Source organism: Colwellia sp. 6_MG-2023, from assembly GCF_030547765.1.
Lineage (GTDB): Bacteria > Pseudomonadota > Gammaproteobacteria > Enterobacterales > Alteromonadaceae > Colwellia.
This window is the reverse complement of the sequence record NZ_JAUOPP010000008.1, coordinates 57,672-115,342: the sequence shown is the minus strand read 5'-3', so window position 1 is coordinate 115,342 and position 57,671 is coordinate 57,672. Positions and strand designations below refer to the sequence as shown.

The 57,671-nt window shown below is 35.3% G+C and carries 40 protein-coding genes (2 of these 40 cut by a window edge); 24 read left to right on the top strand and 16 right to left on the bottom strand.

From position 1 onward, the window contains the following. On the bottom strand, nucleotides 1-79 hold the 5' portion of the coding sequence (locus Q4503_RS07275; RefSeq protein ID WP_215974570.1) for a pseudouridine synthase. The gene continues 542 nt to the left of window position 1, outside the view; 79 of the gene's 621 nt are visible here — the first part of the coding sequence; it begins with the start codon at nucleotides 77-79; the stop codon falls past the left edge of the window. 322 nt (nucleotides 80-401) lie between these two features. Here Q4503_RS07275 and Q4503_RS07270 point away from each other — a divergent pair, with 322 nt between their 5' ends. Together Q4503_RS07270 and Q4503_RS07265 are read left to right on the top strand one after the other, a co-directional pair. Beyond that, nucleotides 402-2,633: an NADP-dependent isocitrate dehydrogenase gene (locus Q4503_RS07270; RefSeq protein WP_215974569.1), complete on the top strand. Its 2,232-nt coding sequence runs from the start codon at nucleotides 402-404 to the stop codon at nucleotides 2,631-2,633. A gap of 193 nt (nucleotides 2,634-2,826) precedes the next feature. Next, nucleotides 2,827-4,134: a DEAD/DEAH box helicase gene (locus Q4503_RS07265; RefSeq protein WP_303601840.1), complete on the top strand. Its 1,308-nt coding sequence runs from the start codon at nucleotides 2,827-2,829 to the stop codon at nucleotides 4,132-4,134. A gap of 59 nt (nucleotides 4,135-4,193) precedes the next feature. On the opposite strand, the gene Q4503_RS07260 is transcribed toward Q4503_RS07265, so the two are convergent. From Q4503_RS07260 to Q4503_RS07240, 5 genes are all read right to left on the bottom strand, one after another. Next, nucleotides 4,194-5,084, bottom strand: coding sequence for a GGDEF domain-containing protein (locus tag Q4503_RS07260; protein ID WP_215974567.1), 891 nt, complete (start codon nucleotides 5,082-5,084; stop codon nucleotides 4,194-4,196). Nucleotides 5,085-5,576: 492 nt separating this feature from the next. After that, nucleotides 5,577-7,226, bottom strand: coding sequence for an amidohydrolase (locus Q4503_RS07255; protein WP_303601839.1), 1,650 nt, complete (start codon nucleotides 7,224-7,226; stop codon nucleotides 5,577-5,579). Between the two features lie 77 nt (nucleotides 7,227-7,303). Continuing rightward, nucleotides 7,304-8,473 (bottom strand): patatin-like phospholipase family protein, encoded by a 1,170-nt coding sequence (locus tag Q4503_RS07250; protein ID WP_303601838.1) that lies wholly within the window; start codon nucleotides 8,471-8,473, stop codon nucleotides 7,304-7,306. A gap of 345 nt (nucleotides 8,474-8,818) precedes the next feature. After that, entirely contained in the window at nucleotides 8,819-9,325 is a 507-nt protein-coding gene (locus tag Q4503_RS07245; RefSeq protein ID WP_303601837.1) for a YgjV family protein, read from the bottom strand. A gap of 313 nt (nucleotides 9,326-9,638) precedes the next feature. Next, nucleotides 9,639-11,486 carry a M2 family metallopeptidase gene (locus tag Q4503_RS07240; protein WP_303601836.1) on the bottom strand — a complete coding sequence of 616 codons (1,848 nt, stop codon included), beginning with the start codon at nucleotides 11,484-11,486 and terminating at the stop codon, nucleotides 9,639-9,641. Nucleotides 11,487-12,127: 641 nt separating this feature from the next. Here Q4503_RS07240 and Q4503_RS07235 point away from each other — a divergent pair. After that, the gene (locus Q4503_RS07235; protein WP_303601835.1) at nucleotides 12,128-12,754 is read left to right on the top strand and encodes a TetR/AcrR family transcriptional regulator; all 627 of its coding nucleotides are present in this window, start codon (nucleotides 12,128-12,130) and stop codon (nucleotides 12,752-12,754) included. Between the two features lie 24 nt (nucleotides 12,755-12,778). Here the strand turns inward: Q4503_RS07235 and dsbB are convergent, their stop codons facing one another. Both dsbB and nhaD read right to left on the bottom strand, forming a co-directional pair. Next, nucleotides 12,779-13,297: a disulfide bond formation protein DsbB gene (dsbB, locus tag Q4503_RS07230; protein ID WP_303601834.1), complete on the bottom strand. Its 519-nt coding sequence runs from the start codon at nucleotides 13,295-13,297 to the stop codon at nucleotides 12,779-12,781. Between the two features lie 137 nt (nucleotides 13,298-13,434). Further along, nucleotides 13,435-14,832, bottom strand: coding sequence for a sodium:proton antiporter NhaD (gene nhaD, locus Q4503_RS07225; RefSeq protein WP_215974560.1), 1,398 nt, complete (start codon nucleotides 14,830-14,832; stop codon nucleotides 13,435-13,437). A gap of 846 nt (nucleotides 14,833-15,678) precedes the next feature. On the opposite strand from nhaD, the gene acs reads away from it, so the two are divergent. Continuing rightward, nucleotides 15,679-17,625 (top strand): acetate--CoA ligase, encoded by a 1,947-nt coding sequence (gene acs, locus Q4503_RS07220; protein WP_215974559.1) that lies wholly within the window; start codon nucleotides 15,679-15,681, stop codon nucleotides 17,623-17,625. 98 nt (nucleotides 17,626-17,723) lie between these two features. Here the strand turns inward: acs and Q4503_RS07215 are convergent, their stop codons facing one another. Together Q4503_RS07215 and ppk1 are read right to left on the bottom strand one after the other, a co-directional pair. Beyond that, nucleotides 17,724-18,647 carry a Ppx/GppA family phosphatase gene (locus Q4503_RS07215; protein ID WP_303601851.1) on the bottom strand — a complete coding sequence of 308 codons (924 nt, stop codon included), beginning with the start codon at nucleotides 18,645-18,647 and terminating at the stop codon, nucleotides 17,724-17,726. After that, entirely contained in the window at nucleotides 18,647-20,788 is a 2,142-nt protein-coding gene (gene ppk1, locus Q4503_RS07210) for a polyphosphate kinase 1 (RefSeq protein ID WP_303601833.1), read from the bottom strand. The genes Q4503_RS07215 and ppk1 overlap by 1 nt, the downstream gene beginning before the upstream one ends. Nucleotides 20,789-21,075: 287 nt before the next feature. Here ppk1 and Q4503_RS07205 point away from each other — a divergent pair, with 287 nt between their 5' ends. The 3 genes from Q4503_RS07205 to Q4503_RS07195 all read left to right on the top strand — a co-directional run bounded on the left by Q4503_RS07205 (nucleotide 21,076) and on the right by Q4503_RS07195 (nucleotide 29,108). Beyond that, on the top strand, nucleotides 21,076-23,889 hold the full coding sequence (locus Q4503_RS07205; protein ID WP_303601832.1) for a hypothetical protein: 2,814 nt from the start codon (nucleotides 21,076-21,078) through the stop codon (nucleotides 23,887-23,889). Between the two features lie 132 nt (nucleotides 23,890-24,021). After that, nucleotides 24,022-26,688, top strand: a complete 2,667-nt coding sequence (locus tag Q4503_RS07200) for a TonB-dependent receptor (RefSeq protein WP_303601831.1) — start codon at nucleotides 24,022-24,024, stop codon at nucleotides 26,686-26,688. Nucleotides 26,689-27,560: 872 nt separating this feature from the next. Next, a complete protein-coding gene (locus tag Q4503_RS07195) occupies nucleotides 27,561-29,108 on the top strand; it encodes a PAS domain-containing methyl-accepting chemotaxis protein (protein ID WP_303601830.1) in 1,548 nt (515 codons plus the stop codon). Between the two features lie 95 nt (nucleotides 29,109-29,203). On the opposite strand, the gene Q4503_RS07190 is transcribed toward Q4503_RS07195, so the two are convergent. Beyond that, nucleotides 29,204-30,319, bottom strand: a complete 1,116-nt coding sequence (locus Q4503_RS07190) for a polysaccharide lyase family 7 protein (RefSeq protein WP_303601829.1) — start codon at nucleotides 30,317-30,319, stop codon at nucleotides 29,204-29,206. Nucleotides 30,320-30,686: 367 nt separating this feature from the next. Between Q4503_RS07190 and Q4503_RS07185 the strand changes: the two genes are divergently transcribed. The 6 genes from Q4503_RS07185 (at nucleotide 30,687) to Q4503_RS07160 (ending at nucleotide 35,980) form a co-directional block, all read left to right on the top strand. After that, the gene (locus tag Q4503_RS07185; RefSeq protein ID WP_303601828.1) at nucleotides 30,687-31,484 is read left to right on the top strand and encodes a DUF3450 domain-containing protein; all 798 of its coding nucleotides are present in this window, start codon (nucleotides 30,687-30,689) and stop codon (nucleotides 31,482-31,484) included. A gap of 13 nt (nucleotides 31,485-31,497) precedes the next feature. Further along, nucleotides 31,498-32,907 (top strand): MotA/TolQ/ExbB proton channel family protein, encoded by a 1,410-nt coding sequence (locus tag Q4503_RS07180; RefSeq protein WP_215974552.1) that lies wholly within the window; start codon nucleotides 31,498-31,500, stop codon nucleotides 32,905-32,907. Nucleotides 32,908-32,910: 3 nt separating this feature from the next. After that, nucleotides 32,911-33,438: a MotA/TolQ/ExbB proton channel family protein gene (locus Q4503_RS07175; protein WP_159819812.1), complete on the top strand. Its 528-nt coding sequence runs from the start codon at nucleotides 32,911-32,913 to the stop codon at nucleotides 33,436-33,438. A 71-nt stretch (nucleotides 33,439-33,509) separates the two neighbouring features. Beyond that, complete coding sequence (locus tag Q4503_RS07170; protein WP_215974551.1) at nucleotides 33,510-33,920, top strand: biopolymer transporter ExbD; 411 nt, start codon at nucleotides 33,510-33,512, stop codon at nucleotides 33,918-33,920. A gap of 83 nt (nucleotides 33,921-34,003) precedes the next feature. Next, on the top strand, nucleotides 34,004-34,573 hold the full coding sequence (locus Q4503_RS07165) for an energy transducer TonB (RefSeq protein ID WP_215974628.1): 570 nt from the start codon (nucleotides 34,004-34,006) through the stop codon (nucleotides 34,571-34,573). A gap of 60 nt (nucleotides 34,574-34,633) precedes the next feature. Then, nucleotides 34,634-35,980, top strand: a complete 1,347-nt coding sequence (locus Q4503_RS07160; RefSeq protein WP_215974550.1) for a hypothetical protein — start codon at nucleotides 34,634-34,636, stop codon at nucleotides 35,978-35,980. A gap of 564 nt (nucleotides 35,981-36,544) precedes the next feature. Here Q4503_RS07160 and Q4503_RS07155 read toward each other — a convergent pair. Together Q4503_RS07155 and Q4503_RS07150 are read right to left on the bottom strand one after the other, a co-directional pair. Next, a complete protein-coding gene (locus Q4503_RS07155; protein ID WP_215974549.1) occupies nucleotides 36,545-36,847 on the bottom strand; it encodes a DUF6172 family protein in 303 nt (100 codons plus the stop codon). A 172-nt stretch (nucleotides 36,848-37,019) separates the two neighbouring features. Next, entirely contained in the window at nucleotides 37,020-37,475 is a 456-nt protein-coding gene (locus tag Q4503_RS07150; protein ID WP_303601827.1) for a methylglyoxal synthase, read from the bottom strand. A gap of 366 nt (nucleotides 37,476-37,841) precedes the next feature. Between Q4503_RS07150 and Q4503_RS07145 the strand changes: the two genes are divergently transcribed. The 4 genes from Q4503_RS07145 (at nucleotide 37,842) to Q4503_RS07130 (ending at nucleotide 44,999) form a co-directional block, all read left to right on the top strand. Further along, nucleotides 37,842-40,025 (top strand): OsmC domain/YcaO domain-containing protein, encoded by a 2,184-nt coding sequence (locus Q4503_RS07145; protein ID WP_303601826.1) that lies wholly within the window; start codon nucleotides 37,842-37,844, stop codon nucleotides 40,023-40,025. A gap of 231 nt (nucleotides 40,026-40,256) precedes the next feature. Beyond that, a complete protein-coding gene (locus Q4503_RS07140; RefSeq protein ID WP_303601850.1) occupies nucleotides 40,257-40,748 on the top strand; it encodes a hotdog fold domain-containing protein in 492 nt (163 codons plus the stop codon). A 264-nt stretch (nucleotides 40,749-41,012) separates the two neighbouring features. After that, complete coding sequence (locus Q4503_RS07135) at nucleotides 41,013-42,611, top strand: cation:proton antiporter (RefSeq protein ID WP_215974546.1); 1,599 nt, start codon at nucleotides 41,013-41,015, stop codon at nucleotides 42,609-42,611. A 450-nt stretch (nucleotides 42,612-43,061) separates the two neighbouring features. Next, complete coding sequence (locus Q4503_RS07130) at nucleotides 43,062-44,999, top strand: hypothetical protein (RefSeq protein ID WP_303601825.1); 1,938 nt, start codon at nucleotides 43,062-43,064, stop codon at nucleotides 44,997-44,999. A 228-nt stretch (nucleotides 45,000-45,227) separates the two neighbouring features. On the opposite strand, the gene Q4503_RS07125 is transcribed toward Q4503_RS07130, so the two are convergent. Next, nucleotides 45,228-47,027, bottom strand: coding sequence for an ATP-binding protein (locus Q4503_RS07125; RefSeq protein ID WP_215974544.1), 1,800 nt, complete (start codon nucleotides 47,025-47,027; stop codon nucleotides 45,228-45,230). A 684-nt stretch (nucleotides 47,028-47,711) separates the two neighbouring features. Between Q4503_RS07125 and Q4503_RS07120 the strand changes: the two genes are divergently transcribed. The 6 genes from Q4503_RS07120 (at nucleotide 47,712) to arsJ (ending at nucleotide 54,424) form a co-directional block, all read left to right on the top strand. After that, nucleotides 47,712-49,541: an SLC13 family permease gene (locus Q4503_RS07120; RefSeq protein ID WP_303601824.1), complete on the top strand. Its 1,830-nt coding sequence runs from the start codon at nucleotides 47,712-47,714 to the stop codon at nucleotides 49,539-49,541. Nucleotides 49,542-49,719: 178 nt separating this feature from the next. Beyond that, nucleotides 49,720-50,541, top strand: a complete 822-nt coding sequence (locus Q4503_RS07115; protein WP_303601823.1) for a metalloregulator ArsR/SmtB family transcription factor — start codon at nucleotides 49,720-49,722, stop codon at nucleotides 50,539-50,541. A gap of 40 nt (nucleotides 50,542-50,581) precedes the next feature. Continuing rightward, nucleotides 50,582-51,592 (top strand): ACR3 family arsenite efflux transporter, encoded by a 1,011-nt coding sequence (gene arsB, locus Q4503_RS07110; protein WP_303601822.1) that lies wholly within the window; start codon nucleotides 50,582-50,584, stop codon nucleotides 51,590-51,592. Nucleotide 51,593: 1 nt separating this feature from the next. Continuing rightward, nucleotides 51,594-52,100: a dual specificity protein phosphatase family protein gene (locus Q4503_RS07105; RefSeq protein WP_215974540.1), complete on the top strand. Its 507-nt coding sequence runs from the start codon at nucleotides 51,594-51,596 to the stop codon at nucleotides 52,098-52,100. A 30-nt stretch (nucleotides 52,101-52,130) separates the two neighbouring features. Beyond that, a complete protein-coding gene (locus Q4503_RS07100) occupies nucleotides 52,131-53,153 on the top strand; it encodes an ArsJ-associated glyceraldehyde-3-phosphate dehydrogenase (protein WP_303601821.1) in 1,023 nt (340 codons plus the stop codon). Between the two features lie 41 nt (nucleotides 53,154-53,194). Next, nucleotides 53,195-54,424, top strand: coding sequence for an organoarsenical effux MFS transporter ArsJ (arsJ, locus tag Q4503_RS07095; protein ID WP_303601820.1), 1,230 nt, complete (start codon nucleotides 53,195-53,197; stop codon nucleotides 54,422-54,424). 376 nt (nucleotides 54,425-54,800) lie between these two features. On the opposite strand, the gene Q4503_RS07090 is transcribed toward arsJ, so the two are convergent. Then, complete coding sequence (locus Q4503_RS07090) at nucleotides 54,801-56,372, bottom strand: cation:proton antiporter family protein (RefSeq protein WP_215974537.1); 1,572 nt, start codon at nucleotides 56,370-56,372, stop codon at nucleotides 54,801-54,803. A gap of 129 nt (nucleotides 56,373-56,501) precedes the next feature. Continuing rightward, on the bottom strand, nucleotides 56,502-57,134 hold the full coding sequence (locus Q4503_RS07085) for an arylesterase (RefSeq protein WP_215974536.1): 633 nt from the start codon (nucleotides 57,132-57,134) through the stop codon (nucleotides 56,502-56,504). Between Q4503_RS07085 and Q4503_RS07080 the strand changes: the two genes are divergently transcribed. After that, on the top strand, nucleotides 57,133-57,671 hold the 5' portion of the coding sequence (locus Q4503_RS07080; protein ID WP_303601819.1) for an ABC transporter ATP-binding protein. It continues 175 nt past the right edge of the window; the window shows 539 of its 714 coding nt (coding positions 1-539); its start codon is at nucleotides 57,133-57,135; the stop codon falls past the right edge of the window. The two genes, Q4503_RS07085 and Q4503_RS07080, sit on opposite strands and share 2 nt — an antisense overlap.

Genomic DNA, 57,671 nt, shown 5'->3' with positions numbered 1-57,671 from the left:
TCTTGCGCTCACTTTTATCTGGTCGTACCTTTGTTTGTTGTTTCGCTCTATATCTTGTATGGTCTTTGTTGTTGTTCATTTTGATCTTATTTCAGTCGGGATAACGAGATTTGTGCTTATACTCAGCTATATTAATACGTCGTAAATTATTATAATATAATGCGCGAAAAATAAATGTTAAATCTAAATTATATTTAGGATTAGCCAATAATATCAATTTGCATAAATCTATTCTCGAAATGAATTTAAAAGGTAGTTAGCTGTGTTATTAGTTTTTGCTAGAGAATAAATAAGTCTCTACAACTAACACTCGTCTTAATACCCTTTATTTTTTATTGAATGAGAAAAACTGAGTCAATTTGATAGGTTAATCAACTTAAGTTAAATAAAGTAGGAAACTCATGAGCACAGATAACTCAAAAATTATTTATACTATTACTGATGAGGCACCAGCCTTAGCAACATATTCATTATTACCTATTATCCAAGCTTATACAGCATCTTCTGGTATAAATGTTGAAACACGTGATATTTCTTTAGCTGGTCGTGTGCTAGCTAGTTTTCCAAAGTATTTAACAAAAGAGCAACGTATTGATGATGCGTTAGCTGAATTGGGAGAGATGGTTACTAATCCAAATGCAAATATCATTAAACTTCCTAATATCAGTGCTTCAGTTCCTCAATTACATGCCGTAATTAAAGAGTTACAGGCAAAAGGATATGAAGTACCTAATTACCCTGAAGAAGCACAGAATGAAGCTGAAAAGTCAATAAAGTATACTTATGACAAGATCAAAGGTAGTGCGGTAAATCCAGTTCTTCGTGAAGGTAATTCAGATCGTCGAGCACCTGCTTCAGTGAAGCAGTACGCACAAAAAAATCCTCATTCAATGGGCGTTTGGTCAAGCGATTCTAAATCTCATGTGGCAAGTATGTCTAAAGGCGATTTTTATGATTCAGAGCAATCAGTTACTGTTAACTATGCGACCAATGCAAGAATAGAATTTGTCGCTAAAGATGGTAGCGTTAAAGTTTTAAAAGATAACTTAGCTTTATTAACAGGTGAAATTATTGATTCATCTGTATTAAGTAAATCAGCGTTAATTGAGTTTTACCAACAAGCAATAGAAGATGCTAAGAAAGAAGATGTTTTATTATCATTGCATTTAAAAGCAACGATGATGAAAGTATCAGATCCTGTTATTTTTGGATACGCAGTAAAAGTTTTTTACGCTGAAGCATTTGAAAAACATGCTGAAGTTTTTGAGCAACTCGGTGTTGATGCTAATAATGGTATTGGTGATGTTTATAGTAAAATATCACGTTTACCTGAAGCTAAACGTACTGAAATTGAAGCAGATTTAGTTAATGTCTTTGCTAATCGTCCTGAGCTTGCAATGGTTGATTCAGATAAAGGTATTACTAACTTACACGTGCCAAGTGACGTTATTGTTGATGCTTCTATGCCTGCAACTCTTCGTTCTTCTGGAATGATGTGGGGACCTGATGGACAGTTAAAAGATACTAAAGCTATGATTCCTGACCGTTGTTATGCGGGCGTTTATCAAGCCGTTTTTGACTTCTGTAAAGAACATGGTGCATTTGATCCAACGACTATGGGTACAGTACCTAATGTTGGCTTAATGGCGCAAAAAGCTGAAGAGTATGGTTCACACGATAAAACATTCGTTATGGATGCTGAAGGTAGTGTTCGTGTTGTTGATGCGCTTGGTACAACTTTACTTGAGCACAATGTTGAAGTTGGTGATTTATGGCGTATGTGTCAAGCTAAAGACTTACCAATTCAAGATTGGGTTAAATTAGCAATAACACGTGCTAAAGCTTCTGGAATGCCAGCTGTTTTCTGGTTAGATGAAAATCGTGCTCATGATAGAGAAATGATTAAAAAGGTTAATGCTTATTTAGCAAACTATGACACAACTGGTTTAGATATTAGAACACTTAACCCTGTTGATGCTTGTAAATTTACCTTAGAGCGAATTTTAAAAGGCGAAGACACTATTTCTGTAACAGGTAACGTTTTACGTGACTATTTAACTGATTTATTTCCAATTTTAGAATTAGGCACTAGTGCTAAAATGCTGTCAGTTGTTCCATTAATGAATGGCGGTGGTTTATTTGAAACGGGTGCTGGTGGTAGTGCTCCGAAGCATGTTCAGCAGTTTGAAAAAGAAAATCATTTACGTTGGGATTCTTTAGGAGAGTTTTTAGCATTAGCAGCTTCATTAGAACACTTAAGTGTTACAACTGGTAATGCTAAAGCACAGATCCTAGCTGATACCTTAGATAAAGCCACAGGTAAGTTTTTAGATAGTAATAAGTCTCCGTCACGTAAAGTGGGTGAGCTCGATAACCGTGGTAGTCATTTTTATCTTGCGATGTATTGGGCACAAGAATTAGCGGCACAAACAAGTGATGGTGAGCTGAAAGCCGCTTTTACTGGTGTTGCTCAAGCATTAACTAAGCAAGAAGATAAAATTGTTGCTGAGTTAAATGGTGCACAAGGTCCTGCAATGGATATTGGTGGTTATTATTTTGCTGACCCAGCTAAAGCTGAAAAAGCAATGCGCTCTAGTGAAACATTAAATACTATTTTATCTGCTCTTTTTTAAAGATAAGTCTATATGTAGTAAAAGTGTAAACAGCTAACGACAGCGTTTTAATTGTTTACCTGTAAAGCCCTGATGATGAATAATTATCAGGGTTTTTTTATGTTTAATAAATATTAGTATTAACACTGTGTTTTAAGTTTGCTTAGTATATAATCCGCCACCTTATTTGTGTTTTTTTTGTTCTAGGTGATGTATGAGTGTTGATGCTATTGGTTTGTCTGCCAATTTATTGAAAGCGGTAAAGGAATGTGGTTATAAAAATTTAACCCCTATTCAACAGCAGGCTATTCCTATGATCCGCTCAGGCGTTGATGTCTTAGCAAGTGCTCAAACAGGAACAGGGAAAACAGCTGCGTTTAGCTTACCTATTTTAGATGCATTAGCTAAAGCCTCTAAAAGTGATGTAGTTGATGATAATACTGTTCGAAATATACGCGCATTAATATTAACACCAACCCGAGAGCTTGCAGCACAAGTTGCTGAAAATATCATCGCATACAGTCAGTTTTTACCATTAAAAGTTGGTGTTGTTTATGGGGGTGGGAAAATGCCATCACAAACTAGCTTGTTAAAACAAGGTGTCGATATTTTAGTAGCGACGCCAGGACGATTACTTGAACATTTAAATTTACGTAATGTAAATCTATCCCAAGTAAAGTATCTTGTGCTAGATGAAGCTGATCGTATGTTAGATATGGGTTTTTTAACCGATATAGAAAAGTTAACATTAGCGGTGAAACAAAAGCATCAAACCCTGATGTTTTCTGCCACTTATTCAAATAAAGTTAAATCATTAGCAAATACCTTACTTACTACACCTAAAACTATAGGGGTTGCAAAGCAAAACTCTACTTCGGGCAAAATAAAGCAATCAGTTTATTGGGTGAGTGAAGCAAGAAAACGAGAATTATTATCAGAATTAATAGGTGTTAATAATTGGCAGCAAGTACTTGTTTTTGCTGGAACTAAAGAAAGTGCAAATATTCTTGCAAAAGAATTAAAACTTGATGGAATAAAAGCTGCACTTTGTCATGGCGATAAAACACAAGGAGCGAGAAATAAAGCACTGAGTGATTTTAGTGAAGGTAAGGTTAGGGTATTAGTAGCAACGGATGTTGCTGCCCGTGGCTTAGATATTGAAAATTTAGCATACGTTGTTAATTTTCATTTACCTTTTTTGGCTGAAGACTACGTTCATCGAGTTGGACGAACAGGTCGTGCAGGGAAGTCAGGTACAGCTATTTCTTTAGTTAGCCCTAAGGATGAACGATTTTTAGAAAATATTGAGGCACTTATAGAGCGAAAATTTGAACGCATTATTGTGCCAGGATATGAATTAAAGAAAGATGAAGCATTAGAGCACCAACAAATTATTGAAAAACGCGCCAGTAAAAACCGTTATCGTGCTAATCAAGAAAAGAATCAAGCAATTGAAAAGAAAAAGCAAACAACTCGTACAAGCAATAAAAAATATAACGTTAAAATAAAGAAAAAACGATAAGTTTAGTTCGTTTAATATTTATGTTGTTTATGTTGTTTATGTTGTTTAAGTTGGCTGGCTTAAACAACACTCAAGCCTGTTATGCTTTTCATTTTTTCACGGTAGAGCGCTGCATCAGCTCGTTCAAATAATGTTTGCTCATTATCAGCTCTAGTCATAAAGGTTGTACCTAAACTGCAACCTACTTGGTATTTTGAAAGTATGATGTTTGTTTTTAAAGCACCATCAATTCTGCTTTCAATGATATCTAAAGCATCTTTACTCGCATGCTCAACAATAATAGCAAATTCATCACCACCAAAACGAAATATACTGTCGGAATCACGTACACAAGTTCTTAAAATATCAGAGAATTGCATCAGTACTTGATCCCCTATACTGTGACCGTAATTGTCATTAATGGCTTTAAATTTGTTTAAGTCTCCTAAAATCAAACCAACCATCTCATGTTGACGATTTGCATTATGCATGGCACGTTTTAATTGATCATCAAAATATCTACGGTTCCCTAAGCCCGTTAAACCATCTTCCATAGCAAGTTGCATCGCTTGGTGATACTGGAGAGCATTTTTTAAAGGGTATAATAGTATTTTATGGATTCGTTGTAAGTCTTTATAATGATGCATGCTAATAGGGTTATTTATACCGTAGGTAAGCGTCCCAATAAATTCATTATTTAGCTTTAATTCAAAGTGGCGTTCCTGTTTTGATTTACGGCTTCCACGTAAAGTTTTGCTGGCAATTTCACTTTTAAAATATAACCCTGAAAATTTGATATAACGAGCGGCTTCCATAGCAAAAATATCGAGTAATTTCTCTAAAGATAAGGTTGTTTGGAGTTGCTCTAACAAACTCATATTTTGTTTATTATTGATAGCAGTACTATTTGCTAATACATTAAATACATTAAATGATGGTGTTGTATTTTCAAGTATATTCAATGTTTGCATACTTACGCCTCTATTTACATAGCTTTAGTTGTTAATAAGTATGTTTAAGCAAAAATTATTCCAATAATTTAGAGTGTGGTTCAATTAAAAAAACGATCTTCAAGTTTCTATCTATGTAATTGATTTATATGTCTTTTATTCCATCTTTGTGTGGATGCCTTGTATGGTTTTTAGATGGTATATTGCTTGTCAGCAAATTGACGGCAATAGTTTGCCGGGTGGCAAGTTTGTTTTTTCTTTTAAATAGCTATATAGGACATTTTTAGTATTAATAGCATAGGGTTAGGGATGATTTATAACATGAGTATCTTATACTCGCATTATTTTATTGAAAATATTGATTGGACGAGATAATACATAATTAATTTATATTATCTCTTAAATAGAACTAATTACTGCCAGTGCAGGTCAGGTATTGTAAAACGTATAGATAAAGCTTCTATTACAACACCTTTACTTAGTATTTTTTACTTTTCGTTCTAATATACAGTATTACTCATTGAACGTGAGTTGTTTACCGTCTACCCAGGTTTGTAAAACTTTAGTTTTCCAAATGTCACTGCTTTGAATGGCAAAAATATCTTGGTCAATCAGAATAAAGTCAGCTTTTTTATCTTTAGCAAGTATACCAATAATATCTTCTTGGTGGCCTGCATAGGCAGCATTAACAGTAAATGTTCTAAATGCTTCCTTAATGGACATAGATTCTTCTGGAAACCAACCTAAAGCTGGTTTGTTTTGATGATCTTGTCTTGTGACACTTGCGTGAAGGCCAAAAAATGGATTACTTGATTCAATAGGAAAGTCTGATCCGCCAGCAATGATGGCATTAGCCTTGATTAGTTTTTGCCATGCATAAGCACCTAATATTCTTTCTTCACCTAAACGGTCTTGTGCCATATTCTTGTCACTTGTTGCATGAGTGGCTTGCATTGAGGCTATTACGCCTAACTCATCAAAGCGAGGGATGTCTTTTAGACGAAGAATTTGCGAGTGCTCTATTCGGTGACGCATATTTCTTGTTTTCGTGCTTTTTATATATTTTTCATAAAGATCTAAGACAAGTTTATTGGCATTATCTCCAATTGCATGAGTGTTTACTTGAAAACCTGCCATCATTACTGTTTGTATCAGTGAGGCTAACGTTTCTTGGTTGTAGAGTAATAAGCCTCTATGATTACTTAAGTCGGAATAATCTTTAATTAATGACGCACCTCTACTACCTAAAGCACCATCAGCTGAAATTTTAACACTATTGATAATAAATTTATCATCAGGGGATTTAAAGTGCCCATGTTTTAATAATTCTTGTAAATTTTTATCATCAACATAGATCATACCATTGACTCTAATTGGCATCTTATCTTCTAAAGCTAATGCTTTATAAGCCGAAATATTTGCGTTACTAATACCAGCATCATGTACTGATGTTAAGCCTACTTTAGCTAATTCATTTAAAGCGATTACTAAAACTTCTTTCATCTCTTTTTGCGTTATCATAGGAATATTATCGGTGATAAGGCTCATTGCATTATCAATAAAAATACCGGTAGGTTTACCTTGTTTATCTTTGACTATTTCACCACCGTTAGGTGAAACCGAGGTATGATCAATACCCGCTAACTCCATCGCTTTTGAATTTGCCCAGCCTGCATGACCATCTATTCTGCTAAACCAAACAGGTGTGTTTTTGAAATATTCATCAAGTGAGATGGCTGTTGGGTATTGTTGATCTTTCCATAAAACTTGATTCCAACCTCGGCCTAACAGCCATTGTCCATTTTCATGTTTTTTATGAAAGTTAATCGCTAATTGAACTGCTTCTTGCTCAGATAATACATTGTTTAGATTCACTTGCATTAAGCTTAAGGCGTAGCCTAATACATGTCCATGAGCATCAATTAAACCAGGTAATAGTGTTTTACCCTGTCCGTCAATTTCTTGTATATTTTTTGTCGGTAGGATGTCATTGCTGGTAAATATTTTATCTATTTTGTCATCGGTAAACTGCATAGCTGAAAACTGAACAAGTTCACCTGTTTCATTTAATGTATAACCATTAATATTTTTTAGTAATGTTGTTTGTGAAAAGGCTGAGAATTGTACGATAGCAAGTAATATAAAAATTATAATTTTTTTCATTAGTACAAACCTAAATTTAAACGGGTTTTCATATTAAGACATAAGCTTTTATACGTACATTTATTTTGGCAGTTTATTTAAGACTTAGTTGCTGTATATAAATTTAAGAAATGCCTGATTTGATTCTCTTGCTCCATGGCATCATTAAACCCTAATCTTATTAGTTCGCTGCAGAAGTTTTTTTCAAACAGTAAATAGCTAATAAGACTTGATTCAGCATCATTATTAATTCCGGCGCTACGTAATAAGATTCTTACAGGTAAAGGTAAATCATCATAATAATTTAGTGCGATAGTATTAAAATCACTACTTGGATTAATAATAAAACTATCAATATGCTTTAGGCCTTCAACATTTTCTTTTTTACTTTTTGGAATCAACTTTAAAGTTTCATTTATACGGGCCATACGTTCTAAATCACTATTCATAGTGTCAGCGAATATAGAATCTAATAGATGACCAGCAATTGTTGCTGCCGTCGGCGGGTGAGGGGTATTTTCATTAACATAAATAGGCTCTCTAGGTTGTTCTACACCTATAATAAAAATACGCTTCGCGCCTAAATGGATCGCAGGGCTTAGTGGCGATAATTGATGTACAGAGCCATCGCCAAAGTGATTCTTTTTAATTTTTACAGACGGGAATACTAGAGGAATTGCTGCTGAAGCCATTAAATGTTCAGTATTAAGTTGAGTTGCTTGACCACAACGCTTTTCTCTATTCCAGGGCGTTATCGTATCGTCAGCTTGAAAGAAACTGATAGAATTTCCTGTACTATAACTGGAAGCGGTAACTGATGTGGCAGATAGATATCCCTGTAAAATGTTATTATCAATACGTTTAAAATTCATAACAGAGTTTAGTAGGTCACGAAGCGGCTCATTGTTTAATAAACTACGTGGTAATTTATTGGCGTAATCAGCTTGAAAGTTAGCAAACATAGCTTTACCTATATGGCCAAATACACCGCGGGTATTGTTATGATAAATTTTACTGGTATCGAGATTTTTCCATACCCATTCAAGTTTTTTTACCCCTAAATGAAAACATGATGCGTAGCAGCCTAAGGCAGTAGTGTTGATAGCTCCGGCTGAAGTGCCACTGAGAATAGGGAAGGGAATAGCATGATTTCTAGGGACAAACTTAGCTATAGCTGAAAGAACTCCTACCTGATAGGCGGCTCGAGCCCCACCACCGGTTAGTACTAAAGCGTTTTTACTGGCAACATAATTATGTCTTCTAGTCATCTAATATTATCTTGAATTAAAGTATTGATTAGGTTGTTAATATATCATTCTCATTAAGTTTATAATCTTATTGTGTACTGGAAAATATATCAAGGTAAGGCCCTTAATTGAGAATAATTGTTATTGTAGTAAAGAGCAACGCTGTTATGGAGTACTTTGATCAATATAAATGAAAAAGAATTAAATGCTACTTTAAGCGATATTAATAGCATGAGTCTTTTTATAATGGCTTAAAAAAGGAGCCGACATAGCATTGACTGTAACCACTATAAATTTTATAGCTGGACTCTCTCAGTATCGATTCAGCCTTATCAAACCAGTATTTTATTTACTGATTAATTCGGGTTAATACTTTATTGGTTTTTGCGCGAGATAATAACGATAATATCCTATAAAACTACTACCAACAAAAATGACTTCAACGAGTACCCCTATAGGCGTCCACAAAATAAGGTTATGCACCAGCCATAATGAGCCTCCTATAATCATCATTAAGCGTAAAAATTTATCATTGTGACTAAATGAACCGATAGTAATAAATACTGTTGCTATAAAGCCAACAATGCTTAACAAACCAATATAAGTAGCAACGGTTATGAGTAAACTTACGCCAAGCGATGCAAAGGAAAGCCATTTTAACTTCCATTTTATTGAAATTAAAAAACGCAAACTGGAAAACAAAAAAATAAAACCTGCGGTAGGCTGATCAAGTAATAGATAATGAAAACCATTAAAAAAACAACTAACAGACAATAGAGCCAAAATGTAGTTTTTGTTCTTCAGTTGCATAGCACAGCATTCAATAATGAGTGTGACGCTAACGAGTAGTTGTGAAATGAAAAAATCAGACATAATAATTTAGTAAAATACGCTATTGTTTATTAGTGGTTACCTATTTATATCTACAAGTTAATTTACGAGCAGGAGTAAAGGCATTACCTGTTGGTCGTTCATCACTACACAATTTCCTAGCAGTATTTACCCTAATTAATAGATATATTACAGCAACATGAAATGATTATTTAGAATGTGATGATAGACAATAGCGAGGCAGTCTAACATATTATGCTCAGTGTTGGTGTGATAATCCAAGGTCAAAATAAAAAGCCCTAATATCGTGAATATTAGGGCTTTTATTGAGTAAAATTATCTGTGGATTATTTATTTAAAAGCCACATTGTTTACCTTGGTTTTTATCTTTTAGCCAAGTTTGTAATGGGGCAAAGTAATCTAAAATTGCCGTAGCATCCATTTGTTCATTACCGGTTAATACTTTGTACGCTTGTTGCCAAGGCTGGCTAGAGCCCATTTCTAACATAGTATTAAGTGCTTTACCTGCATCTTTATTATTGTAAATAGAACAACGGTGAATCGGATCGGTATTACCAGCAATTTCACATAAAGCACGATGAAATTCAAATTGTTGTATATGCGCTAAGAAATAACGGCTATATGGAACACCACCTGGAACGTGGTATTTTGCACCTGGATCAAACGCTGATTGTTCACGCTCAACTGGTGCGGCAACACCTTGATATTTTTCACGTAATTCCCACCAAGCAGTATTGTAGTTTTCAGGTGTAATTTCGCCTGAGTAAACTTTCCAGCGCCATTGATCTACCATTAAACCAAAAGGAATAAAGGCAACTTTATCCAAGGCCATTTTCATCAATAAACCAATATCTTTTGACTCATCAGGAATAGTGTCAATTAAACCAATTTCTTTTAGATATTTTGGTGTAACCGATAAGGCAATAGTATCACCAATTGCTTCATGAAATCCGTCATTAGCACTGTTTTGGAAATATACAGGCTGATCTTTATAGGCTCGTTGATAAAAATTGTGACCTAATTCGTGGTGAATAACAGAGAATTCTTCGCCCGTTTTTTGAATACACATTTTAATGCGTAAATCATCTTTAGCATCTAAATCCCACGCTGAAGCATGACAAATTACATCTCTATCTTCAGGTTTAGTAAATAATGAACGAGTCCAAAAAGTCTCGGGTAATGCGTCAAATCCAAGTGAAGTAAAAAACTTTTCTGCGCCTTTAACCATTTGTATTTCATCATAATCATGAACTGCTAATTGCTTAGTTACATCATAACCTGGATCGGCATTATCGGGAGCAACCACATCATAAATATTTCCCCAAGATTGTGCCCACATATTACCAAGTAAATGCGCTGGAATAGGTTGATCTTGTGGTACTTTATCTTCGCCATATTCTTTACCAAGCTCGCTACGTACATAACAATGTAAATCATCATATAAAGGCTTTACTTGCCCCCAAAGTCGATCTAATTCATTGGCAAAATCGTCGGCAGGCATATCATAGTTTGAACGCCACATAGCTCCAAGATCTTTATAGCCTAATCCTTTTGCCCCTTCATTTGCTAATTCTGCTTGGCGAGCATATAAAGGCTTCATTGATGGACTGATTTCACGCCATCCTTGCCACATTTCTAATAATTCATCGTAATCACGAGACGTTGACATAATTGAAGTCATATCACCTAAACTAAGTTTTTCACCTGTTTTAGTTGTGTAACTTCCTTTACCATAGATGCTGCCTAATTCTGCACCAATCTGTGCTAATTCAGCAGATTTTTTAGAATCTTGAGGTGCCGGTAAGACTAAAGACTGTTTTAATATATTTAATTGACGACGTTGCGTTGGATTGACGTCGACATTATCAAACTTAGCTGCTTGCATAGCAAAACGAACACCAGCTTCAGTAGACTTTTGATCAGCTTCTGCTGCCAGAGATGCTGTATCTTCTGTAATAAAGTTTGAATATATCCATGCAGCTCTTGCACCAGACACTCCTAAAGCAGTCATTTCTTTTGCTACATCATCTAGAAACACTTGCGCATCTTGGCTTGTTAACGCTTTTTCTTCTGTTTGTGATGTTGTTGTTGAATTACTTTGAACTTGAGAGCAACCAGATAATGACGCTGCTATGACTAAAGCAATAGAAGTAAATTTGAACGTATTTGTTATATTATTCATCATGTTTTTTAAGTGTTATAGAAAATTTGGAAGATAATTTAGTATATTGAAAGATGAAACTAATGCAAATGATCTAATAAAGGAAAAGTAAGATGAGTAAAAATGATATCTAGTTGCTCAGTTATTCAAATCAACCAGTAATATCACAAACTAAAGTCATAGATATTTCTACTTGCTAGGCCTTTATTCATAAGGCTTTTTTATTGTAGTTAAGTAAAAAAGGTTGTGATTTATTCGGTTTGATTAATAGCTATTATTGCCTTTTATAGTTAAATTACACGTTGAAAAAGACGCGTGAATGACTTGTTTAACAGACGTTACTGTATACAATGCGTAACAGTTTGCTATTAATCAGGCTGATAATGACGAAAATAAATTTGATAAACTTTTTATTTGGTCTTATCAGCAGCAGAAAAAAAAGACTCAGGGCAGATTGACAGATCAGGCCACTGAGTCAGGAAGTAAACATGTATGTTCACTAGGTTTGAGACACTTATTTATAATTAGTTCAATTTTTCTACATAAAATTATAAATTATTATTTAGGTCTTGATGCTGCTTGACCTGAACGTGATAAATAAGCTATTTTAAACGCTTGTTTGAATTTTAATGTTAGATATTAGCGTTTTGGTATAAAGAAATATGAGTACAAAAAATAAAATTTTAGATGCAGCAGAAGTCCTATTTTCTGATAAAGGCTTTAACGGAACATCGTTAAGAGAAATTACTAGTCAAGCAGAAGTAAACTTAGCCGCAGTTAATTATCATTTTGGCTCTAAAAAAGAGTTAATCAAAGCTGTTATGTCTCGGTACATGAATGAACTCAGTCCTCGCTTAGAATCAGCATTAGGCACATTGTGCTCTGACGAAGCAAAGCCAAGTTTAATTAATGTTTTTTCGGCTTTTCTTGAGCCTTTACTTCATTTAAATACTTTTAAAGACAATGGCACAAGTATTTTTTTGCAATTATTGGGTCGAGGTTATACCGATAGCCAAGGCTTTTTAAGATGGTTTTTGACGACTCAATACCCAAATGTTTTTACTAATTTCACTAATGCTGTTCACAAAGCTTATCCAGAATTGAGTGCAGAAGAAATGTTTTGGCGTTTACATTTTACGATGGGGACTATTGTGTTTACTATGTCTTCAAGTGATGCGTTAATTGATATTGCGTTAAATGATTTTGACCGCCAAGTAGATATTGCTGGCGTTATTAAGCAAGTAATTCCTTATGTTGCTGCAGGTGTAGCAGCGCCTATCGTTAAATAAGCGCTTTTAATTTAACGATAACGTTTACAGTTTTTTACTGTGTATTAATCTATTTAATAAAATAATACCAAAAGCGATTGTATAAAATCCAAAAACAACAGTCATCCACTGCGGCATACTGTAACCTAAAAATTGCCAATCGATATCTCCACAACTACCCGTTGCTTCAAATAAAAATGGGAGCCATTCGTGTAATGGTGCCCATGTTGGGAAATTAGGTACAAATTCACAACTAAAGAATAATGAACCTGAGTTGCTTTGCATTTCTATATGCTCTAACGCTATTAATAAGCCCCAAATAGCACCAACACCCCATAAAGCATAAGCTATTATTCTGGTGAGTAAAAAGCGTGAACCGGCAATGCCAATCACACCCGCGATAATAATTGCACAAATTGCAAGGCGTTGATATACACACATGATGCAAGGTGCTAAGTCCATTGCATATTGAAAATATAAAGCGCATAACTCGAAAGCTAAGGCCGATATGGTTAATAATAACCAAGATTTTGAACGAGTGGTTAAATCACTTAAAAATTTCATTTTTTTCCTAATAATTCTTATGATAACGATGCTTATAAATATAAAAAAAGCTTCTAAATTACCTTGAAGTAAAAAGTAGAAGCTTTTAATCATAACAACTAATTATCAATGTTGTTATCTGAAATTGTTACAATTTTTTAGCCGTTAATTAATAAGTGAGTATAAATACTAGCAGCGTAGCCTAAGGCAATAACAGGAGTCCATTTTAGGTGACTAAAGAAAGTGTAGTAACCTCTTGCTTGTCCCATTAAAGCGACACCAGCAGCAGAGCCAATAGATAATAAGCTACCTCCAACTCCAGCCGTTAATGTTACTAGTAACCATTGCATATGTGACATATCAGGATTCATAGTTAACACTGCAAACATTACCGGGATGTTATCAACAATCGCAGATAAAATACCCACAAGTATATTAGCATTCGTTGCTCCAAGCTGACCATACATAAATTCAGATGTTATGCCTAAATAACCAATAAAACCTAAACCACCAACAGCTAAAATTACGCCATAGAAGAAGAATAATGTATCCCATTCTGCTTTGGCAATTTTATCAAAAATATCAAAATCATCTTCAATTTGGTGGCTTGTTGGCATATCTGATTTATCAATTTCACCTTGTCCAGATCTACGAAGGTAGTAAGCAAAAAACTTCAGGTATGCCAGACCCAGCATCATACCGTATACCGGAGGTAAGTTAATAAATGTATGGAAAGATACTGCTGTGATAATTGTTAAAAGGAATAAGCCAACAATCACTAAACCACCTTGTTTGATTGATGTAACGTGCTCTGATTCAGTTGACGGATTACCTTTAGGTAAAAAGAATTGCATAATAAAAGCAGGAATAAAAAAGTTAACGACAGCAGGAATGAATAATGCAAAAAATTCGTTAAACTCTACCATGCCTTTTTGCCAAACCATTAACGTTGTAATATCACCAAATGGGCTAAACGCGCCACCAGCGTTTGCACCAACAACAATATTAATACAACTCATGCCAATAAATTTAGGCTCGTCTTTACCTACGGCAATAACCACGGCACACATAATTAAAGCGGTCGTTAAGTTATCAGCAACTGGGGAAATAAAGAAAGCAAGAATACCGGTTAACCAAAAGAGTGTTTTATAACTATATCCTTTGGCAACTAACCAATCACGTAATGAGTCAAATACATTACGCTCTAACATAGCATTGATGTAGGTCATAGCAACAAGTAAGAAGAAAAAAAGTTCAGCATATTCAAGAAAGTTATGGCGAATGGCTACTTCAGCAGAGTGCGGCATTCCTTGAGAGCTGTAATGAAAGGCAATAAGTATCCAAATTAACCCAGCCGCGAGTAACACAGGTTTAGATTTTCTTAAGTGTAATTGTTCCTCTAAAATAACTAAAGTATAAGCAATTACAAAAATAGCTATTGCGGCATAGCCAACCCAATGAGCGGTTAAATTTAAGGTTTGATGCGAAGCATCAGATGCAAAGGCAATACTAGGTGCAAGCAGTAGTGCCACTAAAATGAATAAAAGTTGTTTCATGCTTATTCTCTAGGTTTTGAGTAAGAGGAGGTTTTAATTTTTTGCAGATTCTAGCAAAACCTAGCTAAAATGATATATAAAAGCTGGCTAAATACTATTCATTTCATTAATACTCATGATACAAATTATTGTTTCAGTATATTTTAAATTGAACTTTTATTATTTCTTTGTTGCTCAAATAGTAATCTAAACTGTCTTTTTTTACACTATTTCGGTTGATATATGTGCTGTGTATCAGGGACGTGTTAATCTTTTAGTGCACAAGATTTTAATTACGCTCCCTAGAAAATAATAAGTAGCATATTACTATTTGCCTTTCTGTATAGCGCTGTGTTGTTACTCAGGTTAGTTTATCTCATTAGCTAAGCTAAATATCTTAGAGTATGTTTGCTGCTTGATAGGTTACTGTAAAATAGGTTTGTTGATTTGTTAGGGATTTGATCTTTTTTTCTCTTTTGATAAATTATTAAGGCTAACTTATCTGCAACGATGATTTTATATGTGTCAATTTTTTGTAATTCATTAATTGTATAATTAACATTCAATAACCTTATGAGTTAGGAGATGGCGAAGTGACAATATTGTCGACACCCATTGTCAATGCTAATGTACGCGTTAAAATAAAATGGCTTTAGCCTATAAAAACATTAAATATAAGATTCTGAACGTATGCCTAAAATGAGTACTATTTATATAGTTTCCAACTAAAGGTGTATTTGCTTAAGACTAAAGGCGTATATGAAAACCAACGTAAAATACTTAGCATAAACACAATCTTACTTATTTAGATAAAGTAAAAAATAAAAATTATTATATTGGGTGTTAACCCCCAAGAAGGAATAACTTATGAATGAATTAAAACCTTGTTACCCTGTATCAGAGAAAGCCAAAGCTAATACGCATATTGATAGCGCAACTTACGATGCTATGTATAAGCAATCTATCGAACAGCCAGATGTATTTTGGGGAGAGCAAGCAAAAGAGTTTATTGACTGGTACCAACCTTGGGATAGCGTAAGTAAAGTTGATTTGAAAAATTCTGAAATCAATTGGTTCTCAGGCGGTAAACTTAATGTGAGTTACAACTGTATTGATCGCCATTTAGCGACCAAGGCAAATGATACCGCGATTATCTTTGAAGGCGATGATCCAAGTGAAGATTTACAGGTAACTTATCAAGAGCTTCATGATCATGTTTGTCGTTTTGCTAATTTACTAAAAGAACGTGGCGTTAAAAAAGGTGATCGTGTTTGTATTTACATGCCAATGATTCCTGAAGTAGGTTATGCCATGTTAGCCTGTGCTCGAATTGGTGCTATTCATTCTGTTATTTTTGGTGGTTTCTCTACCGAAGCTATTAAAGCTCGCGTTATGGATGCTGAATGCCAAGTAGTTATCACTGCTGATGAAAGCTTACGCGGTGGTAAGCGTATTCCACTTAAAGCGAATGTTGATGCTGCAGTTGCAGAATGTCCTCAAGTTCACTCTGTTATTGTCGTTGCTCGCACAGGTGGTGATGTTGCTTGGAATGAAAAGACAGATATTAATTATGAAGAAGCTGTAGCAAGACAAGAAGCCGTATGTGAGCCAGAAGTCATGGATGCTGAAGATCCACTATTTGTTTTATATACGTCAGGCTCGACTGGAACACCAAAAGGTGTTGTACATACTTGTGGTGGTTATATTTTATATGCAGCAATGACACATAAGTATGTATTTGATTATCAAGAAGGCGAAATTTACTGGTGTACTGCTGATGCAGGTTGGATCACTGGCCATTCTTATATTTTTTACGGCCCATTAGCAAACGGTGCTACCACTTTAGTTTTTGAAGGTGTACCAACATACCCAGATGCTGGACGTTTCTGGCAAGTCTGTGAAAAACATAAAGTAAATGTATTCTATACTGCACCAACAGCTATTCGTGCTTTAATGAGTGTAGGTGATGAATTTGTTGAGAAATATGATCTTTCATCATTACGTTTACTTGGTTCTGTAGGTGAGCCAATTAACCCTGAAGCTTGGCATTGGTATTATGAAGTTGTGGGTAAAAGTAATTGTCCAATTGTTGATACTTGGTGGCAAACAGAAACTGGTGGTATTTTAATTACTTCGTTACCTGGTGCTGTAGATATGAAACCTGGTTGTGCAGGTAAACCATTCTTTGGTGTTCAACCAGCATTATTTGATAAAGATGGTAATACCCTTGAAGGTGAAAACCAAGGCTTATTAGTAATGACAGCTAGCTGGCCAGGACAACTTCGTACTGTTTATGGTGATCATGATCGCTTCTACCAAACTTATTTAGGTCAATACCCGGGTAATTACTTTACTGGTGATGGTGCAAAACGTGATGAAGATGGTTTCTATTGGATCACTGGTCGTGTTGACGATGTCCTAAACGTTTCAGGTCATCGTCTAGGTACTGCTGAAATTGAAAGTGCTTTAGTACTTCATCCAGCTGTTGCTGAAGCGGCTGTTGTTGGTTATCCTCATGAAATTAAAGGCCAAGGTGTATATTGCTATGTTACTTTGATGGCAAATGCGCAAGAGTCAGATGAACTTAATGCAGAGCTAAAAGATTTTGTGGCTAAAGAGCTAGGTCGCTTTGCAAAACCTGATTACGTGCAATGGGCACCAGGTTTACCTAAAACACGTTCAGGTAAGATTATGCGTCGTATATTGCGTAAAATTGCTGAAAATGACGTCGATACGTTAGGCGATACTTCAACATTAGCGGATCCAAGTGTTGTTGATAACTTAATAACAAAACGTATTGTTCATGCTGGTTAATACTATTGTTAATTAACAATGTATCTGTCTGATTGATACAACATAAATAAAAAGGCTGTTTATTAACAGCCTTTTTATTTTTTCAATACTATTTTATATTATTGTGTAAACCTTAGCTGATGTAATAAACCTTCACGAACACCACCAGAATTGTATTTAAGCATGTCAATATTAAGTAGTTCAAAGCAGGGTATTAAAATAGCAATTGCTGGCGCTAATAAAGGGCGACGTTTATCACTTAAGTTGGCAAACGCTATATTATCGTGATGACCCCAATTAATAAGTTGTGACTTTATTCTATATAATCGCTTGAGTGTAATATTACTATCGTCGTATAACTCTTTCATTATACGAGTTATTGCTTTTATTGAACCAGACGATCCTAGGGTTTGCTCCCAGCCAAAACTATTGTATTCAAGCGATATACTACCTAGAACTTGTTTACTATAAAGTTCCGCTGCAAACATTAATTCTTCGCTTATTTTCCCCGAATGAAAAAATCGTTGGCTAAAACTGACACAACCTATGTCTAAGCTTCGGGTCAAGTTAGGGCTTAATGCTTGACCTATGATAAATTCGGTACTTCCACCGCCTATATCAATAATTAAGGTCGGTTGATTTATTATTTGCGTATAGGCAACACCTAAAAAAATCAATTCAGCTTCACGTTCCCCTGAAATAATATTTATAGGGTGGGGCATAACTGTGATTGCTTGCTCAAGAAATTGTTGACTGTTTTGAGCTTGCCGTAAAGCATAAGTCGCCACTATCATTACTTGACAGTTAGGTAATTGAGCAAAAGAGTCTGCAAAGCGCTTTAGACAATTCATGGCTAAAGTCATACTTTGATCATTAATGGTGCCTTCTCTTTCTAAACTGGCTGCTAATCTAATAGATTGCTTCTGTTTATAAATTACCTCAGTATGATTGTTTTGCTCACGAACAATAATTAAATGAAAGCTATTTGAGCCCAGATCAATCGCTACAAAATGTTTTACACTAGTAGATTCATTTAATATCATCAAGCAGGCTCTTTTTTTAAAATAAAATTATCCATGATACTCATATCTTTACTCTGTTCTATAGTTTCTGTTAGTTCAGTGGTTTTTACTAATTCATCATTTTGCTTAGTTAAATAACGATAAATAGCCATTTGAGAACGAACCTTCTCATTACAATGGTTAGGTGGATAGAGATTACGTTGTTCACTATCAATTATTCTGGCTTTGGTGTTGTCTGCAAGTTGAATATTGATAATATCGATAATTTGTTTTTTTACATCATGGCAATAAATTGGACAGGTTACCTCAACCCTTTCTTCAATGTTACGATTCATCCAGTCGGCAGATGAAAGTAATACTTTTTGATTGCCTTTTTGTTCGAAAATAGCAACTCGAGGATGCTCTAAAAATCTATCTATAATTGATATGACTTGAATATTTTCACTTTGTTCTTTAATTCCTGCAACTAATGTACATATACCACGAATAATTAATTTAATTGGAACGCCGGCATTACTCGCTTGGTAGAGTTTATTAATTAAACTGTGATCTACTAAATTATTAACTTTAAGCGTAATACCACTTTTATGATTATTTTTGGCAGCACTTATTTCTTGATCAATGAGATCAACAAAACTAGCACGTGAATTAATAGGTGAAATAATAAGATGTTCAAATGTGAACTTTTGGTATGGGCTTTTAATAAACTTAAATACTTGCGCGACTTCTTCCGTTAATTCAGGACGACAAGTAAATAAACTAAAATCAGTATAAATTTTAGCATTTTTTTCATGAAAGTTACCACTGCCTATATGCGCGTAACGCACTAAGCCACTCTCTTCTTTACGTGTAATCAAACAAATTTTTGCATGAACTTTTAAATTTGGAATCCCAAAGGTAACTTTAGCACCGGCGTTTGTTAATATTTCAGCCCAATTTAAATTTGCTTGTTCGTCAAACCTAGCTCTTAACTCTATATTTACTGTGGTTTGTTTACCATTTTTAACCGCTTCAATCAGCGCGGCAACAACACGGGATTTCTTAGCCACACGATAAAGTGATATTTCAATGCTAACAACCTTAGGATCATAAGCTGCTTGCCTTAACCATTCCGTAAAGTGAGAAAATTTATGGTAAGGATAATAAAGTAAAATATCTTTATTAGCCATTGCAGTAAAAGCATTAGGATGATTACGAAAATCTTTATGTTCTATAGCTGACATTTTTTCGTAAGAGAGTGATTTATTACCAACATCAGGAAATTCAATAAAATCTTTAAAACTATGATAACGCCCACCTGAAACAAGTCTTTGATTCGAAGTAATATTTAGCTTTTGTTTAAGCACAGATAGCATGTCGGCCGGCATTTTTTTGTCATATACTAAACGAACCGGCTCTGCGTTAATTCGTTTGCGTAAACTGGTATTCATTTGTTCAAACAGACTTTGACTAAATTCATTACTTAAATCAAACTCAGCATCACGGGTAAGCTTCATTGAATAGGCATGAATATAGTCGAACTCGAAAAAATCGACAAATATTTGTTTGAGACTGTGCCGTATTATATTGTCGAGCAGAATAATACTCGAACTTTCATCGTCACTGTTGGTGTATTTAGGTAATTTTACAAAGCGAGGTACATTACTACTGGGCACTTCTATTAAGGCATACTGGCTATGGTTATTGATAGTCATAGCAACCATTAAATAAGTCGAGTCGTCTTTTATATTATCTTTTAAATTAATATTTTCAGTTAAAATAAGCGGGAAAATATGGCGACGTAGTTTATCTTTATAATAAGTTTCAAGCCAAGCTTCTTCTTCCTGACTAAGTTGCATTTCATTAATTAAATTAATATCTTGCTCTGATAACTTATTGAGTAATGTTAAATAGGTATCGTCAAATATTAATTGTAATTCAATGACCTTTTGTTGAATCAGATCATAAAGCTCACGCGCTTGTTTTTTCTCTGACACTGATTTTGCTATGTATATTTTTCTTCTTACATTAGCAACGCGAACACGATAAAACTCATCCATATTACTGGAATATATTCCTAAAAATCTCAAGCGCTCTAATAAAGGAACACTAATATCTTGAGCTTCTTGTAATACTCGGTGGTTAAATGATAACCAGCTGAGCTCTTTCTCAATAAACTTCATTAATATACTCCATAAAGTTAAGGGGCATTTATAAAGCTAAAACACTAAAGAAGTAATGTTTCAAATTAATGACAAGTGTAATTAAGCATAAAACGGGATTGATTATTTTCTTAAGTGAAATATAGATAACGCCCACAGCCCTTGATGCGCAATCTCTGTCATTAAAATGAAATATAACTGTAAAGAAACAGTCATATTTCTAAAACATTTCTGTCATTTTTCTCTTGTAGCATGTTGGAAAAATTAATTAGTCCTTTAATAAAACAACTAACTCTTCGGAGAGAAACATGAAATTGAATAAGATCTTTAAGCACAGCGCAACCAATGTTGCTATTGTAACTGCTCTATCTCTTGGTCTTGCTGCTTGTGGTGGTGATATAAACCTTGAGTCAAATGTAGATAATTCAGTCGGTGATACAGTTGTAACGAATCCGTCACCAACGACTCCAACGACACCTGATGAAGTGTTACCGGGTAAGGCGAATTCTGCATTGAGCACACAAGTTTCTGCTGCACTAGGTTTTGATGTTCAAATACAAGTACTTGATACAAGAATTACAGAAAGCACAACGTTAGTGGCGAACGACAGTAATGGTAATGCTGTTATGTACGCTTTAAGTGGTGGTGTAGATGTTGGTGGTTTATCTGCTAATAAACAAGCACGTGGTGTTGATGATGTGGTATTAACAATTGAACCAGGCACAGTTATTTTTGGTCAATCTGGTAATGACTATTTAGTTATTCACCGTGATGCAAAGATAATGGCTGAAGGTACTAAAACTAGCCCAATCATCATGACATCTTTACAAGACGTTCAAGGTGAAACAACGGATTCAGGTCAATGGGGTGGTTTAGTTATTCTAGGTAATGCACCATCAAATAAATGTCCAACTGATGGTAGCGATTGTGCGCTACAAGTTGAAGGTGTTGGTGAAGGTGCTGTATTTGGCGGTACTGATTGGGAAGATGATTCAGGTGCATTAAAGTATCTAGTTGTTAAATATGCAGGTTATGAAATTGCCCCTGATAATGAATTAAACGGTATTACTTTTGGTGGTGTTGGCTCAGGTACTTCTGTTGACTATATTCAAGTTCACAGCAATGCTGATGATGGCGTTGAATTTTTTGGTGGTGCTGTTAACGCAAAACATTTAGTTTTGACAGGCAACAAAGACGATAGTGTTGATTGGGATAATGGTTATAAAGGTATGCTACAGCATATTTATATTGAGCATGCTAATAATTCTGGTGAAGCTAACCGTGCTATTGAAGCAGATAATGACGGTAGTGACCCAAGTAAAGAGCCACAGTCTAACCCAATAATTTCGAATATGACCATTATTGGTAATAACTTCGACACAGCGGATAAAGATTCCGAAGGTATTTATTTACGTGAAGGAACAGCAGCGAAAATATTTAATACTGTTATCACTGGCCCGAGCGAAATGGGTGAGTGTTTAGAATTTGAAGCTGGGATCACGGTAGATAATGCCAATAGCGGCAAAATCGTGATGGAAAATGTCATTATGGCATGTGAAGGAGAAAACTTTAAAGACTCCACTTCATTTGATATGGAAGCATGGTTTAGTGCTGAATCTTCAAACAGTATTAGTTCGTCAATTTTAATTAGTGAATCAGGTGTACCTGATAGTGGTTCTCCACTCATTGCAGCTAATGCAGGTCAAGATGTTGCTAATACTCAAAATGCATTTTTTGATACGACAGATTATGTTGGTGCACTAAATGGTACAGATGACTGGCGTCAAGGTTGGGCATTTGGTTTTGGTGGTGGTGTTGTAACGGCAACAGCTGAATCTGAGGCTGAAGGTTGTCCAACAGGTACTACACCGATTACACCAATTGATGGCGTTACGACAACCTGTCAATTAACAGGTGAAATTACTAATGATTTAACATTAACGGCCAATAATTTATATGCATTAAATGGTCCGGTATTTATTGGTGAAGATAAAGCTAATAGCGCTACTTTAACAATTGAACCAGGTACTACCATTTATGGTCGCTCAGGTGGCGATTACCTAGTTATTAGCCGTGATTCAGCTATTGAAGCTAATGGTACTGCGACTAACCCAATCACTTTTACTTCTAGTGAAGATATTGCACAAGGTGTTACTGGCTCTGGCCAATGGGGCGGTGTTGTTATTCTTGGTAATGCAAAATCAAATAAATGTCCATCAGATGGTAGTGACTGTGCATTACAGGTTGAAGGTGTAGCTGAAGGTGGTGTTTTTGGTGGTACTGATGATGAAGACAGCTCAGGTACATTGCGTTATGTTGTTGTTAAACATGCCGGTTATGAAATTGCCCCAGACAATGAGTTAAACGGTATTACTTTTGGCGGTGTAGGCTCAGGTACAACAGTAGAATATATTCAAGTACATGAAAATGCAGACGACGGTGTTGAATTCTTCGGTGGTACTGTTAATGCGAAGTATGTTGTGCTTACAGGGAATAAAGATGACAGTGTTGACTGGGATAATGGTTACCGCGGTAATTTACAGTATGTATTAGTAAAACATGCAGATAATGACGGTGAAGCTAACCGAGCAATTGAAGCTGATAACGACGGTTCAACGCCTGATAAAGAACCTCAATCTAATCCAACAATTGCTAATATGACGATTATTGGTAATGGCTTTGATACACCTGATAAAGCTTCTGAAGGTATATACTTACGTGAAGGTACTAAAGCACAGTTACATAATTTTGTTGTAACAGGTACTTCAGGCATGGGTGAATGTTTAGAACTTGAAGGCGGCAGCTCTACGGTAACAACAGACCAAGCCATAAATGGCGATACGGTTATTTCAAATTCAGTATTTGCTTGTGATGAAAACTTCAAAGATTCAAAAGCAACGGATGGCACGGTATTACTTGACGCTGAAGATTGGGTGCTGAATCAAAACGATGATAACTCAACTGCCGAAAATATGGGTACAGTACTAAACGGTATATTCACCATTGATACAACTACCCCGAAAGACTTTACAGGTAATGCTTTCTTTGACAACGCTAATCACATTGGTGCGGTAACTGAAGGAAACAACTGGACTTCTGGCTGGACTGTAGGTTTAGAGTAACAGACTAGCTAATCAAAATGCTGTAGCACAATTATTTTTATACTACAGCATTTCATACCAAACTAATCAATTGAGCACTTCTATTCATTAGTTTGGTATTAATGTTCAAATACCTAATTCATGAGGTTTACAATGAATAATAAGTTTAAATCTTTTGCTTTATCTTCTCTAACAATTGCTTTGATGGCAACAACGGGACAGGTTATAGCTGAAGAAGACGATAGCGAGGCCATTGAAGAAGTAGTGGTGAAAGCTAGTCGCTTAAAAGGTACTGCAAGTGCCGTAATGCAAGAACGTAAAAATCAAGCTTTTGTTGCCGACATTTTAGGTGCAGAGCAAATTTCTCGCACAGGCGATTCAGATGCAGCCGCTGCGCTTCGTCGTGTAACAGGTATAACACTTGTAGATGGAAAATTTATTTATGTACGTGGTCTTGGTGAACGTTTTTCAAGTACGCAATTAAATGGTGCTGCTGTACCTAGTCCTGACCCAACACGAACAGTAATACCATTAGATTTATTTCCATCGAGTATTATTGAATCCTTATCAGTACAAAAGTCTTATTCGGCCAGTATGCCAGCCCATTTTGCTGGTGGTAATGTTGATGTTCGTTTGAAAACTATTCCAACAGATTTCGTTTTTAACATGAAAGCTAAACTTGGTGGTAACACTAATAACTTTGATGACGGGCTTACTTACAATGGTGGTGGTAACGATTGGTACGGTGTTGATGATGGTACGCGAGCAGCACCAGATGATTTAACACAGTTGTGGAATAGCTATACCTCTATCAATAGTTTAGACCAAGATGAAAACCGATTAGTGGCAGCCCAGCTTAATCGCGATTATGATCCAAAAAGTGAAAGTATTAACCCAAATACAGGGTTAGATATAACGCTTGGTAATAAATTTGACTTTGATGATTTTCGTTTAGGTTTTCTTTCATCTATTTCTTATGACAATAAATGGGAAGTATCAGAAGGTTATGAAGGTCAAGATTTTACTAAAGGCTCAGATGGTGCTTGGTCTTTAGTGCGTGGTTTTGATGAAGTAGATACAACTGAACATTCAGTGCGTTTTTCTGGCATGATGAGTTTAGGCTTAGAGTACATGCGCAACCATCGCATCGATTTTACTTCATTAATACTGCATGATACTCGTGATCAAGTGAGTGATAAACGAGGTAATACTAACAACGTTTTACTGAGTGATGGTTTAAGAATTCGCGATAGTGAAGTTATCTACGAAGAACGTGAAATGATTTCGAATCAATTACGTGGCACGCATAATTTTAATGACTGGTGGGGACTCGGTGTTGATTGGTTTTATTCTGATGCACGTTCTAACCGTTATGCTCCAGGTAATATAGAAACACGTTACATTATTTCAGATGGTTATAATGGGCAACCAGAAGATGGAATCTTTGATTACGTTAATGAAAGTTCATTAAGAAAAGCTAGTACTTCTACTCGTTATACTTTTCAAGACTTAGACGATGAAGTAGAAAATTATGGTTATAATTTGTCTTTGCCACTAGCTTTTTCTGGCATTGAAGTTGAATTAAAATTTGGTGGTGATTTTGTTAAAAAATCAAGAGAAGCATTTGCTCGACGTGTTGATATTAATACGTTAGCACTAGGTGATCTAGACTTAACAGGTAGTCAATTAAACACTATATTAACTGATGATGTTATTTTAAATTACCCGCTAAGTGGCAATGATAATATTATGCGTGATACGTCAATTGCCGGTGATGATTATTATTCAGGGCAAATGATTGATGCTTATTATGTCGAAGCAGATTTTTTCTTTAATGAAAAGTGGCGCGTAGTAGGTGGTGTTCGTTATGAAGACTTTAGACAAGTTGTTGCACCGCTTGATCCAGCAACAGGAAAATTTGACTTACCATCACAACCAACAGAAGCTGACTTGGCTGATCTTGCCTTCCAAGAAGATGAATTCTTTGGTGCTTTAGCATTGACCTATATTTTAGATGATCAAATGCAATTTCGTGCATCAGTTGGCCAAACAACAATTCGTCCAGATCTTCGTGAAGTAGCCCCAGCAACTTATATTGATCCTTTAACAGGTTTCCCTATTGGTGGAACTCCTGGCGTAGAAAGTACCGACATAATTAACTATGACGTACGCTGGGAATGGTATATGGAAACAGGTGAAAACTTGTCGGTTGGCTTATTCTATAAAGATATGGATATGCCAATTGAATCGGTACAGTCACCTTCGCAAGATGGTCCATCACTTATCCGTATTGCCAATGCTGAAGACGGTTATGTTTATGGTATAGAAATGGAGTTTTTGAAAGACTTTACTTTCTTAGGTGATTTAGGGCCAGTAAATGGAGCCGATCTTTTCTTATCGGGTAATGTTACGTTAAGTGATTCTGAAATTAATATTAATACCCAAAGTGTTGTTGAGCAGACGGGAGTCTCTACAAGTATTTCAAACCCAACACGCAGAATGACGGGTCATTCAGAGTATGTACTTAATTTCAATCTAGGTTGGGATGCACCTAATGGCTATCATAGTGCGACATTAGTTTATAACGTGTTTGGCGAACGTATTATTATACCGGGTATTGAAGGTAAAGATGATGCATACGAGCAACCATTTCATTCACTTGATATGGTCTATACTTACTATCCTACTTTTTCTTCAACGGTAACCTTTAAAGTACAGAATATTTTAGGTAAAGATAAAGCGATAGAATTTGAAGATACGCTCATACAAAGTGAAACGAAAGGTACTCAATTTGAAGTCGCATTAAAGTGGGACTTTTAAGGTACTAGAAATTTGGTGAATCAAAAAGGAGCTTTAGTAAAGCTCCTTTTTTTATTTTAACTCTCGCGTTAAATAACCTGAGCTCTGTTTAATAAATCTTTCTCTAACAGTTATTTTTCCTTAGTTCATCGTTAAATTTACTTGCAATAGGCTAGCTATTGACGCGAAATCTGCCTTGAATTAAGAAAAACTATCAAGATAGAGTAAAATATAGTTATATTATCAATAATTTCAATAAATTAAAAACATCTTAAACCAAGTTCAGATTAAATAGGTAGGCTCATTTAGGGGGAAAGCAGTCTCAATTTGTAAAATAGGTTGACTAATACACTTAACGATTAGATTACTTCGACTCACTTTTATTTATCAAGTCATTAATATCATAATAAAAGTACTTCATATTGCCTCTGTTATTAACATACAAATTCTAATGCGAAATTCAATTAGAGTTTCGATCTGTTTATCTTTTAAAGTAATTGATTTAAATATTAAAATTTTAATAGTACAAAATACGCATTATTTTAATTTGTTTGATCTTAATCAAGTCTATTTGATAAAAAATAAAAGCCTCTCTGTAAGCTGCAATTACTTAAATAAATTGGAATATGTATAAAAAAAGGTAAATAACCGTCTTTAGCTATTTAGTTTGAATGATTTAAAAGGATTATGTAAATAACATTTATTTGCTATTAAAGATTTGTACAAAATTCGCAATGTTATGTTTTTAAAGTGATTATCCCACTAAAAGTAATGAATATTATATTACAATAAACTTCCGTTTTTAATTATAAAATATTAAGTTATGAGGCTAAGTTTGGTTGTATCTTGATGATTAATATAATTAATTTAACCGTTGTATTATTGAGAATAAAATGAGTAAAGAGTTGTTGTTTTCTGAGTCTGATATATTGCTTTCAACTACTGATTTAAATAGTCATATTAAATACGCAAATACTAAATTTTGTACTATTTCTGGTTATACGTTAGATGAGTTAGTGAATAATCCTCATAATAAAGTTCGACATCCAGATATGCCAAAAGAAGCCTTTAAGGACCTTTGGTCAAGTATTCAACAAGGTAATTCTTGGATGGGGCCTGTTAAGAATCGTTGCAAAGATGGTGATTTTTATTGGGTTGATGCTTTTGTTACACCAATTAAAGATGATACTGGTAGTGTCTTTGAATATCAATCTGTTAGAACTTTACCTGATAGAAAAGTAATTGACAGAGCTAATGAAGTTTATCCGCAGCTTCACCAAGGTAAGAAACCAGCCGCTATTAAAGAAAAAGTTGATAAAACTTTATGGGTACAAGTTATTTTATTGCTTTCTGTATTACTATCAATAACAAATATTTTTGTTGAAGATAATAATACAATGATATCTATTTTACTCGCAGGGCTCATTTTTTGTGGGGCATTAATTTTTTCTTTGTGGCGCTCTCAATATCTAACTGTACTTCAAGAATCAAAAAATATTTATGATAATAATCTAATGAGTTTTTTATATTCTGGCAATAACGATAAGGTTGGAAATATTTTATTAGCTCTGAAAATGCAAGCAGCTAAAATAAAAGCTGTTGTAGGGCGTGTTTCTGACGATTCAACCATTATTAATGATGTAGCAACTCAATCTGAAAAACGGGGTAGCAATGTAGCAACAATTCTTGCGGAACAAAAAAATGAAACTGATCAGGTCGCTACTTCTATTACTCAAATGTCTTCGACCATAAGAGAAATTGCTCAAGTGATAACACTAGCTGCTGATACATCTCAGCAAGGATTGAATATTAGTAATAATGGTTTAGAAGTTGTATCTGAAACAATGAGTTCTATAAATGAATTATCTAAGCAATTAGGTGAAGTTGATATGGCTATTCATCGTTTAATTGATGGAACGAGATCAATAGAAGAAATCTTGGGTGAAATCAGCGCTATTGCTGATCAAACTAATCTTTTAGCATTAAATGCGGCTATTGAGGCTGCAAGAGCTGGAGAGCAAGGGCGTGGTTTTGCTGTTGTAGCAGAAGAAGTGAGAGCTTTAGCATCACGTTCGCAACAATCCACTGATGAAATTGGAAAATTAATTATTCAATTAAGAGCAGAATCTGATTATGCAATTAATTCTATGTCTAAAGGACGAGATCTATCAGAAAATTGCGTGTCTATGGTAGATCAAACAGGAGTAGCTCTACGAGAAATTAATGAGGAAGTAACAGCATTAGCTGATATAAATATACAGATATCTACAGCAATAGAAGAGCAATCTATTGTTGCTGAAAATGTTAGCCTTAATATCTCATCTATTACTGATATGTCAGCCAAAAGTGAGTCTCATGGTAAAGAAGCTGTTGAGTTAAGTAATAAACTATTAAAGCGACTGCACGAGCAACAAAGTTTAATTTCTCAATTTAATAGTTAAATAATATTGAATTACTTTTCGATTAAGGGGGAACGCATGTTCCCCCTTATGATTAAAGCAACTTTAAAGTAAAATTCAGTTAGAATAATGTACTATTATCTTGGATTAGTAGAGTCGCTAAGCACTAATGCACTAAAAGAAACTTGCGTATAATCTCCATTAGCTTTATCTGTTTTCCAATCTCCCGTTCCTAAACAAGCTGCATACCACAAACCAGGAGCATCTTTAGTGCTACATTGATTATAAGCACCGGCTTTAAAGTATAACCAGTCGCCAGTATAGCCCCACTTATTATCTTTGGGATCTATCCCACCGTTTGCATCAACATTGTTTGCTAAATTTACATTGTAGTTAACTGTTGGTTTACCTGGCGAAGTAAAAGTTAAATACATAATATTTTCATGTACATTAATGGTATAGCTGAATTCTTCTCCTAGTGCGATACCATTATCGCCAGGCTCATTTGAATTTTCCCAGGTATTTCCCCAAACAGGAAAAGCAATATCCGTTCTGTTAGGATCATTTTTAGCTAGGTTTCTTTCATAGTTCCAAAAAACAGAGCCTTTTTCATGATTTGGCCATTTTTTATAATAAATTTTTATCGGTTCATTACCGGCACCAAATCCTAAGTTTTTTGCTTGTAATGCTTTATCTTTTCCTGCATGAATTTGTCCTACAACAACGGAATAAGCTGCAGGTTTATTAATATTCTTAGCTCTTAGTGCAACATGATCAACTTTTAAGGTAGCTGTCATTTTCCCGCCTACAGCACCAAAACGTTCAGACAATGGGTGGGCTGCAATAGCAAAATTGTTACCAGGATAACTTGTTTTTATTTTAGTGTTACTCCCACGAAGCATTTGGCGTAATTCGCTACGAGTATTACTAGAGTTGGCAGTAGTGATGGCTTTATTTGGCGCCGTAAAAACCATATAACCTTCTTCATCAAGATAAAAGAAGTCTGGATGCGAATAGCTTTGCATCTTTTTTACTGAAATTTCATCAATTTTTCCATCATTGTTTGAATCAAGTGGCACATTCATTTTCCAATGAGATAAATCAAATTTATCAGCAGGAATAGTAGCCGTTGTTTTAGGAGTAAAACTAGATTGTTCACTTTCTCCATTACTTGCACATGACATCAGCATGACAACAGAAATAGGTATAGCAGTTAAGGATAAAATAGTTTGCCTTACTCGAATGTTATTCATAATGTTCTCTTAAATTATTTATATTTGATTCTTTATAAAAGAATAATGATGATGTAAATAGCATTGTTATATTTACAATCTCCCCTCTTACTCTTTATTGCTTTTTGGTTTACCAACCTACCATACCAACTAGGTATACCAATTTCAATATTATCAAACGAAACAGTACATTATTTAGTCGTAAACCCTAAGTAAACAAAATGAACCATAAAAAGTATACGTCATGACTGTTGAACATTCTTCTACTTAGTAATTCATAAAAGTGAAACATTACTGAAACCTAACTGTCACATTTCCATAACTTAACTGTCATATTTCTTGGGTAGACTTTGTCACAATTATTTTATGACAAGATATAGGTAAATACATGAAGTTATCACACCTTGCCAAAGCAAGCTTATTGCTTAGCTTTAGTGCTAGCAGCCTGCTACATACAAGTGCTATCGCGAATGAAAACAACCAATCTCAACGACTAGATGAAGTGGTTGCTGCCGGACAACAAATTAATCAGTCTGCCGTTAACTCTCAGTTAAAAGTAAATGGCCTTACAGAGCAAGTTCAGACTAAGTTACAACAATTTAATACTGTAACGAAAGAGCTAGACGGTTTAAATGTATATAACTTACAAATGCAACTTCAATTAGACAATCAAGTAGCCGAATTAACTCAGCTGGCTAAGTCTATGGAAGAAGTCAGTGTTATTGAACGCCAAATATCACCTCTAATGGCGCGCATGATTTCTACATTAGAAAGTTTCGTACAACTTGATGTTCCTTTTCTCCCTGAAGAGCGTAGTAAAAGACTTAATGATTTAAATGACATGATGGTACGTGCTGATACTTCAGTTGCTGAAAAATTTCGTCGTGTTTTAGAAGCTTACCAAATTGAAGTTGATTATGGGCGTACTATTGAATCATACAGTGGTCAATTGACAGTTGATAACCAACAAATGGATGTTGACTTTTTACGGGTAGGGCGTGTTAGTTATATTTATCAAACACGTGATGGAAGTCGTTTGGGTCAATGGGATCAAGCAAGTGGCCAATGGCAAACACTTTCACAAGATTATCGTTTAGGTGTAAATAAAGCACTTCGTATTGCACGTAAACAACTAGCACCGGACTTAATCATGGTGCCATTGACCAACACACAAGCCAAGCTATAGCAGAGTATCAAACATGACTATTATTAATACTGTTAAATCGTTAACAACTTTTAGCAAACAAGCAATAACGGCTGTAACGCTTTCATTAACGCTGGCAAGCGGAGCAAGTATGGCGCAACAAGCGACTAATCTTGATGATTTATTAAGTCAGCTAGAACAAGGAAAAATTGCGCAATCTAAACAAAATAAAGATAGAGAAGCTGAATTTAAAGCAAAAGTGAATCAACAACAAGCAATGCTTAATGATATTAAAAAGCAAAGAGATTCAGCGATTGCCTTAAGTGGTGAATTAGAAAAAACATTTGCTGATAATGAAATTCAATTAGCGAATAAAACGGAAGCACTTGATAAGCGCTTAGGTGAATTAAAAGAGTTATTTGGCGTACTGCAACAAGTGTCAGGTGATACTCGTAGTAAATTTCAAACATCTGTTATTTCGGCCCAAATTCCTGGTCGTGGTGAGTTTTTAGATCAATTTGCGCAAAGTATGGGATCTACTAGTAAGTTAGCGTCAATTGAAGAAATAGAACGTTTGTGGTTTGAACTACAACGTGAAATGACACAAAGCGGTAAAATAAGTACGTTTAATCGTGAAGTCGTTTTAGCTAATGGCGAACGTACCATGACAGACGTTACACGTGTTGGCGGATTTAACTTAGTTGCTAATGGTAAATATTTAGAATATATCGATGAAACAGGCAGTGTTGCTGAGTTAATTAGACAACCCGCTAACCGTTATTTATCAACAGTTGATGCGTTAACAACAAGCAAAGAAACAACCGCTTTTGCGTTAGACCCAACAGGCGGTTCAATTTTAAGTTTACTTGTGCAAGCACCAGACACACGAGAGCGTATCGACCAAGGTGGTGTTGTTGGTTATATCATTCTTGCTATTGGCGCAGTTGGTTTATTAATCGCGTTAATACGTTTAATTAGCTTGGTATCTGTAGGCGCTAAAGTTAATCGTCAACTTAAGTCTGATGTTGCGTCAAATGACAATCCGTTAGGCCGTGTTATGCAAGTAAAAGACGATAATCCTGGTTTAGATACTGAAACATTAGAATTAAAACTGTCTGAATCAATATTACGTGAGTTACCTAAGTTATCTAGCATGCTAACGCTTATTAAAATTATCTCAGTCGTTGCACCGTTAATCGGTCTACTTGGTACGGTAACCGGTATGATTAATACGTTCCAAGCGATTACCTTGTTTGGTACAGGTGACCCTAAATTAATGGCAGGTGGTATTTCTCAAGCCTTAGTTACAACGGTTCTTGGCTTAGTTGTTGCGATTCCAATGGTATTCATATTCGCTTACCTAAATAGTCGTAGTAAAAATATCATCAATATTTTACAACAAGAAAGCACCGGTATAATTGCTCAGCGCTCTGAAAATGCAGAGTTAGCAGGGCAGGGAGCATAAAACGTGATTGCCTTAACCGAAATGTTCGACGCTATTGTAGAGTTTATGGATACGGGCGGGCAGGTATTAACCGTTATTGGCTGTGTTATTTTCATTATGTGGTTAATGATCTTTGAACGATTTGTATTTATCTCACTAAGTTATAAAAGTGTGAAAAAGCATTTGCTTAGTACATGGGAAAGCAGAGCAGATCAAACGTCATGGAACAGTGAGCAAATTAGAACGGCATTAATTTCACGTGGTGCAACTAAGTTAAATCGAAATATTAGCTTAATTCAGTCATTGGTTGTGCTATGTCCGCTTCTAGGTTTACTAGGCACAGTGACCGGTATGATTGAAGTTTTTGATGTAATGGCTATTTCAGGTAGTGGCAATGCTCGTTCAATGGCTTCAGGTGTATCAAGAGCAACGATACCAACAATGGCCGGTATGGTTGGCTCTTTATCAGGTGTTTTCACCGTCGCCTGGATTAAACGAAATGCTAAGAAAGAAACCGAGTTATTAGCTGATTCTTTAACAGCAAATCATTAAACAAAAAGAAAGTTACGTACTAGTTAATGATTATTGGCTAGTACCATACAGATAAACTATTAGGAAAAATCATGCGTCACTTAAATAAAATGATACAAGCGCAGGAAGAAAAAGAAGAAATAGATATGACTCCAATGTTGGATGTAGTGTTTATTTTACTTATTTTCTTCATCGTTACTGCCTCTTTCGTTAAGGAAGCTGGTATTGATGTTAATCGTCCAGAAGCAGCTACAGCTGTTAAGAAAGAGCGCGCCAATATACTCGTTGCTATTAGTGATAAAGGCGACATTTGGATCAATAAACGTAAAGTTGATATTCGCAGTGTGCAAGCCAATATTGAACGATTAAAAGCTGAAAACCCGCAAGGTACTGTTGTTATTCAAGCTGATAAGAAGGCAACAACAGATACTTTAATTAAGGTTATGGATTCAGCGCGCGCCGCTGGTGTGTTTGACGTATCGATTGCTGCGCAAGAAGCCTAGTAAACGTTGGAGAGTGTTAAGTGACTACAATAATTGTGCGCAGTGGTGTTCGATATGTTATCGCAGGTGTACTGGCGCTAAGTATGACCTTTTTATTATTTTGGGGAATGCAGAACCTTATTGCTGGCGGTAATGATGTTATGTCAGAGCCAGTAAAAGGTAATGTGCTAGATTTTATTCGTTTGAAAAAAGATGAGTCGGTTGTTAAAAAAGAACGAAAAGTACAAAAGCCCGCAAAACCTAAAGAGCCACCACCGCCAATGACAACACCTCCTATGCAGCAGAGTAACCCTAATGCAAACGCGACTAAAAGTAGCTTTGCTGCTGATATTCAAGCTGATATCGGGTTATCAGGTGGTTTGAACTTAGATAGTGGTGATGGAGATTATTTACCTATTGTAAAAGTTGCCGCGGTTTATCCACGTCGAGCGCAAGCACGAGGTATTGAAGGTTATGTAATTGTTGAATTTACCGTGACTAAAACAGGGGCTGTAACAAACCCAGTTGTAGTGCAAGCCGAGCCTGAAGGTGTGTTTGACCGAGCAGCCTTAGATGCGGTGGTTAAGTTCAAATATAAACCACGTGTTGTTGATGGTGTCGCAATGTCAGTGGCAGGGGTCCAAAATAAAATTAGTTTTGAGATCGACGGATAAATCAAACTTCACAAGAAAAGTAAGTTTATTTTTAATATTTAAATAAAAAGGAGAGTTAAAATGAAAGTTTCCTTATTTTTAGCTTCAACATTAGGTTTGGTGACATTTTTATCATCAAGTCAGGTAATGGCTAACGAAAATAATTCAGCCAACACTAAACAAGAAGCTAAACAAGAACATAAAAGTTACCGTGAAAGTAAAAAAGTTCCAGCGATGAGAAACCGTGTTTACACGCAACTTGCGCGAGCACAAAAACTTGCGGATGAAGGCGATATACCCGCAGGAATAGCTGTGTTAGCTGAAGTGGAAGAGCGTGTTGATAGTTTAAATAGCTACGAACAAGCAATGTTATATAACTTTTATAGCTTTATGCATTACGCCAATGATGATGTTGAAAATGCGATTATTAACTTTAATAAAGTGATCCGTGACGAAAGTTCAATTCCGGATAGTTTGCTTATTTCAACACGATTTTCACTTGCGCAATTATCGATGCAAAACCAAGATTATACTTCGGCATTAACACATTTAAAGGCTTGGCAAGAAATTAATTCAAAGCCACTAACTTCGAGTCAAGAAATGTTATTTGCTCAAGTTTATTACCAAGATAAACAATTTGTTGATAGCTTAATGCATATTGAAAATGCCATTAAAATAGCTGAACTAGATAATAAAATACCTAAAGAAAATTGGCTTATTCTAAAACGTGCCACTCACTATGAGTTAAATCAGCCTAAACAAGTAACCGAAGTGATGGAACAACTTGTACGTTTATACAGCAAGCCTGAATATTGGTTACAGCTTGCAGGTATGTATGGTGAAATTGGAGAAGAAGATAAGCAAGTTGCGGTAATGGAAGCGGCTTATCAAGCAGGCTATATTATTAAATCAAATGATATTATGACACTTGCACAATTATACCAATTTCATGGCGCGCCTTTTAAAGCTGCGAAATTATTAGACGAAGCCATTGAACAAGGTAACGTAGTTGCACAAGAAAAAAGTTTAGACTTACTTTCTCGTGCATATTTAGGTGCTAAGGAAACAATGCAAGCTATTAAAACCCTACAACAATTAACAGAGTTAGCTGATGACGGTAAATATGATGCGTTACTTGCGCAAACATATTTAAATGCTGAAAAATGGCAACAAGCCATTAACGCTGCAGATAAAGCAATTACAAAAAGTAAAAGTGAAGAATCAGCGGCTTACTTAGGTAATATGTACCTTGCTAAAGGTATGGCAAACTTTAATTTAAAAGAATTTGATGCATCTTTGGCGGCTTTTGAGCAGGCAGAAAAATTACCTAAAATTAAAAAAACAGCACAGCAATGGGCTAAATATGTTGCACGTGAACAAGACGCTTTTCAAAGACAACAGGAAATGCGTTTAGCTATGCTTAATTAGTATAGAGAATAGGTTTTGTTTAACCTCCCTTTTAAGCGCCTTTAGGCGCTTTTTTTTATTATGTATATTCCTGAGATTTTTTTGTGCGATTTTTGCATTCTATATGTCACATCATATACTTCATAGGCCATTAAATACAAAATACTTGGTTATTCCTGTATGTCTTATTTAGTTATTCTATAGGTCTGTTGATAAGTGATCCCGTGCGCGTGGTTGAATAATACGTGAGACCTTGAATCAAGTGCAGGGTGTTTGCTCGATTAGTCATTCTGTAGATCGCTTGATACGTAATCTCATACGCATGGTTGAACAAAACCGAGGTTATTAATCAAGTTTAGAATGATGACGAGGTGTTCAGGGGATTTCGTCATTCCGTAGATCGCTTAATACGAAATCTCATGCGTGTGGTTGAATAATACATGAGATTTTGAATCAAGTTCAGAATGACGGGTTTTACTCAGGTATGACCAAAATTTTTTATGAGGAAATCGAGGTTAAGGGGATTACTAAACTCAAAATGACGAGAATTCTAGTTCAAAAATGCTCGCCATCAATTCAAGTGTTCTATTCTTCGTCTTCAATTGGCTTTGATGTTCTTACTGCCGGTTTTGCGATAATTTCTAGGTAGAAACTTTCCAGTTCATGTTGTGCAGCATCATCAATACACTTATTCAGTGTAGACATATGAACAACATCGGCTACCTCTTTAGTGTGACCATATTTACAATCAAAGTCCCAGAAGTCAGCGTCATCAGGTAGTTTTTTATTGCGTTCTCTTTTAATGTACTTTTTTACTTCGTGCTTAATTGCATCAATAAGTCTTGCTGGCTTAATTGTTTTATGAGTTAATAAAAATGTTTTTTTCATTGGGTACCTTGGATCGACTATATATTTTAATATTTGGTTAGCGAGCTAATCCAAATGTAGATGTACAGTATACCATAGCGCAATTTTGATGCTATTTTACTATAGAGCCTGTCATAAATAGATATTAACATGAAAAGGGCGCTACCTGATATGAAAAAAGTACTAATGACTGTTAGGTTCTTCTTGCTAAATAGCCTTTATAGTCAGGTATACGAGCATGATAAACTTTATCAAGGTGATATGAGTCTAGAATAAAGTCTGCCGTTGCTAAATTTGTTGCTACCGGGATATTCCAAACTGCGGCTAGTCGCAATAAGGCTTTTACATCAGGATCATGCGGTGCAGCATTCATTGGGTCCCACAAAAAAATAAGTATGTCTATTTTTCCTTCTGCGATTTTAGCGCCAAGTTGCTGATCGCCGCCCATCGGACCTGATAATAAGCTTTCAATTGGTAATTTTAATTTTTGTGAGAGCATAGTTCCCGTTGTGCCTGTCGCATAAAGCTTGTGATTTTTTAATATGTCTAATCTCACTTCAGCCCAATCGAGTAATGATTCTTTCATATGGTCATGTGCAACAAGCGCTATATGTTTATTTTGCGCTAATTCGCGTGTTGTATATTCCATAACTGTCCTAATGCTTTGCTAAAAAACTGTAATTAATTTAATAGATAGTAACATCTTGAACTTTTTATTCTAGCGCTAATAATAATTCTGTCGATGAATTAAAAGTTAACGGCTGCTAATGGTATACTTTACCCTATAAGTAATCACTAATTAAACGAGCAAGTAGTTAACGTAGGTTGATTCGACGCGTATAATATTTATTTATACAAACATTGAGTCAATTTATATTATGACTTAAGGCTAATATAGCCAAAAATCCAATAATTACACTCATCAATATTAAGATGCTAAATAGTTTCGGTGAATCCTCATAAGTTGAGACGATCCAAACACTTTTATTACAACATTAAAATATGGAAACGTTTCATGGAAATCAAAGTTAATTTTCTCGACAACCTTAGATTAGAAGCTAAGTTTGATGACTTTAGTGTCATTGCTGATCAACCTATACGTTACAAAGGAGATGGCTCAGCTCCTGGTCCTTTTGATTATTTTCTTGCATCATCAGCGCTTTGTGCTGCTTATTTTGTTAAAGTTTATTGTTCGTCGCGTGACATACCAACTGAGAATATTCGTTTATCACAAAACAATATTGTTGATCCTGAAGATCGCTACAATCAAATATTTCAAATTCAGGTGGAATTACCCGAGAGTATTTCTGATCGAGATAAAAAAGGTATTTTACGCTCTATTGACCGATGTACAGTAAAAAGAGTTGTGCAATCGGGACCTGAATTTAAAGTAGAAGCGGTTGAAAGCCTAGAAGAAGATGCTCAGGCAATGTTGATGGGGCAGACTACAGATGATAGTAGTACCTATATTTTAGGCAAAGATTTACCACTTGAACAAACCATTAAGGACATGACTGGCATTCTGGCTGATTTGGGTATGAAGATAGAAATTTCTTCATGGCGAAATATTGTTCCTAATGTGTGGTCTTTACATATCAGGGATGCGGCTTCTCCTATGTGCTTTACTAATGGTAAAGGGTCAACAAAAGAAAGTGCACTTTGTTCAGCATTAGGTGAGTTTATCGAACGTCTTAATTGTAATTTCTTCTATAACGATCAATTTTTAGGAGAAGAAATTGCAAATAGTGATTTTGTTCATTACCCCAATGAAAAGTGGTTTAAAGCGGCAGAAAATGATGCTTTACCTGAGGGAATTTTGGATGATTATTGTTTAGGTATTTACAACCCTGAAAATGAGCTACGTGCGTCAAATTTAATTGATACTAACTCAGGTAATGTTGCGCGCGGTATTTGTTCTATTCCTTATCAACGTCATAGTGACGGTGAAACGGTTTATTTTCCTTCTAATTTAATTGAAAATTTATTTTTAAGTAATGGTATGAGCGCGGGTAATAATTTAGCTGAAGCGCAAGTACAGTGTTTATCTGAAATTTTTGAACGTGCGGTCAAAAGACAAATTATTGAACAAGAAATTGTCTTACCGGATGTACCACAACAAGTGCTTGAGAAATATCCAAGTATTTTAGCGGGTATTAAAGGTCTTGAAGAGCAGGGTTTTCCAGTTGTTGTTAAAGATGCCTCTTTAGGTGGACAATTTCCTGTTATGTGCGTGACCTTAATGAACCCGAAAACAGGCGGTGTTTTTGCGTCATTTGGTGCACATCCAAGTTTTGAAGTAGCATTAGAGCGAAGCTTAACTGAATTGTTACAAGGGCGAAGTTTTGAAGGATTAAACGATGTGCCAAAGCCAACATTTAATAGCATGGCAGTGTCTGAACCGGAAAATGCGGTTGAACACTTTATTGATTCTACAGGGGTTATTTCTTGGCGTTTCTTTAGTTCAAAATACGATTACCAATTTTGTGAATGGGACTTTTCTGGCACAAATGAAGAAGAGTACGGTAGCTTGTTTGCTATTTTAAAAGCACTGGGTAAAGAGGTTTATATTACTGTCTTTGATCAACTAGGTGCTACCGCATGTCGCATGTTAGTTCCTGACTATTCAGAAGTGTATCCGGTTGAAGATCTTATTTGGGATAACACCAATAAAGCATTAGATTATCGTGAAGATATTTTAAACCTTCACGTGCTAAGTGATGATGCATTACAAGATTTATTTGAACGTTTAGAAGATAGCCAACAAGATAACTACATTGATATTCGCACTTTAATTGGCATTGAATTTGACGAAAATACCGTGTGGGGACAGTTAACTATTCTTGAACTGAAAATTCTTATTTGTCTTGCGTTAGGCGCATTGGAAGATGCCCTTGATTTAGTCGGGGAATTTTTACAGTACAATGATAACACGGTTGAACGTGGTTTATTCTATCAAGCAGTACATGCGGTACTCGAAGTTACGTTAGATGATGAATTAGAATTAGATGATTTTATTACTAATTTTAATCGTATGTTTGGTGAAGAAAATATGAGTAATGTTGTTGGGTCAGTGTTTGGTGAAATCAGATTCTTTGGTTTAACTAAAACGAGCATGAAACTCGAAGGTTTAGATAAACATTTAAGATTGATTGAAAGTTATAAAAAACTTCATCAAGCACGAAGCTTAAAAATAACGTAAGTTAACCATAAGGATAATTTAACTGCTTAATTTCTTGCCGACCTATAACTGTTATTTGTTGGCAGAATTAATATTGCATGGAAGCAATATTTTACTATCAAGCAAAGTATCTTTAATGTTTATACAATGAATGAAACCTAAACAATTTTCCTGTATATAAAGCTGGTTGAGTTTTGGTAAATTAATGCTAAACTCATCCGACCAGGTAAAAATAACACAGGAAAATTTATGATGGCGCAAAACATCACAACTAAGTCTACTCAAGCTAAACCCACTAAAGTTATGGCGCTGTATAAAAGAGTGACGCGTTGGCCAATGGGGAAGAAGTTATTCTCTATGATGGTTGCTCGTATGGCTCCTTATTTTAGAACGATCAACCCTTTAATTACTGAGCTAAAACCCAACTATTGCGAATGCTATATCAAAAAACGCAACAAGGTTCATAATCATATAAAAACGGTACATGTTATTGCTATTTGTAACGGGTTAGAAATGGCGATGGGTGTTATGGCTGAAGCTTCTATTCCTAAACATTTACGGTGGATCCCTAAAGGTATGTCGCTAGACTATACTGCCAAGGCTGGTTCAGATATACGTTGTGTAGCGCAAGTAGAGCCTGAGCAATGGCAAGTCGGTGATCTTCTTGTACCTGTTACCGCTTATGACAACAATGATGTTGTGGTAGTACAAGGCCATATAAAACTTTGGATTTCTGAAAAGTAAAGATTTTAAGTGCTATATTTCAGCAAAGCTGATTACTCTATCAAACATAACGACACGAATTTTTTGATTACTGCATAAAAAAGTTATAGATTTGAAATAACATGCTGATATATCATGTTATTTCAAATTTTTTATTCTGGTGTGCAATACGCTTAATCGTTTGTAGTACAACCAATTATAATATCCACACTACCTTTGCTGTTTTAACTATTCAATTGTTTCATTTGTAGTAGGCGAGACATGAGGTTTATTTAAGGAAGTATAATGGACTCACTACTCGTTATTATTACTATCTCATTAGCACTAGCAAGTGTCTTAAATATAGTATTAACTCGGTTTTCCATCTCTCATATTATTGGCTATATAATTACAGGCACTATCGTTAGTTTTATTTTCGATTTTAACGGTAGTGAAGACCTAGAATCACTCGATTTAATTGGTGAATTTGGAATTGTCTTCCTGATGTTTACGATTGGTTTAGAAATGTCTTATTCTAAACTCCACAAGATGAAACATTTGATATTCTATAATGGTTTTATGCAAGTCGCTTGTAGTTCCCTTATTATTTTTGCTTTAGCTCATTATGTGTTTTCATTAGATACTATTTCATCTGTCATTATCTCTCTTTCTTTTAGTTTATCGTCAACGGCTATCGTACTGCCGTATTTGAAAAAGTCTAAAGATATTGTAACGCCATACGGCGAAAAGTCTGTAGCCATTTTAGTTTTTCAAGATTTAGCCGTTATTCCAATTTTGCTATTAATGAGTTTTCTAGCCAATAATGAAATGTCGATGACTGATATTCTCTTAAAAACCTTTCTTTATGCGACGGCTATCATCGTTTTTATGTTTACTTTAGGTAAAAAAATTATTGGCTGGTTACTGCATTTCTCTTCCACCGCAAAAATGGAAGAATTGTTTTTAAGCTCCGTTTTTACCATTGTTATTGGTGCTTCATTATTGGCGCATGAGCTCGGTTTTACTTACTCTTTAGGTGCTTTTATTGCCGGGATGATTATTGCTGAAACTAACTTTCATATTAAAGTTGAGTCAGATATTTCTTCCTATAAAGATTTATTGTTAGGGGCTTTTTTCTTCTCTATCGGTACCAAAATTGATATTTTTTATTTTGCCAGTAACTTATATCTAGTGCTAGGTATACTCTTGTTGGTGATGATTATTAAAGCCGTTCTTATCTATTTTATTATTAGAAAAAGTGCCAATAAAAGTGATGCAATAAAGTCTGCATTGGCTTTATGTCAAATAGGTGAATTCTCTTTTGCAATTTTTGCCTTGGCTGTCCACCAAAATATTTTAGATAGTGAACTGGGAAATTTTCTTATATTGATTACCGTGTTATCTATGCTGGTAACACCTTTCATGATCAATAATATCTACAAAATAGCATCGCTGTTTGTGGTTGAGTTTTTTGAAGCCGATAAAATAGCACCGGTAAATGTGCGCAATCATACGATTGTTTGTGGTTTTGCTACATTAGGAAGAATTGTTGCCAAAGAGTTAGCGAGCAAAGATATTGATTTTTTAATTATTTCTGACAACTTACAGCATGTCTTATTAGCTAGAAAACGAGGATACAATGCTTACTTTGGTCATCTTGATAAGCGAGTAGTGCTTGAATCACTTAAAGTAGAGCTATCTAAAAGCATTATAGTGACTGTTCATACATTAAAAGGTAAACAGTTAATTTGTGAAGCAGTATTAGAATATTGCCCAGAAGCCAATTTGATTGTGCAAGTAAATACGCTTGAGGAAAAAGTAGTTTTATCTGAGTTAGACATAAAATCATTTGTCCATGCTCATCATGAAACAGCTGTTTTATTAGTAAAAGAAAGTTTAGTTTAGTCAAAATATAAAACACCCAAAATGTAATATGTTAATATTGTTCTTTGGGTGTACACTGCATTGTCCATATATACTGCCAGCGCTAAAGCACTATTATTTATTTTCAATTTAGCATTTAGAATTAAGATTCGTCTCCCATATTGCTTAACCTCAGTTCAAATTAGCTATATTTTTAATTAAATAACGTAAATAATCTGCTCTCGGATTAATAAATCTTCCTCTAGTCGCTATTCCCCCTATCATCATCTGGTCAAAATATAACGTCATCATGAAATTTGGTTTACCAATTTTATGATTTTTTATTGTTTGTGTTTTATTATTGGTTGACAATTTGGTAATGCGCTGTGATTATAGTTGTCAGTGTTTTAATTAAAACCAATCTTATTTATTGGTTTGGTTTTATACTTATAACTACAAGAAATTAAAATAATTTGTACGGGGATATCTATAATGAAAACCAAATTGTTAATAGCAATGACGAGCGCTTTAGCATTAAGTGCATGTAAAAGTGATTATGAACTACCATCAAGTGGTAACTCTTTAGGAAGTGTTGCACTTTCTGGCGATGCTATTATTGGTTCAACATTATCTGCTAATATTACCGAAGGTAATGGTTTTGAATCAGGTAATGTTACCTATACTTGGCTACTTGATGGCGTTGCCATTAGTGGTGCTTCATCAAGTTCTTATACTGTTACATCTACTGATGAAGGTTCAAAAATTTCATTAAGCGTGAGTTATGTTGATAATGATGGTTATAGTGAGATAGCAACCTCATCACTAACTGAAACTGTTGAATTTCCAGCAGTACCGAGTGAAGGCACAGTCGAGATCACAGGTGATGCTTATATAGGTTTTGAATTAACAGCACAAATTATCGATGATAACGGATCTGGTGATACTCCTATTACCTACACATGGATGGCGGATGGTGTTGCCATTGCTGATGCAGAAGAAGCTACTTATATGGTAACAGCTGCTGAAGAAGGAAAAACTATTTCTGTGGCGGTAAGTTACCTAGATAATGATGGTTTTGAGGAAGCTTCTACTTCGTATCCAACAGCCGCTATTATCGAAAAACCTGCTGATGTTATTACCTCTAAAGTTGCATCAATTACGGACACTATGGACGACGATGCAGGAGAATTAAGATATAAACATGACTCAACTATTGAAGCAGGTATGCTTACTGTTTCATTTGCAAAAGATGAAGTTTTGACCGCAGATGGTAGCGCTAAAGAAGCTTATATTGCTTTATATGGCAGCTCAACTTCAACAGCCGCAGCGATAGTTGATTTAAGAATAGGTAATGGCACTTATACTATACGTAATAGTGATATTGCCGTGACGTCAACATTTACACCAGGTGAATGGATTGACGTTGAGATGACTTGGGATGCCTCAAGCGCAAGTGAAAGTGTCGCACCGTTAGTAACTGTTTCTATTAATGGTAGTGCTATTACTACTGAAGCTTTTACTTCTGTTTCTGAAGACCTTGCGTCAGTAATGGATGGTGCTAAAACAGTAGTATTTAAATTAGGTGATACTGGTTCTGTAGTAACAGGCGCTTATTTAGTTGATGATTTTACTCTGTATTCTGATATTCCAGGCACAACAGTTGCTTATTCAGATGATTTTGAAGGCTATGAAGTCAATAGCTCATTAGATACTGATAATAGTGCATCACCTTATGATTCAAGTACCGCTGATGCATTTGTGGTTGAAGTGATTAGAGCAGGTACTAGTGAGCCAACAGAGCCTGAAGCTCCATCTACCACGCGTGGTAAATTTGCATCAATTACTGATACTATGACCGATGATGCAGGTGAATTACGATATAAAGGATCAATGTTAGCGGCAGGTAAATTAACAGCGTCATTTAATAAAGCCGAAGGTGATGAAAAAGATGCTTACATTGGCTTGTATGGTAACTCAACCAGTGTTGCTGATGCTGTTATTGATCTAAGAATTAAAAACGGTGTTTTTGAAATTCGTAATAACGAAACGATTCTTAGTGCAGTAACCTTTGAAACTGATAAATGGCATGATGTTGAAATAACGTGGGATTCATCAAGCACTACCGAAGTTACAACCTTGACACTTGCTATTGATGGCGAAATGTTTGGGCCATTCTTATCCGCAACAACGGAAGCGTTAGATTTAACCGCTGATGGTGTATCAACTGTTGTATTTAAATTAGGTGATAACGGTGGTGTCGCATCAACCGCTTTTTTAGTGGATGATATTAAACTTTATTCTGATACAGAAGCTACAGTAGAAGTTTTCTCTGATGATTTTGAGGGCTACTCAGTTGGTGATTCATTAGCTGCAGATAATTCAGCTTCGCCTTATAATTCGAACTCAGCCGAGGTTATTGTTGGACAATAACTAGCGAGCAGAATAGCTAGGCATTAGCTAATAATTACACATACAAAAATAGCGCTCATTTTAGCGCTATTTTTTTGTCTATTATTTGGTGCAAAGGCTATGTTTAGTGAGTTAAGTAAGCATAGTTTAATAGACCATGCTGATTATCTAATTAGTACAATCGAACATTAAATTATTGCTTTATTATTGCTTTAGCTTGATGTCGAATATGGCGTTAGTTAATTTGGATTACCCTTCATTATTCAATGGTAAAATTAATGAAAAAACGCTGCCCTTATTTAGCTCGCTAGTTACACTGACAGTACCTTTATGCGCTAAAGCAATATGTTTTACAATAGATAAACCTAAGCCTGTCCCACCTAATTGTCGACTACGTGCTTTATCTACACGATAGAAGCGTTCAAATAGTCTAGATAAATGCTCTTCAGGAATCCCACTGCCTTGGTCCGCAACGTTGATCTTAATATCATTATTTTCTTTAATAATAGTAATGTTTATTTCACTATTACCATTACTGTATTTAATAGCATTATTTAATAGATTAATAATTGCTTGTTCTATTAATGACGAATTATGTTTAAAGCTTATATCTTCTGCATTATTTAATATGATGTTGATATTTCTTTTTAGTGCTTTGTCTTTACAAAGGAAAATAGCATTGCTTATTGCTAAGGTGACTGATTCATCAACAAAGTCTATTTCATCAACCTCTGTTTCTTTTTCTATTTTAGATAATGTCAGTAAGTTTTCTATAATCCCTTCTAAACGAATAGAGTGGGTATGTATCACACCAATAAAATAGCAGCGTTTTTCTTGATCTAACTCTGGAAACTCTATTAAGGTTTCAGAAAGGCCTTGGATAGCGGTCAGTGGTGTTCTGAGTTCGTGCGATACGTTAGCAACAAATTCTTTTCTTTGTAATTCGAATTCTTTTAACTTTGTTATGTCGTTAAATACAACAAGGGTACCACACTTGTTTTTGTGTATATCAAGTAGCGGAGCTGATTGAGCAAACAGAACTTGTTCATGTGTATTTTCATTATGAATAATAATTTCTTGCCCAACTGGAGAGCTCTGTTGTAGCGAAAATACAATCAAGTTATATAGTTCACTGTTATCTATTGTGCTTTTTAACTTACAGCCTTCTATATTTTTTTCTCTTATTTTTAAAATGTTATAGGCTGCTTGGTTAATACTGATAATTTTTTCATTACTATCAACCGCAACAACGCCTTCAACCATACTTGAAAATACCGCTTCTTGTTCGTTTCTTTGATTGAGGATTGTTTCAATACGTTGATTTAATTCAATGGCAATTTCATTAAATGCTTGTCCTAATTGTTCAGACTCAAGAGAATCATTAGAGCCTAATTGTACACGGCTTGAAAAATCACCTTTAGCTAACCGTTGTGCTTGTATTTTTATCATTTCAAGCGGTCTCACTAAAGATTTTGACATCCACCAGCTAGCAAAAACAGTAATAACTGTGAGAATAATAAACCCTATAGATATTTTATAATAAATTATCCATAGCGCATTTTGTAATGTATCTAAAGGCGTTGATGTTCTGATAAAGCCAATAAGGATATCTTGTTCAATAATGGGCATGGCAAAATTCATGGCATCTGTTGATATAGTATCACTGTACCTTATTGCTAAACCTTTTCCTGTCATGAGTGCTTGTTCTATTTCTGGACGACCTATGTGATTGTCCATTATTTTTGGTGACTTTTTATTATCACCCAGCACTAATCCTGAAGGGAGAATAATGGTTATTCTGGTAAATGAATCATCACCTAATTGTTGCGCTTTATTTTGAATTTCTGGATAGCGTTTAGCTTGAATAAGTCGAGAGAATTCAGGTGCTAATATTTTGGCTCTAATTTCTAAATCTAAAGCTCGCTCTTGATAATAGAATGATTTAAAGGACCAAAGCGCAATCATTACAATAGCGAGTAATGAAATAAATGAGATGCTTAGAAAAGAGGGATATAATTTCCAAAAAAGAGTTTTGCGTTTTATTGTCATTGTATATTCGTTAGTGGTTATTTGTTGTTATTGTTAGTTGTTAAAATGAAATATTACATTCACTAGTAGGCTATAAAATATGAACATTAGAAATAAGGGCAAAGGAAAAAACTTGGTTCAATACGTAAATTGTAAAGTGATGTAGGTTACAAATCTTGCATTTCAACAGTATGATCTTTCAGCTTTTCTTATATTATATTTTTAATACAAACTAAGGTGTTAACTATTATACTCATTATGTACTAAACAGAGCGCAGTTTAAAATACTCAATGCCGTTATCGCCGTTAATCTCAGGATATTTAAAAACGTACTGCCGTAACAGTCATAATAAACTCCATAAACATGCAAGTAAAACCTACCAATAGTAATGCTATTATTGCTGTTAGTTTATCTAACAGTTATTTTTCCCTTACTTCATCGTTAAATTTACTTGTAATAGACTAGCTAGTGACGCGAAATTTGCTTTGAATTAAGAAAAATTATCGAGTTAAAGTATAAAATATAGTTATATTATTAATAATTTCAATAAATTAAAAACATCTTAAACTGAGTTCAGGTTAAGTATATACTTGATCCAGAAGGTATTATAAAGTATTTATAACAAATAAAATTTATTTTAAATTTACCCCTTATAGCGTCATTAGCGTTCACGCTACCTAATTTAATCAACTTGGTATTGCCCATTGAATATTCCTGACCTACCTAATTATCATGCATTAGCGATCTTATTGATCACCGTACTAGCGTTATATCTATTTCGTCGTGACAGCATACCTCTAGAAACATCATCATTAGCTGTTATTGCAATTTTATGTGTGATGTTTTCAGTGTTTCCTTTTTATATTGATGGTGAACATTTTGAACCAAGTACTTTGTTTTTTGGTTTTGGCCACGAAGCGCTGGTGACAGTTTGTGCATTGATGATTATTGGTCATGGTATTGTGCGAACGGGAGCTTTAGAGCCTATTGGGCGATATTTAGCTAAACTGTGGAAGATTAGCCCAGCATTGTCTTTATTATTGACACTTATCCTTGCTGGCGTATTAAGTGCTTTTATCAATAACACACCCGTTGTTGTTCTCTTATTACCTATTTTGATCAGTGTTTCATTACGTAATAAAACAGATGCTTCTCCAATGTTATTACCTATGGGCTTAGCAACATTGGTAGGTGGTATGGCTACAACTATAGGCACCTCAACAAACTTATTAGTGGTTAGTATTGCAAAAAACATGGGGTCAGTTGAGTTTGGATTATTTGATTTTGTTCAGCCTGCACTTATTGCTTCTCTAGTCGCTATCATCTATTTATGGTTAATTGCCCCTAAGCTATTACCAAGTAGAACACCGTTAATGCCTGATACCTCGCCACGCTTATTTAGTGCATACCTTAATATTAGTGAAGAAAGTAATGTAAACGAAAAAACCATTGCTGAAATAATTGCGATGACTGATGGTCAACTTAAAATAGAAAGTATTCAGCGAGGAAAGGATAATCGTAATATTATTCCTTTACCTGATACGATACTTAAAGTTGGTGATAGGTTAAAAGTGCATGATTACCCTGATCGCTTAAAAGAATTTGAGACAGTATTAGGCGCTACGTTATTCTCAGGGTTGCATAAAGTTTCTGACGAGCATCCATTAAAAGCTGATGAACAGACATTAGCTGAGATTGTGATTATTGCTGGCTCTGGCATAGAAGGGAAAACGTTACAGCAAGCGCATTTTATCCAAAAATATGCAATTTCAGTAGTTGCTTTACATCGTGCTGGTAAAGCCATGGAAATAGGGCGCAGTAGTATTGGTGATACTAAACTTAAAATTGGTGATGTATTACTGGTTCAAGGTAAGACAGAACAAATACATTTATTAAAATCGAAAAAAGGTTTTTTAACTATTGATGGCGCAGAAGCCCTACCACAAACCAGTAAAGCGCCAATTGCATTAGGTACCTTACTCGCGGTTGTTGCGTCTTCAGCGCTTGGCCTGTTACCAATTGAAATTAGTTCAATCGTTGGTGTGCTGATACTATTAGCGACTAAATGTTTAAATTGGGAAGAAGCTTCATCTGCGCTGAGTACCCAAGTTATTTTAATTGTTGCAGCTTCACTTGCCTTAGGCTCCGCGATGATGATAACAGGAGGTGCTGAATATATCGCACAGGTTTTTGTTGCTGTATCTTTTGGGCTCCCTCCGGGTGGTGTTATTGCGGCATTGATGTTGTTACTCGCTATTTTAACCAATATTGTATCGAATAATGCTGCGGCAGTTATTGGTACGCCCATTGCCATCTCTGTTGCTAGCCAACTCAACCTGCCGGCAGAACCTTTTATCTTAGCCGTTTTATTTGGTGCTAATTTAAGCTATGCGACCCCGATGGCGTATAAAACTAATTTGTTGGTGATGAATGCTGGCGGTTATCAGTTCTCTGACTTTATGCGGGTTGGTATTCCGCTAATTTTATTGATGTGGGTAACGCTTTCGTTCTTACTAAGTTTTCTTTATTTGTAATGTACATTTGAGCTGTTAATGACTTAAATATATTTTTATAACAATAAGTTATGGTCACTTAGATTATAAAACGTAGATATTTACTCTAATATCTACGTTTTTTTTGTGCTCACTTGCTTGCATATATGAAAAAACATATATACAATTATTTTTATATATTGTGAGTGTAAGATTTAATATGAACAAAAGTAAACGCAGCGTACTTTTTCTATGTACTGGTAATTCAGCGAGATCACAAATGGCAGAAGCGTTGCTTAAGCACAAAGCAGGTGATCAATTTGATATTTTTAGTGCGGGTACACAACCCGAAAACGTCGATGGACGTGCGATTGCAGCATTAAAGCAATTTGGTATTGATCCACCGCAATTAGTCTCTAAAGGAATTGATACATTTGTAGGCCGAGAGTTTGATTTTGTTATTACACTTTGTGATAAAGCCAGCAGTGAATGTCGGGATTTTCCTGATGCAAAACAACAATATGCCTGGGACTTTCCAGACCCTAAAAACCGTTTAGGTAATGCACCATTTACAGTGACTTTAAATGAGTTAAGTCGTCGTTTGTCTATGTTTCTAATCATGGAAGGAGCGAGTGTTGAAGAGAAGGTCAGCAACAACACAGAGCTTAGTGAAACAGAAGAAAAAACGCTGCGTTTAACACCGATTGATTTTTATAAAAACCTGACAGATGAAATCCGAATGAAGGTCTTAATGTTATCGCATTATCATGGTGAATTATGTGTCTGTGAAATAATGGAAGCTTTAGCTGAAGATAGTCAGCCTAAGGTATCTCGTAATTTAGCACTATTAAGAAAATCTAATATTTTGAGTGCTCGAAAACATGGTCAATGGGTGTTTTACCGAATTAACCCTGAACTTCCTCATTGGGCAAAAGCGGTTATAGCAGAGACAACGGAAAATAATACACATCTTTTCCAGGATGCAAATTTACGATTAACTAAAATGCAAAGCCGACCGAATAAAGCTACTTTTTGTAAGTAAAATTGTGCGAAGTAAAAATTAAATTTAAGGATATATTTTAATGGGTATTTTTGAGCGTTATTTATCATTTTGGGTAGCTATTAGCATGCTTTCTGGTGTGTTGTTAGGGTTATGGCAACCAGAGGTATTTCAGCTTATTGCTAACGTTGAAATAGCGCATGTTAATATTGTGGTAGCTATTTTTATTTGGGTGATGATTTACCCAATGATGGTGCAAATTGATTTTTCAGCAATAAAAGATGTAGGTAAAAACCCAAAAGGGTTAGTTCTAACCGTGATAATAAATTGGTTGATTAAACCCTTTACTATGGCAGGTTTAGGTTGGCTTTTCTTTAATGGTTTATTTGTTGATTTAGTCGATCCTGAATCTGCACAGGAATATATTGCGGGTATGATTTTACTTGGTGTTGCGCCATGTACTGCCATGGTGTTTATTTGGTCGCAATTAACAAAAGGTGATCCAAACTATACATTAGTACAAGTATCAGTGAATGATGTCATTATGATTTTCGCTTTTGCGCCAATATCGGCATTATTACTTGGGGTGAGTGATATTGAAGTACCGTGGGAAACCTTATTTATCTCAGTGGTCCTTTACGTGCTATTACCGTTAGTTGCCGGTATTTTAACTCGCCAAAAATTAAATAATAGTGAGAAATTACTGACGCACTTTCTATCAACAATGAAGCCTTGGTCAGTTATTGGATTGCTCGCTACGGTAGTATTATTATTTGGCTTTCAAGCCAATACAATTATTAATGAGCCTGAAACCATTGGCTTAATCGCTATTCCATTAATGATCCAAACTTACGGTATCTTCATTATTGCTTATATCGCTGCTATATGGATGAAGCTGCCTCAAAATATTGCGGCACCAGCCTGTTTAATTGGTACTTCAAACTTTTTTGAATTAGCTGTTGCGGTTGCCATTTCACTGTTTGGTTTACATTCAGGGGCTGCGCTTGCAACCGTAGTTGGGGTGTTAGTGGAAGTACCCGTAATGCTCTCCTTAGTTTATATCATTAATCGGACACAACATTGGTTTAAATAAAATGATTAAAAAAACACTATGCTTAACACATCCTTTTGATACGTTACCGTTAGATAATGGCGCTCAACTTATTTTTACTCCTTGTCCGGGCACAAAAGAAGCAGATTTAGTCGCATCTATTGCCACGCTTAAAAATGCGGGTACTAATTTACTTATTACCTTGATGTTTGATGAAGAAATGGAAAGAAATGCAGTACTTTCTTTACCTGAAGAGTGCAACAAGCAAGGTATACAATGGTTACAATTGCCTATTTTAGATGACGCTGAACCAAATCAGGCATTTGAAACACAATGGCAGGTTCATAAAGCTAACATCATAAAGATAATAAATAACAAAGGAGTTATTGCGGTCCACTGTAAAGGTGGCTCTGGCAGAACAGGTTTAGTTATCGGATTAATACTGTTAGCCCTAGGTTGGTCTCATGAAAAAATTATTTCTGAGGTACAAAAACTCAGACCGACATCATTAAAAAACTTGAAGCAATTAAATTACTTTAATTCATATTAAATATTCTTGTTCTTATTTTAGGAAAAAACGATGACACTTAAAATTGGTATTAATGGCTTTGGCCGTATGGGACGTTTATCGATGCGGGCTGCATTTGATTGGGATGATGTAGAAATTGTTCATATTAACGATCCTGCAGGTGATGCGGCAACATTAGCGCATTTAATGACTTTTGATTCAGTTCATGGTCGCTGGTGTCATGAAGCGACGAGTAAAAAAACAGTGAATGGCGAGGAAATGATCATAAATGGCAAAGCGATCCCTTGTACACAAAATAAAATGACACAAGAGACTGATTGGTCAAAATGTGATGTTGTTATTGAAGCTTCAGGTAAAATCAAAACGAAAGCTTTATTACAAGCTTATTTAGATCAAGGCGTTAAACGTGTAGTTGTTACAGCGCCGGTAAAGGAAGAGGGAGTGTTAAATGTTGTAATGGGAGTTAATGATCACTTATACAATAAAGAAATTCATTCTATTGTAACGGCTGCATCATGTACCACTAATTGTATAGCCCCTGTCGTTAAGGTTATTCACGAAAAGATAGGCATTAAGCATGGTTCGATTACCACTATTCATGACATAACGAATACGCAAACTATTATTGATGCGCCGCACAAAGACCTACGACGTGCTCGCTCATGTGGCACTAGCTTAATTCCAACAACAACAGGGTCAGCAACAGCGATAACACATATTTTCCCTGAATTAAAAGGAAAACTAAATGGCCATGCGATTCGCGTACCGTTAACCAATGCATCAATTACCGACTGTGTGTTTGAGTTAGAACAAAGTACGACGGTTGAAGAAGTGAATCAATTACTTAAAGAGGCCGCTGAAAACGAACTAACAGGAATTATGGGCTATGAAGAACGTCCTCTCGTATCTGTGGATTATAAAACTGATCCACGCTCAAGCATTATTGATGCGTTATCAACCATGGTAGTTAATGGTACTCAAGTTAAATTATATGTTTGGTATGACAATGAATGGGGCTATGCCAATAGAACGGCTGAATTAGCGCGTATGGTTGGCTTAGCTGATTTAAGCTAGTGCATTATTAGTAAAGAATAGTTAGTAAGGAATAGTCATTCATGGGGCTTTTATCAGTAAACTCGTTATCACCACAAATTAAACAATATTTGATGATAACGGGTAATTATTGGGCATTTACCTTAACTGATGGTGCTCTACGCATGCTTGTAGTGCTTTATTTTCATCAATTAGGCTATAGCCCACTAAAAATTGCGATGTTATTTTTGTTTTATGAAATATTTGGCGTGATTACTAATCTTGTTGGTGGTTGGTTAGGGGCAAGGTTTGGTTTAAATAAAACCATGAATATTGGTTTAGCGATGCAAATTGTAGCTCTTGGTATGCTGACAGCTCCGCCAGAAATGTTGACTGTGGTCTATGTTATGATGGCGCAAGCGCTTTCCGGAATAGCGAAAGATCTTAATAAAATGAGCGCTAAAAGTTCGATAAAATTACTGGTTCCTGAAAATGCTGAAAATAAACTATATCAGTGGATTGCTATTCTTACGGGGTCTAAAAATACGCTTAAAGGAGTTGGTTTCTTTTTAGGGGGAATATTATTAACATTAATAGGCTTTAACGGCGCTATTATTGTGATGGCGCTCTTATTAATAGTGGTTTGGATTTTTAGCCTTTTATATTTGAAAGAAGATTTAGGAAAAGCCAAAAACAAACCAAAATTTACTAAGATATTTTCTAAAAGTGATGCTATTAACCGCCTATCCGCTGCACGAATGTTTTTATTTGGTGCTAGGGATGTGTGGTTCGTTGTTGCTTTACCTGTTTACCTTGCGGCAACTTTTCAATGGGATCATTGGTGGGTTAGTGGCTTTATGGCTTCTTGGGTAATTGGTTATGGTATTGTTCAATCGTTTGCCCCTTACTTTACCGGGAAAAAACAAGGCAAAGTACCTACTGGAAAATCAGCCTGTTTGTGGGCTGTAATGCTGAGTTTATTGCCTATAGCAATAGCGTGTTCATTATATTTTGATTTTTATATTCAGTATTCAATCATAATTGGTTTATTGATTTTTGGTATTGTGTTTGCGATTAATTCATCGCTACATAGTTACCTTATTGTAAGTTATGCTAATAAAGATGCAGTGTCACTTGATGTTGGTTTTTATTATATGGCCAATGCTATGGGGAGGTTAATGGGTACTGTATTATCTGGATGGATGTATCAAGAACAAGGTTTAATTGCCTGTTTAGTCATTTCGACATTATTTGTGAGCATCGCTGCACTTATCTCAAGTAAACTGCCAAATAAAAATGAGCCGACAAGCTAAAATATACTTTATCAGTTCTCAGTTTTCTTATATAAAAAAAGGCCCAAACTATGCTAGTTTAGGCCTAAAAAGTTGGCTCAAAGGGGTTTGAGCCATGCGCTATATTCGTTTACATACGTTACTAAATATTCTAAGCATAAAGTCCAGACCCTGCCTGCTGCGAGCATATACTTTATTTCAGAGAGAGGAAGTAAAATATTTATGTCTGTAAACTGCTATAGTGCTTGAATAAGTGTAGTGCAAGGTTTGAGTTATGCGAATTATTTTTAATAATATTGTAAAATTGACTTAGTAATTATTCAATTTCACAATAATTCAAAGGCTTAATACGCTAACTTTAAATGGGAAATCTTCCTTACAAATTAACACGTAAGTGTTAATTTGTAGTTTGTATAAGCCCCATACTTTCATCGGCAAAACCAACACCTGCTTCAGTATAAAAATTAAACACTTTATCAATACCTAGCTCTTCTAACTGAGAGCGCTCATCATCATAACGAGCAATAGCGGCTATTTTCCCTTGATAACCTGCAGATTTTAATTGGTTCGTTATATTCACACTGTCGATTACGTTTGGTAAGGCAAGTAGTACGAGTTTTAAGTTAGATAGGTTAACTTTTTCCCAGAAAAATGCATCTTCGGCATCTCCACAATACACTTGAGCACCTTGTTCTGAAAGTAATTGCACTTTTTCAGGCTCGGCATCGAGCCCCCAAGCTAGTTTATTGTCATGTTCACAAATTGCACGGTAAGCTCCCATACCAACACGACCCATTCCTATGATCACGATAGGTGCATCTTGAGGCTGAGAAAATTTATCTTCAGCTAAATATTCATTACGTTCAAATTTATAGAAAAACTCTTTATGTTTACTAAAAAAGCTATGTGCATGAGGGTACAGAATATTGGTGATCACAAAAGACATAGATACAGCTAAAGCTAAAATAACCAACCACACACTACTTAACCATTCATTAGACACACTGATTGCTCCGACAATTAAACCAAATTCACTAAAATTACTTAGTGCTAACGCCGATAAATATGATGTTCGACAACGTATTTTTAGCAAGCTTAATAGCCCGAAAAACAGAATGAATTTTAATGGGATAATTAAAACCAGCATTGCAGCTAAGCCTAACATCTCTAAAGTAGGAATGGCGCTAAAACCGATAGATAGGAAGAAACCGATAAGAAACATATCTTTAAAGCTTAGTAGTGACTTATTTATTTCTGTAGCTTTAAGGTGCGAAGAAAGAAAAATTCCGACTAATAGTGCTCCCAAATCACCTTTAATATTCACTAATTCAAATAGTTCATAACTACCAAGCGCAATAAAAAAACCCGTTAAAGGGAGTAATTCTCCATGGCCAACATGATCGACAATTTTATTAATAACAGGTTTGATAATAAACAATAGTAGTAAAGCCAATGCCCAAACAGTAGGCGTTTTGCCTGTGGCAATCACTAAAAAGGCAACAGCCACAATATCTTGAATTACCAGTATACCAACCGCTAATTTGCCATGGCGAGTACGCATTTCACCATTTTCTTCAAGTAGTTTGATCACGCACACGGTACTGCTAAAACTTAACGCAAAAACAATAAGTGTTGCGGTTAAAACATCCAACTTAGAGAAGTAGCCTATAGCTGAGATAGTAAAGAGTTTTATAATTATGACAGTGAGCACTATCCAAAGTAGGGTATGCAGTGAACTAGCTAACCAAATTTCATTTTTAAATAAACTTCTAACATTAAGTTTTAAGCCAATGGTAAATAGCATTAAGGTAATGCCTAAATTACTTAAAATGGTTAGACTTTCATCAGCCTGATAACCCATAAAGTTTAAAATAAAGCCAGCTAAAAGGTAGCCTATTGAAGGAGGGAAAGAAAAAGTTTTTGCTGCTAAGCCACAAATAAAAGCAAAAAGAATCCAGATAAAGTCCATATTTAGCTCAAGTTAAGTTGTTATGCCATTAAATGATATCGATATAATAGCATAGCTATAAAAGGTTACTGATTGATATTAGTCAATATTTGTTATCACCTTACGTTATATTAGTATAGCAAATGTTAGCTATCTAGGGGCTAAGCTTTGCAACCATTTATTAATTTCTACATACATAAAATCTTTAATAATAGCTTGTGCTTGAGCATTTGGGTGTAAATTATCGTTTTGCATTAATTTAGGTTCAATAGCAATTTTAGTCATAAAATAAGGCATTAAATACGCGTTTGTTGCTTTGGCTACTTTATTGTAACTATCAGTAAACATCGTGGTATAGCGTGCACCTAGATTAGGTGGAATTTGAATTTCCATTAATGCGACTTGCGCACCTTGTGCTTGGCTTTTAGTCACTAACTCAGTTAAATGCTTTTGTAAAATTTTTATAGGAAAGCCTCTAATTCCATCATTGCCACCAAGTTCTATTAATACGTGGCTTGGCTGATGGGTTTCAAGCCAAGTGTCTATATTGAGTAGAGCATTGTCAGTGGTTTGTCCGCTAATAGCTGTGTTAATGATGATGATATCATTATCTTTTTTGTTATATTTATTTTGTAACAAATGAACCCAAGCTTCTTCTTGCTCTAGTCCATAACCTGCGCTTAAGCTGTCACCAATAAGTAGTATTTTGTCTTTAGCGGTGGTTGTAAATGACAAACATGTTAGCATTATAACAACAGCAAAATTTAGGAAAAAACGAGTCATGCCAGTACCTTCTCAATTAAATGTTATCCAAGTCTCAGAATTAAGTAAACATGTTAGCACGCTTGAAGGAAGCCTCACTATCCTTAACGATATTAATTTTAACGTCAGGCAGGGAGAATCTGTAGCAATTGTTGGAGCTTCAGGCTCAGGTAAGTCTACTTTATTGAGTTTGCTAGCAGGACTAGATGTCGCCAGTGAAGGGGAAATCTATTTAGATGGTGACGCGTTAAGCACGCTTAATGAAGAAGCAAGAGCGAAAGTAAGGGCGGAAAAAGTAGGTTTTGTTTTTCAATCTTTTATGTTGGTACAGAGTTTAACTGCTCTAGAAAATGTTATGTTACCTGCCGAGTTAGCAGGCGATCGAAATGCTAAAAAAGAAGCCTTAGATCTTCTAGATAAGGTAGGCTTGTCTCATCGTTTAGAGCATTATCCATCACAATTATCTGGAGGCGAGCAACAACGTGTTGCCATTGCACGAGCTTTTGTTGGTTCACCAAAAATACTTTTTGCTGATGAGCCTTCGGCCAACTTAGATAG

Coding starts and splice junctions, on each gene's coding strand:
- Q4503_RS07215 (WP_303601851.1), bottom strand. CDS start 18,647: ATGATATTAAATGAATCTACTAGTGTAAAACATTTTGTAGCGATTGAT.
- Q4503_RS07145 (WP_303601826.1), top strand. CDS start 37,842: ATGGAAATCAAAGTTAATTTTCTCGACAACCTTAGATTAGAAGCTAAG.
- Q4503_RS07180 (WP_215974552.1), top strand. CDS start 31,498: ATGACTATTATTAATACTGTTAAATCGTTAACAACTTTTAGCAAACAA.
- Q4503_RS07190 (WP_303601829.1), bottom strand. CDS start 30,319: ATGAATAACATTCGAGTAAGGCAAACTATTTTATCCTTAACTGCTATA.
- Q4503_RS07170 (WP_215974551.1), top strand. CDS start 33,510: ATGCGTCACTTAAATAAAATGATACAAGCGCAGGAAGAAAAAGAAGAA.
- Q4503_RS07130 (WP_303601825.1), top strand. CDS start 43,062: ATGAAAACCAAATTGTTAATAGCAATGACGAGCGCTTTAGCATTAAGT.
- Q4503_RS07235 (WP_303601835.1), top strand. CDS start 12,128: ATGAGTACAAAAAATAAAATTTTAGATGCAGCAGAAGTCCTATTTTCT.
- Q4503_RS07125 (WP_215974544.1), bottom strand. CDS start 47,027: ATGACAATAAAACGCAAAACTCTTTTTTGGAAATTATATCCCTCTTTT.
- Q4503_RS07135 (WP_215974546.1), top strand. CDS start 41,013: ATGGACTCACTACTCGTTATTATTACTATCTCATTAGCACTAGCAAGT.
- Q4503_RS07140 (WP_303601850.1), top strand. CDS start 40,257: ATGGCGCAAAACATCACAACTAAGTCTACTCAAGCTAAACCCACTAAA.
- Q4503_RS07260 (WP_215974567.1), bottom strand. CDS start 5,084: ATGCAAACATTGAATATACTTGAAAATACAACACCATCATTTAATGTA.
- acs (WP_215974559.1), top strand. CDS start 15,679: ATGAATGAATTAAAACCTTGTTACCCTGTATCAGAGAAAGCCAAAGCT.
- Q4503_RS07085 (WP_215974536.1), bottom strand. CDS start 57,134: ATGACTCGTTTTTTCCTAAATTTTGCTGTTGTTATAATGCTAACATGT.
- Q4503_RS07200 (WP_303601831.1), top strand. CDS start 24,022: ATGAATAATAAGTTTAAATCTTTTGCTTTATCTTCTCTAACAATTGCT.
- Q4503_RS07255 (WP_303601839.1), bottom strand. CDS start 7,226: ATGAAAAAAATTATAATTTTTATATTACTTGCTATCGTACAATTCTCA.
- Q4503_RS07195 (WP_303601830.1), top strand. CDS start 27,561: ATGAGTAAAGAGTTGTTGTTTTCTGAGTCTGATATATTGCTTTCAACT.
- Q4503_RS07115 (WP_303601823.1), top strand. CDS start 49,720: ATGAACAAAAGTAAACGCAGCGTACTTTTTCTATGTACTGGTAATTCA.
- Q4503_RS07245 (WP_303601837.1), bottom strand. CDS start 9,325: ATGTCTGATTTTTTCATTTCACAACTACTCGTTAGCGTCACACTCATT.
- Q4503_RS07100 (WP_303601821.1), top strand. CDS start 52,131: ATGACACTTAAAATTGGTATTAATGGCTTTGGCCGTATGGGACGTTTA.
- Q4503_RS07090 (WP_215974537.1), bottom strand. CDS start 56,372: ATGGACTTTATCTGGATTCTTTTTGCTTTTATTTGTGGCTTAGCAGCA.
- Q4503_RS07165 (WP_215974628.1), top strand. CDS start 34,004: ATGACCTTTTTATTATTTTGGGGAATGCAGAACCTTATTGCTGGCGGT.
- arsB (WP_303601822.1), top strand. CDS start 50,582: ATGGGTATTTTTGAGCGTTATTTATCATTTTGGGTAGCTATTAGCATG.
- arsJ (WP_303601820.1), top strand. CDS start 53,195: ATGGGGCTTTTATCAGTAAACTCGTTATCACCACAAATTAAACAATAT.
- Q4503_RS07160 (WP_215974550.1), top strand. CDS start 34,634: ATGAAAGTTTCCTTATTTTTAGCTTCAACATTAGGTTTGGTGACATTT.
- Q4503_RS07265 (WP_303601840.1), top strand. CDS start 2,827: ATGAGTGTTGATGCTATTGGTTTGTCTGCCAATTTATTGAAAGCGGTA.
- Q4503_RS07185 (WP_303601828.1), top strand. CDS start 30,687: ATGAAGTTATCACACCTTGCCAAAGCAAGCTTATTGCTTAGCTTTAGT.
- Q4503_RS07105 (WP_215974540.1), top strand. CDS start 51,594: ATGATTAAAAAAACACTATGCTTAACACATCCTTTTGATACGTTACCG.
- Q4503_RS07250 (WP_303601838.1), bottom strand. CDS start 8,473: ATGACTAGAAGACATAATTATGTTGCCAGTAAAAACGCTTTAGTACTA.
- Q4503_RS07240 (WP_303601836.1), bottom strand. CDS start 11,486: ATGAATAATATAACAAATACGTTCAAATTTACTTCTATTGCTTTAGTC.
- Q4503_RS07155 (WP_215974549.1), bottom strand. CDS start 36,847: ATGAAAAAAACATTTTTATTAACTCATAAAACAATTAAGCCAGCAAGA.
- Q4503_RS07205 (WP_303601832.1), top strand. CDS start 21,076: ATGAAATTGAATAAGATCTTTAAGCACAGCGCAACCAATGTTGCTATT.
- dsbB (WP_303601834.1), bottom strand. CDS start 13,297: ATGAAATTTTTAAGTGATTTAACCACTCGTTCAAAATCTTGGTTATTA.
- ppk1 (WP_303601833.1), bottom strand. CDS start 20,788: ATGAAGTTTATTGAGAAAGAGCTCAGCTGGTTATCATTTAACCACCGA.
- nhaD (WP_215974560.1), bottom strand. CDS start 14,832: ATGAAACAACTTTTATTCATTTTAGTGGCACTACTGCTTGCACCTAGT.
- Q4503_RS07270 (WP_215974569.1), top strand. CDS start 402: ATGAGCACAGATAACTCAAAAATTATTTATACTATTACTGATGAGGCA.
- Q4503_RS07150 (WP_303601827.1), bottom strand. CDS start 37,475: ATGGAATATACAACACGCGAATTAGCGCAAAATAAACATATAGCGCTT.